Source organism: Citrobacter sp. Res13-Sevr-PEB04-36 (assembly GCF_015672735.1).
Lineage (GTDB): Bacteria > Pseudomonadota > Gammaproteobacteria > Enterobacterales > Enterobacteriaceae > Citrobacter.
Genome location: NZ_JADABY010000065.1, coordinates 1 through 57,065 on the forward strand (window position 1 = coordinate 1; position 57,065 = coordinate 57,065).

General features: G+C 52.1%; 56 protein-coding genes and 4 tRNA genes (1 of these 60 running past the window's edge). 37 read left to right on the plus strand and 23 right to left on the minus strand.

All coding sequences use genetic code 11. The features are described 5' to 3' along the window. Positions 1-256: 256 nt before the first annotated feature. Positions 257-332, minus strand: a tRNA-Phe gene (locus tag IMQ48_RS18310). Positions 333-500: 168 nt separating this feature from the next. Here IMQ48_RS18310 and IMQ48_RS18315 point away from each other — a divergent pair. Together IMQ48_RS18315 and IMQ48_RS18320 are read left to right on the plus strand one after the other, a co-directional pair. Continuing rightward, on the plus strand, positions 501-1,346 hold the full coding sequence (locus tag IMQ48_RS18315; RefSeq protein WP_196210143.1) for an AraC family transcriptional regulator: 846 nt from the start codon (positions 501-503) through the stop codon (positions 1,344-1,346). 36 nt (positions 1,347-1,382) lie between these two features. Beyond that, complete coding sequence (locus IMQ48_RS18320; protein WP_196210144.1) at positions 1,383-1,973, plus strand: LysE family translocator; 591 nt, start codon at positions 1,383-1,385, stop codon at positions 1,971-1,973. On the opposite strand, the gene IMQ48_RS18325 is transcribed toward IMQ48_RS18320, so the two are convergent. The 5 genes from IMQ48_RS18325 to aspA all read right to left on the minus strand — a co-directional run bounded on the left by IMQ48_RS18325 (position 1,970) and on the right by aspA (position 7,594). Beyond that, positions 1,970-2,545, minus strand: coding sequence for a transcriptional regulator (locus IMQ48_RS18325; protein ID WP_196210145.1), 576 nt, complete (start codon positions 2,543-2,545; stop codon positions 1,970-1,972). The two genes, IMQ48_RS18320 and IMQ48_RS18325, sit on opposite strands and share 4 nt — an antisense overlap. Before the next feature lie 36 nt (positions 2,546-2,581). Further along, complete coding sequence (locus tag IMQ48_RS18330; RefSeq protein ID WP_196210146.1) at positions 2,582-4,291, minus strand: protein-disulfide reductase DsbD; 1,710 nt, start codon at positions 4,289-4,291, stop codon at positions 2,582-2,584. Then, positions 4,267-4,614, minus strand: coding sequence for a divalent cation tolerance protein CutA (gene cutA / locus IMQ48_RS18335; protein ID WP_196210147.1), 348 nt, complete (start codon positions 4,612-4,614; stop codon positions 4,267-4,269). Before cutA ends, IMQ48_RS18330 begins: the two co-directional genes overlap by 25 nt. Positions 4,615-4,741: 127 nt before the next feature. Beyond that, complete coding sequence (gene dcuA, locus IMQ48_RS18340) at positions 4,742-6,043, minus strand: anaerobic C4-dicarboxylate transporter DcuA (RefSeq protein ID WP_196210148.1); 1,302 nt, start codon at positions 6,041-6,043, stop codon at positions 4,742-4,744. 114 nt (positions 6,044-6,157) lie between these two features. Beyond that, on the minus strand, positions 6,158-7,594 hold the full coding sequence (gene aspA, locus IMQ48_RS18345) for an aspartate ammonia-lyase (RefSeq protein WP_196210149.1): 1,437 nt from the start codon (positions 7,592-7,594) through the stop codon (positions 6,158-6,160). Between the two features lie 338 nt (positions 7,595-7,932). On the opposite strand from aspA, the gene IMQ48_RS18350 reads away from it, so the two are divergent. Continuing rightward, on the plus strand, positions 7,933-8,412 hold the full coding sequence (locus IMQ48_RS18350) for an FxsA family protein (RefSeq protein WP_196210150.1): 480 nt from the start codon (positions 7,933-7,935) through the stop codon (positions 8,410-8,412). Positions 8,413-8,465: 53 nt separating this feature from the next. Here IMQ48_RS18350 and yjeH read toward each other — a convergent pair whose 3' ends face one another. Next, positions 8,466-9,728, minus strand: a complete 1,263-nt coding sequence (gene yjeH, locus IMQ48_RS18355; protein ID WP_196210151.1) for an L-methionine/branched-chain amino acid transporter — start codon at positions 9,726-9,728, stop codon at positions 8,466-8,468. A 275-nt stretch (positions 9,729-10,003) separates the two neighbouring features. Here yjeH and IMQ48_RS18360 point away from each other — a divergent pair, with 275 nt between their 5' ends. The 3 genes from IMQ48_RS18360 (at position 10,004) to IMQ48_RS18370 (ending at position 12,593) form a co-directional block, all read left to right on the plus strand. After that, complete coding sequence (locus tag IMQ48_RS18360; RefSeq protein ID WP_000027827.1) at positions 10,004-10,297, plus strand: co-chaperone GroES; 294 nt, start codon at positions 10,004-10,006, stop codon at positions 10,295-10,297. A gap of 43 nt (positions 10,298-10,340) precedes the next feature. Then, positions 10,341-11,987 (plus strand): chaperonin GroEL, encoded by a 1,647-nt coding sequence (groL, locus tag IMQ48_RS18365; protein WP_196210152.1) that lies wholly within the window; start codon positions 10,341-10,343, stop codon positions 11,985-11,987. Between the two features lie 252 nt (positions 11,988-12,239). After that, positions 12,240-12,593, plus strand: a complete 354-nt coding sequence (locus tag IMQ48_RS18370; RefSeq protein ID WP_196210153.1) for a DUF4156 domain-containing protein — start codon at positions 12,240-12,242, stop codon at positions 12,591-12,593. A gap of 178 nt (positions 12,594-12,771) precedes the next feature. Here the strand turns inward: IMQ48_RS18370 and yjeJ are convergent, their stop codons facing one another. Together yjeJ and epmB are read right to left on the minus strand one after the other, a co-directional pair. Then, entirely contained in the window at positions 12,772-13,635 is an 864-nt protein-coding gene (yjeJ, locus tag IMQ48_RS18375; protein WP_196210154.1) for a YjeJ family protein, read from the minus strand. Positions 13,636-13,815: 180 nt separating this feature from the next. Then, positions 13,816-14,844 carry an EF-P beta-lysylation protein EpmB gene (gene epmB, locus IMQ48_RS18380; RefSeq protein WP_196210155.1) on the minus strand — a complete coding sequence of 343 codons (1,029 nt, stop codon included), beginning with the start codon at positions 14,842-14,844 and terminating at the stop codon, positions 13,816-13,818. Between the two features lie 40 nt (positions 14,845-14,884). Here epmB and efp point away from each other — a divergent pair, with 40 nt between their 5' ends. The 3 genes from efp (at position 14,885) to ecnB (ending at position 15,896) form a co-directional block, all read left to right on the plus strand. Further along, complete coding sequence (gene efp / locus IMQ48_RS18385) at positions 14,885-15,451, plus strand: elongation factor P (RefSeq protein WP_196210156.1); 567 nt, start codon at positions 14,885-14,887, stop codon at positions 15,449-15,451. Positions 15,452-15,507: 56 nt separating this feature from the next. Next, on the plus strand, positions 15,508-15,642 hold the full coding sequence (ecnA, locus tag IMQ48_RS18390) for a lipoprotein antitoxin entericidin A (protein ID WP_196210157.1): 135 nt from the start codon (positions 15,508-15,510) through the stop codon (positions 15,640-15,642). A 107-nt stretch (positions 15,643-15,749) separates the two neighbouring features. Beyond that, positions 15,750-15,896, plus strand: a complete 147-nt coding sequence (gene ecnB, locus IMQ48_RS18395; protein WP_016151395.1) for a lipoprotein toxin entericidin B — start codon at positions 15,750-15,752, stop codon at positions 15,894-15,896. A 30-nt stretch (positions 15,897-15,926) separates the two neighbouring features. On the opposite strand, the gene IMQ48_RS18400 is transcribed toward ecnB, so the two are convergent. Further along, the gene (locus tag IMQ48_RS18400) at positions 15,927-16,526 is read right to left on the minus strand and encodes a LuxR C-terminal-related transcriptional regulator (protein ID WP_196210158.1); all 600 of its coding nucleotides are present in this window, start codon (positions 16,524-16,526) and stop codon (positions 15,927-15,929) included. Positions 16,527-16,785: 259 nt separating this feature from the next. Here IMQ48_RS18400 and sugE point away from each other — a divergent pair, with 259 nt between their 5' ends. Next, positions 16,786-17,103: a quaternary ammonium compound efflux SMR transporter SugE gene (sugE, locus tag IMQ48_RS18405; protein WP_196210253.1), complete on the plus strand. Its 318-nt coding sequence runs from the start codon at positions 16,786-16,788 to the stop codon at positions 17,101-17,103. On the opposite strand, the gene IMQ48_RS18410 is transcribed toward sugE, so the two are convergent. The 5 genes from IMQ48_RS18410 to frdA all read right to left on the minus strand — a co-directional run bounded on the left by IMQ48_RS18410 (position 17,100) and on the right by frdA (position 21,033). Then, the gene (locus IMQ48_RS18410; protein WP_196210159.1) at positions 17,100-17,633 is read right to left on the minus strand and encodes a lipocalin family protein; all 534 of its coding nucleotides are present in this window, start codon (positions 17,631-17,633) and stop codon (positions 17,100-17,102) included. The two genes, sugE and IMQ48_RS18410, sit on opposite strands and share 4 nt — an antisense overlap. A 106-nt stretch (positions 17,634-17,739) precedes the next feature. Further along, a complete protein-coding gene (gene frdD, locus IMQ48_RS18415; RefSeq protein ID WP_048212909.1) occupies positions 17,740-18,099 on the minus strand; it encodes a fumarate reductase subunit FrdD in 360 nt (119 codons plus the stop codon). A gap of 10 nt (positions 18,100-18,109) precedes the next feature. Next, positions 18,110-18,505: a fumarate reductase subunit FrdC gene (gene frdC, locus IMQ48_RS18420; protein ID WP_137376149.1), complete on the minus strand. Its 396-nt coding sequence runs from the start codon at positions 18,503-18,505 to the stop codon at positions 18,110-18,112. A gap of 10 nt (positions 18,506-18,515) precedes the next feature. Continuing rightward, positions 18,516-19,250, minus strand: coding sequence for a fumarate reductase iron-sulfur protein (gene frdB / locus IMQ48_RS18425; RefSeq protein WP_135323432.1), 735 nt, complete (start codon positions 19,248-19,250; stop codon positions 18,516-18,518). Then, complete coding sequence (gene frdA, locus IMQ48_RS18430) at positions 19,243-21,033, minus strand: fumarate reductase (quinol) flavoprotein subunit (RefSeq protein ID WP_196210160.1); 1,791 nt, start codon at positions 21,031-21,033, stop codon at positions 19,243-19,245. Before frdA ends, frdB begins: the two co-directional genes overlap by 8 nt. A gap of 324 nt (positions 21,034-21,357) precedes the next feature. On the opposite strand from frdA, the gene epmA reads away from it, so the two are divergent. Continuing rightward, positions 21,358-22,335 carry an elongation factor P--(R)-beta-lysine ligase gene (epmA, locus tag IMQ48_RS18435; RefSeq protein WP_096758600.1) on the plus strand — a complete coding sequence of 326 codons (978 nt, stop codon included), beginning with the start codon at positions 21,358-21,360 and terminating at the stop codon, positions 22,333-22,335. A 212-nt stretch (positions 22,336-22,547) separates the two neighbouring features. Beyond that, positions 22,548-24,050: a glutamate/gamma-aminobutyrate family transporter YjeM gene (yjeM, locus tag IMQ48_RS18440; protein WP_196210161.1), complete on the plus strand. Its 1,503-nt coding sequence runs from the start codon at positions 22,548-22,550 to the stop codon at positions 24,048-24,050. 49 nt (positions 24,051-24,099) lie between these two features. On the opposite strand, the gene mscM is transcribed toward yjeM, so the two are convergent. From mscM to rsgA, 3 genes are all read right to left on the minus strand, one after another. Then, positions 24,100-27,414 (minus strand): miniconductance mechanosensitive channel MscM, encoded by a 3,315-nt coding sequence (gene mscM / locus IMQ48_RS18445; protein WP_196210162.1) that lies wholly within the window; start codon positions 27,412-27,414, stop codon positions 24,100-24,102. A 17-nt stretch (positions 27,415-27,431) separates the two neighbouring features. Next, complete coding sequence (asd, locus tag IMQ48_RS18450) at positions 27,432-28,400, minus strand: archaetidylserine decarboxylase (RefSeq protein ID WP_196210163.1); 969 nt, start codon at positions 28,398-28,400, stop codon at positions 27,432-27,434. A 92-nt stretch (positions 28,401-28,492) separates the two neighbouring features. After that, the gene (gene rsgA, locus IMQ48_RS18455) at positions 28,493-29,545 is read right to left on the minus strand and encodes a small ribosomal subunit biogenesis GTPase RsgA (RefSeq protein ID WP_196210164.1); all 1,053 of its coding nucleotides are present in this window, start codon (positions 29,543-29,545) and stop codon (positions 28,493-28,495) included. A gap of 106 nt (positions 29,546-29,651) precedes the next feature. Here rsgA and orn point away from each other — a divergent pair, with 106 nt between their 5' ends. From orn to IMQ48_RS18475, 4 genes are all read left to right on the plus strand, one after another. Beyond that, entirely contained in the window at positions 29,652-30,197 is a 546-nt protein-coding gene (orn, locus tag IMQ48_RS18460) for an oligoribonuclease (protein WP_096758595.1), read from the plus strand. Between the two features lie 196 nt (positions 30,198-30,393). Continuing rightward, positions 30,394-30,469 (plus strand) — tRNA-Gly (locus tag IMQ48_RS18465). A gap of 157 nt (positions 30,470-30,626) precedes the next feature. Continuing rightward, positions 30,627-30,702: transfer RNA gene (locus IMQ48_RS18470), tRNA-Gly, on the plus strand. Between the two features lie 156 nt (positions 30,703-30,858). Further along, positions 30,859-30,934, plus strand: a tRNA-Gly gene (locus IMQ48_RS18475). A gap of 269 nt (positions 30,935-31,203) precedes the next feature. Here IMQ48_RS18475 and queG read toward each other — a convergent pair. Continuing rightward, positions 31,204-32,343, minus strand: coding sequence for a tRNA epoxyqueuosine(34) reductase QueG (gene queG, locus IMQ48_RS18480; protein ID WP_196210165.1), 1,140 nt, complete (start codon positions 32,341-32,343; stop codon positions 31,204-31,206). On the opposite strand from queG, the gene nnr reads away from it, so the two are divergent. From nnr to IMQ48_RS18555, 15 genes are all read left to right on the plus strand, one after another. Continuing rightward, entirely contained in the window at positions 32,342-33,892 is a 1,551-nt protein-coding gene (gene nnr, locus IMQ48_RS18485) for a bifunctional ADP-dependent NAD(P)H-hydrate dehydratase/NAD(P)H-hydrate epimerase (RefSeq protein WP_196210166.1), read from the plus strand. The two genes, queG and nnr, sit on opposite strands and share 2 nt — an antisense overlap. Beyond that, on the plus strand, positions 33,861-34,322 hold the full coding sequence (gene tsaE / locus IMQ48_RS18490; protein WP_196210167.1) for a tRNA (adenosine(37)-N6)-threonylcarbamoyltransferase complex ATPase subunit type 1 TsaE: 462 nt from the start codon (positions 33,861-33,863) through the stop codon (positions 34,320-34,322). Before nnr ends, tsaE begins: the two co-directional genes overlap by 32 nt. Before the next feature lie 17 nt (positions 34,323-34,339). Further along, complete coding sequence (amiB, locus tag IMQ48_RS18495; protein ID WP_117342430.1) at positions 34,340-35,674, plus strand: N-acetylmuramoyl-L-alanine amidase AmiB; 1,335 nt, start codon at positions 34,340-34,342, stop codon at positions 35,672-35,674. 9 nt (positions 35,675-35,683) lie between these two features. Then, positions 35,684-37,540, plus strand: coding sequence for a DNA mismatch repair endonuclease MutL (mutL, locus tag IMQ48_RS18500; RefSeq protein WP_196210168.1), 1,857 nt, complete (start codon positions 35,684-35,686; stop codon positions 37,538-37,540). Beyond that, positions 37,533-38,483, plus strand: a complete 951-nt coding sequence (miaA, locus tag IMQ48_RS18505) for a tRNA (adenosine(37)-N6)-dimethylallyltransferase MiaA (protein ID WP_196210169.1) — start codon at positions 37,533-37,535, stop codon at positions 38,481-38,483. Before mutL ends, miaA begins: the two co-directional genes overlap by 8 nt. A gap of 84 nt (positions 38,484-38,567) precedes the next feature. Next, a complete protein-coding gene (gene hfq / locus IMQ48_RS18510; RefSeq protein WP_096758588.1) occupies positions 38,568-38,879 on the plus strand; it encodes an RNA chaperone Hfq in 312 nt (103 codons plus the stop codon). 74 nt (positions 38,880-38,953) lie between these two features. Then, the gene (hflX, locus tag IMQ48_RS18515) at positions 38,954-40,234 is read left to right on the plus strand and encodes a ribosome rescue GTPase HflX (RefSeq protein WP_196210170.1); all 1,281 of its coding nucleotides are present in this window, start codon (positions 38,954-38,956) and stop codon (positions 40,232-40,234) included. Between the two features lie 188 nt (positions 40,235-40,422). After that, on the plus strand, positions 40,423-41,676 hold the full coding sequence (hflK, locus tag IMQ48_RS18520; protein ID WP_196210171.1) for an FtsH protease activity modulator HflK: 1,254 nt from the start codon (positions 40,423-40,425) through the stop codon (positions 41,674-41,676). A 2-nt stretch (positions 41,677-41,678) separates the two neighbouring features. Further along, complete coding sequence (gene hflC / locus IMQ48_RS18525) at positions 41,679-42,683, plus strand: protease modulator HflC (RefSeq protein WP_115259618.1); 1,005 nt, start codon at positions 41,679-41,681, stop codon at positions 42,681-42,683. Between the two features lie 82 nt (positions 42,684-42,765). Further along, entirely contained in the window at positions 42,766-42,963 is a 198-nt protein-coding gene (locus tag IMQ48_RS18530; protein ID WP_181498871.1) for a DUF2065 domain-containing protein, read from the plus strand. A 102-nt stretch (positions 42,964-43,065) separates the two neighbouring features. Beyond that, on the plus strand, positions 43,066-44,364 hold the full coding sequence (purA, locus tag IMQ48_RS18535) for an adenylosuccinate synthase (RefSeq protein WP_096758583.1): 1,299 nt from the start codon (positions 43,066-43,068) through the stop codon (positions 44,362-44,364). Between the two features lie 217 nt (positions 44,365-44,581). Continuing rightward, positions 44,582-45,007, plus strand: a complete 426-nt coding sequence (gene nsrR, locus IMQ48_RS18540; protein ID WP_096758582.1) for a nitric oxide-sensing transcriptional repressor NsrR — start codon at positions 44,582-44,584, stop codon at positions 45,005-45,007. A 38-nt stretch (positions 45,008-45,045) separates the two neighbouring features. Beyond that, positions 45,046-47,508 carry a ribonuclease R gene (rnr, locus tag IMQ48_RS18545; protein ID WP_196210172.1) on the plus strand — a complete coding sequence of 821 codons (2,463 nt, stop codon included), beginning with the start codon at positions 45,046-45,048 and terminating at the stop codon, positions 47,506-47,508. A gap of 76 nt (positions 47,509-47,584) precedes the next feature. Then, a complete protein-coding gene (rlmB, locus tag IMQ48_RS18550) occupies positions 47,585-48,316 on the plus strand; it encodes a 23S rRNA (guanosine(2251)-2'-O)-methyltransferase RlmB (protein ID WP_196210173.1) in 732 nt (243 codons plus the stop codon). Positions 48,317-48,435: 119 nt separating this feature from the next. Next, positions 48,436-50,058, plus strand: coding sequence for an isovaleryl-CoA dehydrogenase (locus IMQ48_RS18555; RefSeq protein ID WP_196210174.1), 1,623 nt, complete (start codon positions 48,436-48,438; stop codon positions 50,056-50,058). 93 nt (positions 50,059-50,151) lie between these two features. Here the strand turns inward: IMQ48_RS18555 and yjfN are convergent, their stop codons facing one another. Together yjfN and bsmA are read right to left on the minus strand one after the other, a co-directional pair. After that, entirely contained in the window at positions 50,152-50,427 is a 276-nt protein-coding gene (yjfN, locus tag IMQ48_RS18560) for a DUF1471 family protease activator YjfN (RefSeq protein WP_135912687.1), read from the minus strand. Positions 50,428-50,574: 147 nt separating this feature from the next. Beyond that, positions 50,575-50,904, minus strand: a complete 330-nt coding sequence (gene bsmA / locus IMQ48_RS18565; RefSeq protein ID WP_196210175.1) for a biofilm peroxide resistance protein BsmA — start codon at positions 50,902-50,904, stop codon at positions 50,575-50,577. A gap of 181 nt (positions 50,905-51,085) precedes the next feature. Here bsmA and yjfP point away from each other — a divergent pair, with 181 nt between their 5' ends. Further along, the gene (yjfP, locus tag IMQ48_RS18570) at positions 51,086-51,835 is read left to right on the plus strand and encodes an esterase (RefSeq protein ID WP_196210176.1); all 750 of its coding nucleotides are present in this window, start codon (positions 51,086-51,088) and stop codon (positions 51,833-51,835) included. Here yjfP and ulaR read toward each other — a convergent pair. After that, positions 51,832-52,587, minus strand: a complete 756-nt coding sequence (gene ulaR, locus IMQ48_RS18575; protein ID WP_096758569.1) for an HTH-type transcriptional regulator UlaR — start codon at positions 52,585-52,587, stop codon at positions 51,832-51,834. The genes yjfP and ulaR overlap by 4 nt on opposite strands. Before the next feature lie 107 nt (positions 52,588-52,694). Next, positions 52,695-53,759 (minus strand): L-ascorbate 6-phosphate lactonase, encoded by a 1,065-nt coding sequence (gene ulaG / locus IMQ48_RS18580; RefSeq protein ID WP_196210177.1) that lies wholly within the window; start codon positions 53,757-53,759, stop codon positions 52,695-52,697. 366 nt (positions 53,760-54,125) lie between these two features. Between ulaG and ulaA the strand changes: the two genes are divergently transcribed. The 5 genes in view from ulaA to ulaE are tightly spaced (at most 15 nt apart) and all read left to right on the plus strand, a layout consistent with a single transcriptional unit that may run on beyond the window. After that, positions 54,126-55,523, plus strand: coding sequence for a PTS ascorbate transporter subunit IIC (gene ulaA, locus IMQ48_RS18585; RefSeq protein ID WP_196210254.1), 1,398 nt, complete (start codon positions 54,126-54,128; stop codon positions 55,521-55,523). A 15-nt stretch (positions 55,524-55,538) separates the two neighbouring features. Then, positions 55,539-55,844, plus strand: a complete 306-nt coding sequence (gene ulaB / locus IMQ48_RS18590) for a PTS ascorbate transporter subunit IIB (protein WP_135323398.1) — start codon at positions 55,539-55,541, stop codon at positions 55,842-55,844. Positions 55,845-55,853: 9 nt separating this feature from the next. Beyond that, the gene (gene ulaC, locus IMQ48_RS18595) at positions 55,854-56,321 is read left to right on the plus strand and encodes a PTS ascorbate transporter subunit IIA (protein WP_196210178.1); all 468 of its coding nucleotides are present in this window, start codon (positions 55,854-55,856) and stop codon (positions 56,319-56,321) included. A 13-nt stretch (positions 56,322-56,334) separates the two neighbouring features. After that, entirely contained in the window at positions 56,335-56,985 is a 651-nt protein-coding gene (gene ulaD / locus IMQ48_RS18600) for a 3-keto-L-gulonate-6-phosphate decarboxylase UlaD (RefSeq protein ID WP_196210179.1), read from the plus strand. 9 nt (positions 56,986-56,994) lie between these two features. Further along, positions 56,995-57,065: the start of an L-ribulose-5-phosphate 3-epimerase UlaE gene (gene ulaE / locus IMQ48_RS18605; RefSeq protein ID WP_196210180.1), read on the plus strand. The gene runs 784 nt beyond the window's last position; only the first 71 of its 855 coding nucleotides appear in the window; the start codon lies at positions 56,995-56,997; the stop codon falls past the right edge of the window.

Sequence of the window (57,065 nt, forward strand, 5' to 3'; positions counted from 1 at the left end):
TAAGCAGAACCTTGTATCGAAAGGTGCGGGGTTTTTTGCATTCCTTTTTTTACCTTGAAAACATCAAAGAAACGGAAATTTGAACTGAAAAACCGCTGGTTGCGTGGTTTATTTCAATGGAATTAGCGTGTTTTTTAAGTGAAAAGATGCAAAGCGGAGCAGGGGTGAGGCGGTGACGTCTGAAGCATATGAGCAGCGATCTGTCAGGAACGCTCAAAAGCAAAAAACCAGCCATAAGGCTGGTTTCTTTAAATAGTGGTGCCCGGACTCGGAATCGAACCAAGGACACGGGGATTTTCAATCCCCTGCTCTACCGACTGAGCTATCCGGGCAACGGAGCGCATTAAACCGTAATCGCGCGTAACCGTCAACCTTATTTCTGGAAAAGCTGTTCAACTGCTTAACTTTGCGGCAATCTGTCGGTTTGCCCATCGATTTTGCACAAATCTTCCAGACTGAGGTGCTTGAGTAGGTAATGCTGACAGCGAAAAGGAGATGGTATGGCGAATGACTGGCTTGAGCTGCGTCAGCATGCAGATACGGGTATTGAAACTATTAAGGCGCATTTTGAAGGCCATGCTTTTGATCCACACTGGCACGATAGCTATCTGGTGGGAATCACGCTTTCAGGCGCTCAGCAATTTCATTGCCGTCGCGAGCGTCATTGCAGTCGTCCGGGTGACGCCTTTCTACTGGAGCCCGGTGAAATTCACGATGGTGACGCGCCTGTTGAAGGCGGTTTTACCTATCTAACATTTTATCTCGACGAGCAATGGCTTACCAATACCTTGCAGGGGTTGTATGAATCTACCCCCGGTAGCTATTCTCTGCACTTTGCGCGGACTCTTACGCGCGAAGCGCAACTGGTCCGTGCTATCGGGGATACGTTTTCTATGCTGCATAATGATGAGATGAAGATCGTGCAGCAAAGTATGATGGATAATCTGCTCGCACAAATCACCTCACACTGCCATTGGCGTAAGAGATTGCCGTCTCAGGTGCAGAGTGCCGCGGTGGCGCACCGCGCACGTGATTATCTTTATGCTCATATCGGCGATAACGTTGGCTTGACCGATTTGGCGCGGGAAACAGGCACCGATCGTTTTACTCTGACCCGGTGTTTTAAGCGTGAGTTCCACCTTGCCCCGCATGCGTGGTTAATTCAGCTGCGGCTGGCCAAAGCGCGTCAGCTACTGGCGCGTGGAGAGCAGCCTGTCAATGTGGCGACAACGCTAGGTTTTGCCGATCAAAGCCATCTCGGACGCTGGTTCCAGCGTGCGTATCGGATAACACCGGCCCATTACCGTCGGTTGTGCACAAACCTTCCAGACGGTTCCAGAAAATAACGGCACAGTCATGGCTCTTATACAAGGAGTCCTTCTGTGAATATCATGCCGTACCTGCTGTTTGCTTTTGTTGCCTCTATTACACCGGGGCCGACCAATATTCTTGTCCTGACCAACAGCCAACACTATGGCGTGAAGAATACTATCCCTGCCATTCTTGGGGGATGCCTCGCCGCCAGTGCGATTGTGTTGATCTCGGGGGCGGGCGCTGGTGAAGTGCTGCGCCAGTATCCGCTTATACGTCAGATAATGAGCTGGGCGGGCATGTTATGGCTTAGCTGGATGAGCTGGCAGTTATTCATAGCCCCAGCGGCAAACCTCTCCACGAGCGCTCACAATCGCTTTACGGCACATGCGGCGGCACTGCTGCAGATTATAAACCCCAAAACGTGGATGATGGCGCTGGCGGTGGTGAGCCTGTTTGCCCCGACGGGTGAGCATACGCTGCGGGATGTTGCACTAATGTCACTTTGGTTCTTGCTGATATCTGTGACGTGTTTGTTGTGCTGGGCATGGTTGGGCAAGGCGGTGAACAGGGTGTTTCGCACCACCATAGCGATGGTGCGTTTTCAACGGCTGATGGCGCTATGTCTACTCATCTCCGCATGGGCGGGTATGTTCGCTTAGGTCAGCGCCCCGCCCATACGGCACTGAGCAAAGCGCAGGATATCTTCAGCCAGGCGGTGTGCCGTTTCGACATCAGCATGGCTACGATTCACCAGCATGCGGCTCAGGCAGCCTTCCAGCACCAGTTCCATCTGCCTGGCGACCATTGCCGGGTCGTCAACTTCCAGCGTGGTCAGCAGCTCATGAGTAAAATTATGTGCCGCCTTTTTTTGCTGATCGGCTAACTGATGGATCGGGTGCCCGGGATCGGGGTAAAACGTACAGGCGGCGATGAACAGGCAGCCTGGATAGCGATTATTGCTCACGCATTCGGACAGCGCGGTGTAGCGCGCCAGTAATTTCTGCTCGACGCTCAAGGTGTCATCCAGTAAAAGCTGACGCCGCCAGATATCCACCCGCTGGCTGAGGTAACGCAGGGCATCGTACAGAATGGCCTCTTTATCGGGCCAAAAGCGCTGCAGTTCATCCAGAGGATAATCGATACGCTCGGCCACCATTTCCAGCGTGGTATTGGCTATCCCTTGAACCTCAAGTAATTTCAGGGCTTCTCCCAGGACATCTTCACGTTGCACGGTATTCTCCTCCGTATTTCCTGTTGCAAGTGTCGCTCACGGTTGGCGATCGCGCAAATGTGCGCTGAAGGTCGCGGCATCCATAAAGCCCGTTACCCGGGCATCCGGGTGCTCTTTCCCCTCAGCGTCAAAGAACAAAATAGTCGGCAAACCTAAAACCTGAAGATGTTTCAGCAGAGCAACATCCTGGGCATTGTTTGCGGTCACATCCGCCTGCAAAAGCACCGTGTCGCCTAGCGCTTGCTGAACCTGTGGATTGCTGAATGTATACTTGTCAAATTCCTTACATGCCACGCACCAGTCGGCATACAGATCCAACATCACGGGCTTGCCTTTAGCTTGTGCCAGCGCCTGATTTAGCTCATCCACCGAAGCCACCGACGTGAAGTTAAGGTGTGTCTGGGGTTGAGCATGCGGCGCACCGAATGCCCAGTCCTGTAATGGCCGTACGCTCACCAGTGCGGCGGCGAGCAGGGCTATTTGCACAATGCGCATCCATGTGCGCTTGGCTTGCAGACTGGTAATGAAGGCCCAGCTAAAGAACGCAACGCCGAGCAGCGACCACAGGCGCACTCCCCATTCGTCGCCGATGATGCGCTCCAGTAAAAATACGGGAAGCGCAAGGATGACAAAACCAAACGCGGTTTTGACATGTTCCATCCATGGGCCGCTTTTAGGCAGCAGGCGGTTGCCGAATACGGTAATCAGCATCAGGGGTAGTCCCATTCCCAGCGCGTACAGATACAGCGTGCCGCCACCCAGCCACATGTTTCCGCTCTGGGCGATATACAGCAGAATTGCACTCAGTGGGGCAGTGGTACAAGGAGAACAGATCAGACCGGCAATCGCGCCCATTGCAAACACGCTGCCGGGAGAGCCGCCTTGCTGACGGTTACTCATTAACGTGAGGCGTGTTTGCAGTGATGAAGGCAGCTGTAGCGTGAACAGGCCAAACATCGATAAGGCCAGCAGCGTAAAGACGAGAGCAAGACCCACCAGGACATAAGGATGCTGCAGCGCCGCCTGGAATTGTAATCCGGCCGCGGCAACAACCAAACCTAGTGCGGTATAGGTGAGCGCCATTCCCTGGACGTAGATAAACGTCAGCAGCAGTGCTCGCCCGGTTGATAAGCGTTGTTTGCCACCCAGCACGATGCCGGAAATCAGCGGATACATCGGCAATACGCAAGGCGTAAATGCGATGCCTATTCCGATCAGCAATGCCCACAGCGCCGAGAAAGGAAGTTGGGCTGTGGGCTGCGGTATCTCTTGCTGAGCATTTCTGGCAGGCACTGGCGCAGGCGTCGCTCGGGTATCGGCAGACACTTCACTTAATGGCACCGTTTTCGTTTCTGGTGGATAGCAAAATCCGGCGTCGGCGCACCCCTGGTAGGTGACCGTTAGCGTCGCACCCGCGGCAGCCTGCTTGACGGTAACAGGGATAGTCAACTGCTGACGATAAATTTCACTTTTGCCGTAAAACTCATCTTCATGCCAGACCCCTGGCGGCAATTTCACCTCAGCAGTCTCGGCCTGAGATGGGGTTATGCTTATCTGTTTACGATAAAGATAGTAGCCGTCTTTAACCTGCCAGGAGAGGTTCAAATCGTGTTGGTTTTGCTGGAAATCAAATACAAATGCCTGGTCGGCAGGGACAAACTGCGAGCGTCCAGGCGCGTCAAATAAGCCAGCAAAAGTCGATGTGCTGCAGAGCAGCAGGATCAGCGTAAGGATGCGTTGAGCCATGAGCGGTAATTAAAATCTCCGTGGGTGACGGGTAAAACCAGAAGTTCAGGTGTTTGATACGGGTGATGTGACTTCAGGCAATCGAGAAGTGCTTGCTGGTGTGAAACTGCGGTCTTTAAGATCATCTGGACTTCATATTCCTGCTCCAGCTTGCCTTCCCAGTAATAGAGGGAGGTTGCGCCAGGCAGCAGTGTGACGCAGGCAGCCAGTTTTTCCGCCAGCACTTTAGCGGCCAGATCCTGAGCGGTTGCTTCATCCGGAGCGGTACAGAGCACCACTACGGTATCGGGGATGGAGATATTCTGATCCTTTACATCAAGCATAAACACCTCGAAAGAACAGAGTAACCAGCAAGAGAGGGGTCACTATACAACGGACAGAAGAAGGATGTTAGTCAAAGCGAGGCGGGGGGAGGAGCTGCAGGGCGCGTAAGCACCCTGCAGGTAAAACTTACAGCATGAAACTGCCCAGCATGAAGCCGAAGCAAACAGCCAGTACCACACCCAGCGTACCCGGGATGAAGAACGGATGGTTAAAGACGAATTTACCGATGCGGGTTGTTCCGGTGTCATCCATCTGAACCGCCGCAACCAGTGTTGGGTAGGTTGGCAGAATGAACAGACCAGAAACGGCAGCGAAAGAGGCTACAGCGGTCAGCGGAGAAACGTTCAATGCCAGAGCCATCGGCATCAGAGCTTTTGCGGTTGCGGCCTGAGAGTACAGCAGTGCAGAAGCAAAGAAGAAGATGACGGCCAGCAGCCATGGATGGCCCTGAATGACGCTACCAGCAGTGTCTTTGATCCAGTCAATGTTGTGAGAGACGAAAGTATCACCCAGCCATGCAACGCCCAGGATACAAATACAGGCGCTCATACCGGCTTTGAAAGTGCTGGAGTTCAGGATGGCGTCTGTTTCAACGCGGCAGATGATCGTGGTCAGCGTCGCGATGCTCAGCATGATGATCAGGATGGCGTTGGTGGTGTTCATCAGCGGTTTAGCAACCAGGCCGAGACTTGGGCTGTTGATGATAGCGTAAGCTACCACGCACACCACACCCAGCAGGAACAACCATACGGAAGTTTTTGCGCCCGCTTTGATTTCAACTTGTCTTTCACCGCGCAGTTCGACCAATCCCTCTTCCAGACGTTTACGGTAAATCGGATCGTCAGACAGTTTGGAGTTGAACAGCATAGTGACCAGGAAGGACATCACCAGTACCGCCAGCAGAGTGGACGGAATGACCACGGACAGCAGGTGGATGTAGCTGATGCCATGACCTTCCATGACAGAAGACATATACACCACAGCTGCGGAGATTGGCGATGCAGTAATCGCAATCTGTGCAGAAACCACCGCAGTAGACAGCGGACGGCAAGGTTTGATCCCTTGTTCCTTCGCTACTTCAGCGATAACCGGCAACGTTGCCAGAGAGATGTTGCCTGTACCTGCAAAGATAGTCAGGAAATAGGTAACGATCGGTGCAAGGATCGTGATGTATTTTGGGTTTTTGCGCAGCAGTTTTTCGGTTTGGTGAACCAGATAGTCCAGACCACCTGCAATCTGCATGGCAGAAATAGCAGCGATAACTGCCATGATAATGGAAATAACATCGAACGGAATATTACCCGGTTTTACGCCAATAGCGGCGAGAACCAGAACACCCAGCCCACCTGCAAATCCAATACCGATACCCCCAAGTCTGGCACCTAAAAAGATTGCCAGCAAAACGATGATAAGTTCTAAAACTATCATATTAGCCTTCCTTGTTGTTTAACAAGTTGATATTAAATTGTTGTTTTTAAGTAACTTCGTGCAAGAAAAAAGGCACGTCATCTGACGTGCCTTCTCTGGTACTACCCTACACGATTACTGTTCGCTTTCATCAGTATAACGTTTTGCTTTATAAGCAGGGTGCATCAGGTTCTGAGCAGAGAAGATATCGTCCAGCTCAGCTTCGGTCAACAGACCGCGTTCGAGGACAACTTCACGCACGCTCTTACCAGTTTCGGCACAGATTTTACCGACGATATCGCCGTTGTGGTGGCCGATGAACGGGTTCAGGTAAGTTACGATACCGATGGAGTTATAAACGAATGCTTCACACACTTCTTTGTTAGCGGTGATGCCGTTAACGCATTTTTCCAGCAGGTTGTAGCAAGCATTGCTCAGAATATGGATGGATTCAAACATTGCCTGACCAATAACCGGTTCCATTACGTTCAGCTGCAGCTGACCTGCTTCTGACGCCATGGTGACGGTGATGTCGTTACCGATGACTTTAAAGCACACCTGGTTGACGACTTCCGGGATAACCGGGTTTACTTTTGCTGGCATGATAGAAGAACCAGCCTGCAGTTCCGGCAGGTTGATCTCGTTCAGGCCGGCACGTGGACCAGAGGAGAGCAAACGCAGGTCGTTACAGATTTTGGACATCTTAACAGCCAGACGTTTCAGTGCGCTGTGCACCATAACGTATGCACCGCAGTCGGAGGTCGCTTCAATCAGGTCTTCAGCCGGAACACAGGCAAAACCAGTTACTTCAGCCAGTTTCTGTACAGCCAGCGGAGAGTACTCTTTCGGGGTGTTCAGACCAGTACCGATTGCAGTTGCGCCGAGGTTAACTTCCAGCAGCAGCTCAGCAGTACGGCTAATGTTTTTCACTTCTTCTTTCAACAGGACGCTGAAAGCACGGAATTCCTGACCGAGAGTCATCGGTACAGCATCCTGCAACTGGGTACGACCCATTTTCAGGATGTCCTGGAATTCAACGGCTTTTTGTTCGAAGCCTTCACGCAGCTGGTTCAGAGCATCAATCAGTTTGATGATGGATGCGTAAACTGCGATACGGAAGCCGGTCGGGTAAGCGTCGTTGGTGGACTGACATTTGTTCACGTGGTCGTTCGGGTTCAGGTACTGATATTCACCTTTTTGGTGACCCATCAGTTCCAGTCCGATATTGGCCAGCACTTCGTTGGTGTTCATGTTGACGGAGGTACCCGCACCACCCTGGTAAACATCTACCGGGAACTGATCCATGCATTTTCCGTTATTCAGGACTTCATCACACGCTGCGATAATGGCATTTGCCACGCTCTTAGGAATGGTTTGCAGCTCTTTGTTGGCCAGGGCCGCTGCCTTTTTCACCATTACCATACCGCGAACAAATTCAGGGATATCACTGATTTTGTTGTTGCTAATGTAGAAGTTTTCAATCGCTCTCAGAGTATGAACACCATAGTAAGCGTCCGCAGGAACTTCCCTGGTACCCAACAAGTCTTCTTCGATACGAATGTTGTTTAACATGTGAACCTTCTTTTTCAAGCTGCCAATGATTTTTGACTAAACACACAGGATATATGTGATTTCGATTGTTTCTCGACCGACGATTATCCCCTGCATCGGTCTGATACCCGAGATCATATGCTGGTTCAGGATTTCTACCGTAATCTGGATCACTTAAAACGTCGAATTTACCCCTTATTTATTATTCTGTGAAATAGATCACCCCTTTAGGATTAATACTAAAAATAAGTGTAGAAGCAGCTTGAAATTTTGCTAACCACCCCCACCTCTTTCCGATGCGAGTCGCACAATTATTCGGACAGACGTGGCGAAACGGCTGTTATTAACAGGAGAATCCTTTGCGCTGGATACCATTGCTTGCCATTTTTCTCTATGTTTACATAGAGATATCTATTTTTATCCAGGTTGCCCATGTAATGGGTGTCCTGATGACCCTAATTTTGGTTATTTTTACCTCGGTTATCGGTATGTCTCTGGTTCGTAACCAAGGGTTTAAGAACTTTTTACTGATGCAACAAAAAATGGCGGCGGGTGAAAGTCCGGCTGCAGAAATGATCAAGAGCGTGTCGTTGATTATTGCTGGGTTGCTACTTGTGCTGCCGGGTTTCTTCACCGATTTCCTCGGCCTTCTTCTTTTATTACCACCGGTGCAGAAGCATCTAACCATGAAACTGCTGCCGCACCTGCGTTTTTCCCGTATGCCGGGTGGCGGCTTTAGTGCCGGAACTGGTGGGGGCGATACCTTTGACGGTGAATTTCAGCGTAAAGACGATGAACGTAACCGCCTTGATCATAAAGACGACGACAGCCGGAATTAATGACCTCTTATGCCGGATAAGCCGCGTGAGCGGTGTCATCCGGCGACGGTACACTAATTGGCGGGTGGCGGCATAATTGCCTTATCTGGCCTCCGGGGCAAAAACAGCCACAGTCCTGCCAGCATCATCAGTGCGTACAGACTCTTCCAGCCGACCATTGCCAGCAACAACAGGCACAATAGGCAGCCAATCACTGCCAGCGTGCGATAATGCCCTTTCAGAAGTCGATACCCTGCCAGCATGCACAGCAGGTAAATCATAATAAAGATGCCGTTGGCATAGATGATTAATGCATCGAGGTTGATTTGCAGTATATAGATACACAATGTGCTGACCACGCAGCAACCTAACACCGTATTCAAGGCATTGCGCGGAAGATGGCGAGGTGACAGGCGAGCCAGATAACTCTCTGGCTTATATTGCGCCTGCGACCACACCAGACGGGAGAAACTTTGAATATAAATGTTCAGGCTGGCAAAGCAGGCCAGATAACCAATGATGCAGGCGATCCACAATGCTTGTACGCCAAACAGCTGGACGACAATTTCGGGCAGAGACGCTGCCGCCGCTATCTGTTCGCCATAGGCACCAAAATGGAGTACCACGACCGTACACGCCCAGTAGACGGAACCGGCTAACAGCAGGCCAATCATCAGCGCGCGCGGGAAGTCTCGTTCCGGATTTTTGAACTCAGAAGCCAGGTGTGCGAATGCTTCAAGGCCGACGAAACACCAGAACATCACCGACAGTGCTGCGAATAATCCTGGCAGTTCAATATCAGTAACGGCAGGGAAGGGGATCTCACCTGGTTTTAGCTCACCCGCCCACCAGATGGCAACAATAAGGGCAACGATCAGCCCGGCGATGACTGTTTGCAGATTTGCACTAGAGCTGGCACCGCGGGAACCCACATACCAAACCAATGCCAGTGTACCGAGTTCCGCCAGCAAAAGCTGCCAGCCATGCCAGCCAAACATGGCCTGACCGAACCCGGCGGCAATGTGTAATGCCGCAGGCAGTCCGACGGGAATCACCGATAAGAACAACCAGCCGGTAACGCGCTCCAGTCGGGGCCCAAAAGCCATGCCGACAAAATGCGCTACGCCGCCTGCGCTGGGGAAATGGCGACCAAGAACGGCAAAAACAATCGCCACGGGAAAGACTAAAACGATGAGGACCGGCCATGCCCACAGGCTATTGTTACCCGCCACTAGCGCGGCCAGTGCGGGGATGGCAAAAACGCCCGTTCCTAATAATGATGTCGATAACAGGCCAATGCCCTGAGCCAGCCCCAGCTCTTGCTTCAGTCCACTCATAAATTGTTATCCGGTTATGCCCGTTAAATAGGCTACAGCGCAGATTTTCGATGGTATCACAATCGGATTTGCTTATGACGACGCGGCTGAAATCGTTATGAAATGTGAGGTGTGTCGGTGTTTTGACGGGATTTTCTCCTGATAAAAAATTTTTTTCGCTTACCCCCTTGAAGGGAGAAAACCCCATCCCCATCTCTCTGGTCACTAGCCGGAAAACCGTTCTCGGACCGGCGCCACCCATAACTGATAAAGACTTTCTCAAAGGAGAGCTATCAATGAGTATTCGTCCGTTACATGATCGTGTGATCGTCAAACGTAAAGAAGTTGAATCTAAATCTGCTGGCGGCATCGTACTGACCGGTTCTGCAGCGGGTAAATCAACTCGTGGCGAAATCATCGCTGTCGGTAAGGGTCGCATCCTGGACAACGGTACCGTACAGCCGCTGGACGTAAAAGTTGGTGACATCGTCATTTTCAACGATGGCTACGGTGTTAAATCTGAGAAGATCGACAATGAAGAAGTGTTGATCATGTCAGAAAGCGACATCCTGGCGATTGTTGAAGCTTAATCCGCGAACGACACTGAACATACGAATTTAAGGGAAAGAGAAAATGGCAGCTAAAGACGTAAAATTCGGTAACGACGCTCGTGTGAAAATGCTGCGCGGCGTGAACGTACTGGCAGACGCAGTGAAAGTTACCCTCGGTCCGAAAGGCCGTAACGTGGTTCTGGATAAATCATTCGGTGCCCCAGCCATCACTAAAGATGGTGTTTCTGTAGCACGTGAAATCGAACTGGAAGACAAGTTCGAAAACATGGGCGCGCAGATGGTGAAAGAAGTTGCCTCTAAAGCGAACGACGCAGCAGGCGACGGCACCACCACTGCAACCGTACTGGCTCAGTCCATCATCACTGAAGGCCTGAAAGCTGTTGCTGCGGGCATGAACCCGATGGATCTGAAACGTGGTATCGACAAAGCTGTCGCTGCTGCGGTTGAAGAACTGAAAACACTGTCCGTGCCGTGCTCCGACTCTAAAGCGATTGCTCAGGTTGGTACCATCTCCGCTAACTCCGACGAAACCGTAGGTAAACTGATCGCTGAAGCGATGGACAAAGTCGGTAAAGAAGGCGTGATCACCGTTGAAGACGGTACCGGTCTGCAGGACGAACTGGACGTGGTTGAAGGTATGCAGTTTGACCGTGGTTACCTGTCTCCTTACTTCATCAACAAGCCGGAAACAGGCGCAGTAGAACTGGAAACGCCGTTCATCCTGCTGGCTGATAAGAAAATCTCCAACATCCGTGAAATGCTGCCGGTTCTGGAAGCCGTTGCGAAAGCAGGCAAACCGCTGCTGATCATCGCTGAAGATGTTGAAGGTGAAGCGCTGGCTACCCTGGTTGTTAACACCATGCGTGGCATCGTGAAAGTAGCTGCGGTTAAAGCTCCTGGCTTCGGCGACCGCCGTAAAGCTATGCTGCAGGATATCGCGACGTTGACCGGTGGTACCGTTATCTCTGAAGAGATCGGTATGGAGCTGGAAAAAGCGACTCTGGAAGATCTGGGCCAGGCAAAACGCGTTGTGATCAATAAAGACACCACCACCATCATCGATGGCGTGGGTGAAGAAGCGGCAATTCAGGGGCGTGTAACCCAGATTCGTCAGCAGATCGAAGAAGCAACTTCCGACTACGACCGTGAAAAACTGCAGGAGCGCGTAGCGAAACTGGCAGGCGGCGTTGCAGTCATCAAAGTGGGTGCTGCTACCGAAGTTGAAATGAAAGAGAAGAAAGCACGCGTTGAAGATGCCCTGCACGCGACCCGTGCTGCGGTAGAAGAAGGCGTGGTTGCTGGTGGTGGTGTTGCGCTGATCCGCGTAGCTTCCAAACTGAGCGAACTGCGTGGTCAGAACGAAGACCAGAACGTGGGTATCAAAGTTGCGCTGCGCGCAATGGAATCCCCGCTGCGTCAGATCGTTCTGAACTGCGGCGAAGAACCGTCTGTTGTGGCTAACACCGTGAAAGCAGGTGACGGTAACTACGGTTACAACGCTGCAACTGAAGAATACGGCAACATGATCGACATGGGTATCCTGGATCCGACTAAAGTAACTCGTTCTGCTCTGCAGTACGCAGCTTCTGTAGCGGGTCTGATGATCACCACCGAGTGCATGGTAACCGACCTGCCGAAAGGTGATTCCGCTGACTTAGGTGCTGCTGGCGGTATGGGCGGCATGGGTGGAATGGGCGGCATGATGTAATTTAATCTTCATACTTCAAGCCGCAGGTTCGTTGGCTGCGTTCGTTCACCCCAGTCACTTACTCATGTAAGCTCCTGGGGATTCATGAACTTGCCGCCTGCCTGCAACTTGAATTATTTGATTAAATACGTATCTCGCGAAAAATGAGAAACCCCCGGGCAGAAATGTCCGGGGGTTTTTCTTTTGGTCATCTTTTTAGTATATGATTCAGCTACGGACAAAACGTCCAGCGCATTGATTATGGGGAATAACATGCACGTGAAATATTTAGCAGGGATCGTTGGTGCCGCGCTACTGATGGCGGGTTGTAGCTCCAGCAACGAACTGAGTTCAGCCGGACAAAGCGTACGCTTTGTTGAAGAGAAACCTGGAACTGAGTGCCAGCTAATTGGTACTGCAACCGGTAAGCAGAGCAACTGGCTTTCTGGTCAGCACGGCGAAGAAGGTGGTTCTATGCGCGGTGCGGCTAACGACCTGCGTAACCAGGCTGCTGCAATGGGCGGTAACGTGATTTATGGTGTTAGCAGTCCTTCACAAGGCATGCTGTCGAGCTTTGTCCCGACCGCCAGCGAGATGAATGGTCAGGTTTATAAGTGCCCTAATTGATTACACTTCATCCTTCAACCTGCCTCTTTGTTGGCTGTGCTGTAAAACCCCAGTCACATAGTTATCTATGCTCCTGGGGATTTCTTCGCTTGCCGCCGCGATGCAGATTGAATGATTTTGTGTCATAAAGTGGCCTGAACAGGCGCATGCAACCGTAGGCCTGATAAGCGCAGCGCCATCAGGCATTCTGCGCTTTACTGACGGACTGAACGCGTAAATGATGCACTGCTCGCAGACACTGATCCTGAGTGAGCTTTTGTGTTTTATCACCCGTTAGTGTTCTGACAAATACCTGACACGGTACATTCGCTAATTTTTTCAGTCTTGGGCTGAAGCCGAGAAGGCGACGAGAAATTGCCTCCACCTCTTTACCGCCCGAAGGTGCGCGAGTTTTCACCACTGAACCACAGAACCTAACTTTCCCTGCTTCATCCTTATAGCGATAGATTACAGCCAGATAATGATTAAACAGATTATGTTTCCATTCAGGTTGCGCATAGGAATCATATTCAAGATTGTCGTTATCCTGGCAATCAATATCATACAGAGGCAGGAAATCTAATAATGATGTGATACGCAGTGCTAATTCACGCATGTCTGCATTATTTATTGCATGAATGATTGCATGTGCCAAAACTGTAATTTGCAGCTCATTAATTAATAGCTCGCAGATTTTGCCATTATGTAGTGTCAGGGATAGCGTTAAGTTTTCACCTTCATCACTGACTAACGTTAGTGAATTTACCCGACGATTAATATCCGCGTTTTTAAGCTCATCCTCCAGGATTAATGGAATGTTTTCATGCATTTTCTGACTGGCTTTGTCGCGTGCTTTTTCATACTGTAGGCGCGCGTCCTCGCTTAGCTGGTGCTTCGCATGAAACCTGCTCTCCAGCGCGATAAGCAGGTCTCGTAGCCCCAACGGTGACAGAAAAAAAAGCGACTCTTTGTTTCTAAGCTCTTTGATCTTCAATGCCAGCGCAATAAACTCATTATTTTGACGAATAACACCTGTATTAATACCCTTGATACTTATAGCCACGGCGGTTCTCCCTAACCTAATATTCAACGAAAAACTAAATCTGCATTGATTTATTATATATGTAAATACATTAGACGATAATTGTTGTTAAAATAACATAAATTAAAAGCCAGGGTAGGATTGAATAAATTGAAAATTGTCATTTGGCAGTGAGTGTCCGAAAACGGACACTCATTTGGATTATTGCTGACGTAATTGCAGGTCCAGCGGTGTCTTACTGGGTTCTCCGCCAATTTCACGCGCCAGTTTGGGAACCATATAGCCTGACACCAGCGTCAGCAGTTCACGCATGATTTGACGCGCTTCGTTGTCACTGACCATAAAGTGGGCTGCACCCTGAACTTTATCCAGAACGTGCAGGTAATAGGGCATCACCCCGGCATCAAATAGCGCGTTGCTGAGATTCGCCAACGTCTGAGCGTTATCGTTCACACCACGTAGCAACACGCTTTGGTTGAGCAGTGTGACGCCAGCCTGACGCAGTTTTGCCATCGCCTGACGAAATGTTTCATCGATTTCGTTGGCATGGTTAATGTGATTCACCAGCAAAATTTGCAGGGAAGAGCGCGCAAAACGCTCGGTCAGCCCATTGGTAATACGCGCCGGGATGACAATCGGCAAACGGCTATGAATGCGCAGGCGTTTAATATGCGGGATGGCTTCCAGCTGTGTGAGCAGCCAGTCCAGTTCGTGGTCTTTGGCCATTAACGGATCACCGCCGGAGAAGATAATCTCATCCAGTTCCGGGTGCGCCGTAATGTAATCTAACGCAGCCTGCCAGTTGCGCTTATTCCCCTGGTTTTCGGCATAAGGGAAGTGGCGACGGAAGCAGTAGCGGCAGTTGACTGCGCATCCGCCTTTTACCAGTAGTAACGCCCGGTTGCGATACTTATGTAGCAATCCCGGAACGACGCTGTGCTGCTCTTCCAGCGGGTCGGTCGAGAATCCAGGGGCAGCGACAAATTCATCCTGTGAGGTGAGAACCTGAAGCAGCAGTGGATCGTTGGGGTTACCTTTTTCCATACGCGCGATAAACGATCGCGGAACGCGCAGGGCAAAAAGACGTTTTGCCTCACGACCTGCGAGCAAATTTTCATCAGCGTCTATATTCAAAAGACGTAATAGTTCATCCGGATCGGTGAGAACATCGGCAAGTTGCACTAACCAATCTTCTCTGGATGGGGTGTTTAGGGTTACAATATGCGCCATTTTGTGGCTAAGCTACCAGTTAACAATTTCAGAGGGCCTTATGGCGACTTACTATAGCAACGATTTTCGTGCCGGTCTTAAAATCATGATGGACGGCGAACCTTATGCGGTTGAAGCCAGTGAATTCGTTAAGCCGGGTAAAGGCCAGGCTTTCGCGCGCGTTAAGCTGCGCCGTTTGCTGACCGGTACCCGTGTAGAGAAAACCTTCAAATCCACCGACTCCGCTGAAGGCGCAGACGTTGTAGATATGAACCTGACTTACCTGTACAACGACGGTGAGTTCTATCATTTCATGAATAACTCCACTTTCGAACAGCTTGCTGCTGACGAGAAAGCGGTAGGCGATAGCGCTAAATGGCTGCTGGATCAGGCTGAGTGCATCGTGACCCTGTGGAACGGTCAGCCTATCTCCGTAACCCCACCGAACTTTGTTGAGCTGGAAATCGTTGAAACCGACCCAGGTCTGAAAGGTGACACCGCGGGTACGGGTGGCAAACCGGCGACTCTGTCCACTGGTGCTGTTGTTAAAGTTCCGCTGTTCGTACAGATCGGCGAAGTGATCAAAGTGGATACGCGTTCAGGCGAATACGTTTCCCGCGTTAAGTAATACATCCTATTTGATCGATGGCGCAGGCTGCTGCGCCATACTTTTCCAGGGCAGGAATGATGAAACGTCTTCTCGGTCTTGTAATGATTATCCTGTTCACCAGCACACTCCTGACGGGCTGTAATACCGCGCGTGGCTTCGGTGAAGACATCAAACATCTTGGTAATTCAATCTCTCACGCTGCCAGTTGATCTTCTCACATTGTCTTAAAAATGTGCGTTTTTCCGTCATCCTTCTGGATCTTGTCTATCATTAAGTAGCTATACACAAACAATATTGGCTAGAAAAGGAAGACGTTATGGTTAAAAAGACAATTGCAGCGATCTTTTCTGTGTTGGTTCTTTCTTCAGTGTTGACTGCGTGCAATACAACGAAAGGTGTTGGGCAGGATATTTCTGAAGGCGGTAGCGCAATCTCTGGTGCAGCGACAAAAGCTCAGCAATAATCATCAACGGTACGACGTTGTGTCGTACCGTTAATTCATTTTCTCGGGCAGTGACAGAAACGGTGAAAATCGGTTTCCTAAATGCAACTTGATACGAATATTGCGTTTGTAGGTATAGACCGTCTTGCCATGAATGCCGAGTGTAGCCGCTATTGCATTGTTACTCGCGCCGTCCATCCACATCGACAGTACTTTCTCTTCCTGCGGCGTAAGTAGCGGTGTCGCGTTTTTGGTGGTCTCTAGCTCAAGACGAACACCCAGGGCCTCCTGAATACTGCCTGACAATTCGGTTAGCGTGGCGCGTTTAGATAATACCGAATGGATGGCATATTGTGGGCTGTGGTTGGGGACAGGCTCTCTGTCTCCTGATTGCAGTAAAATCAGGGGGATTTGACCACAGCTCATAAAAAAAGGCGCAATCGGTGGACTAGAATGCACATCGCTGAGGAAACCATTTAAATCGGCGATCACCAGATGCGGTTTCCACTGCGAAATATGCTCTTTTGCCAACAAGAGGTTATTGATTCCTGATACCAGAAACGATGAATTGAACTTACCAGAATGATTAAGCAAGGCCTCGATCCCTGTACGGGTAAAGTGGCACCGGTCAATCACTAAAATTTTATGCATAAACTTTTCGCATTCAGAAGTGGGGCAAATGGCTTCCTGACTTCAGAAAGCCATTTATCATAGATAAGTCCAATGGCTGCCAAATGCGGAAACTACGCTGCTATTTATGCCCAATTCTCGCTTTAAGCAGACAATTGATAAAAAGGTTGAAATTCCTTTTCTGTCGGGCAAAAATGCCTTTTCACACCTCAGCGTTGTGGGACGACCTGCAAACGCTTCTCTCACCGGGGACGGCCCCATTATTATTCTGGAGCCTGATCTGTCCTGGATCGTTTTATTCGTTGCCGGCCTGCTCGAAGTTGTATGGGCAATTGGCCTGAAATATACCCACGGTTTTACCCGTCTGACGCCGAGCATTATTACCATCGTGGCTATGATCGTCAGTATCGCCATGCTGTCCTGGGCGATGAGAACGCTGCCGGTTGGGACGGCCTACGCGGTCTGGACCGGCATTGGCGCGGTAGGTGCTGCCATTACCGGCATTCTGTTGCTCGGTGAATCGGCCAGTCCGGCACGTTTGCTGAGCCTGTGTCTGATTGTCGCCGGAATTATTGGTCTGAAACTCAGCACTCACTAAGCGCCGGGTTGCTTCACCCAAATAAGTTTATTCACATCAAACCCTTCCCGGGTCGCGACAGCCAGCATCTGTTGTTTCATTTCATCTGAAATAGTGGGTGTCCGTGAGAGGATCCACAGGTAGTCGCGATCCGGGCCGCAGACCAGCGCATGGCGATACTCCCGGTCGAGAGCAATCACGTTATACCCACCGTAGAATGGGCCGAAGAACGACACTTTCAACGCCGCACGGGTGGGCTCGCCGGTGAAATAAGCTTTTCCCTCCGTTTTTTGCCACATGCTTCTGTCTGGGTTGTAGCCTTTGTTGATAACGTTGATGCCGCCGTCATCGCGCAAACTGTAGGTGGCGGTGACTTTATCCAGCCCTCGCTCAAAGCGATGATCGAAGCGCGCTATTTCGTACCAGGTCCCGAGATAGCGGTTAGCGTCAAAGTTATTTACAACGGTAACGCCTTTGGGCGGCGTGGGGGAACTACAAGCGACAACCAGAAACGCAGTCGTAACCGCGGCAACAACAGGCAGCAATCGCATAGGATTATCCTTAAAGGGCTTTTCCTAAGTGTAGAACCTGACGGGAAATTAAGGAGAGAGAGGGTGAAAAAATGCCCTCTTACCGGATGATAAGAGGGCGGAGCGATTAGATCGTGAGGATACCAATCGCCGTTACAACGGTCAGGATCGCAGCCAGACCGTAGAATACCCATTTGCCGGCCGGCACGTGGATTTTCAGGTCATGCATTGCGTGGTGCATACGGTGTAAACCACACCACAGCGGCAGAACGATCATCAGGAACAGGAATGCACGTCCGATGAAGCTCTGGGCAAATGCCATAATACGCTCATAGCTCAGCGCATCGCCAGGGAACAGACCCAGCGGCAGCATAATACCCACCAGCAGAACCACTACCGGCGCAATGATCGCGCCCCACATACCACCTGCACCGAACAGTCCCCAAAATACGGGTTCGTCAGAGCGTTTTGGATTTGGATTAATCATCCCGGACTCCTTACCAGTACAGGGCAACATACAGAATGACTACGGTTACAACCGCAGTAACTACCCAGAGACCTTTGATAATCGGCTCTGGCCCCATTTTCTCGTCTTTTACGATGATGTTGGCGGCTTTCGGCGCCAGTTCAAACCAGGTTTTGGTATGCAGCAGCGCTGCCGCCAGCACGACCAGGTTGAGGATCACCACCACTGGGTTTTGCAAAAAGCCGACAAAGCCCATCCAGGATTCAGCGCCATGCTTGAGGGCAAACAGGCCGAAAATCAGTTCAATACTGAACCAGACTGCCGGAACTGCTGTACCTTCGCGCAGCATGTAAAAGCGATAAAACGGCAGTTTTTTCCACCAGGTGGACGTCATTGGCCGCACATAGGCTTTACGTTTAGTCGTCATCGTGCACTCCTTAGCGTGGTTTCAGGGTAGCGATAAGAAAGTCTTTTGAACTTTCAACTTTACCCTGCTGAATGGCCGCAGCCGGATCGACGTGTTTCGGGCAGACTTCGGAGCAGTAGCCCACGAAAGTACAGGTCCAGACGCCGTTCGGGCTGTTCAACTGAGCCATACGCTCCTTCTTACCGTGGTCGCGGCTATCTTCGTTATAACGATGCGCCAGGGTGATTGCAGCCGGTCCAATGAACTCTGGGTTCAGGCCGAACTGCGGGCACGCGGCATAGCACAGACCACAGTTGATGCAACCGGAGAACTGATGATACTTCGCCATCTGTGCCGGAGTCTGGGTGTTTGGACCCTGATCCGGAGTACGTGGATTGCCAATGATGTACGGCTTGATTGCTTCCAGGCTTTCGATAAAGTGCGTCATATCGACGACCAGATCGCGTTCGATCGGGAAATTGCCCAGAGCTTCAACCTTCATTCCGTTGGTGTATTCACGCAGGAAGGTTTTGCACGCCAGCTTAGGCACGTTATTGACCATCATGCCGCAGGAGCCGCAGATTGCCATACGGCAGGACCAGCGGTAGCTCAGGTCCGGTGCCAGGTTATCTTTGATGTAGCCCAACGCATCCAGCAAAGACGTTGTTTCATCATAAGGAACTTCATAGAAAGCACTGTGCGGCGCGGTATCGGTTTCCGGGTTATAGCGCACCACCTCAACTTTCAGGTTTTTCATCTCAGCCATTCGCCTTCTCCTTCTTATCGGCTGCTTCTGCTTCGCCACCGTACATACGTTTAGCTGGCGGCAGAGTAGTGATTTTCACGTCGCTGTATTCCAGGCGAGTTGTGCCGTCAGCATCGCGGAAGGCGAGGGTGTGTTTGAGGAAGTTGACGTCATCACGCTCGGTGCAGCCTTCGTCCAGACGCTGATGCGCGCCGCGGGATTCTTTACGTGCCAGCGCAGAGTGCGCCATACATTCCGCAACGTTCAGACCGTGACCCAGTTCGATGGTGTACAGCAGGTCGGTGTTGAAGACGCTGGAGGTATCGGTGATACGTACGCGCTTGAAACGTTCCTGCAGTTCGGCCAGCTTATCCACGGTTTTCTGCATGAGTTCCGGTGTACGATAGATACCGCAACCTTCCTCCATAGACAGACCCATTTCGTCGCGGATTTTGGACCAGTTTTCGTTGCCTTCCTGGTTCACCAGATCTTTCAGACGTTTTTCTACGCCAGCAACCTGTGCATCGAGTGCGGCACCGTTTACAGCGCCTGCAGTTGAAGCGCGTTCCATCGCTTTCTCACCGGCCATGCGGCCGAAGACCACCAGTTCTGCCAGAGAGTTAGAACCCAGACGGTTAGCACCATGCAGACCAACAGAGGAGCATTCACCAACGGCGAACAGACCTTTAATGCGGGTTTCACAGTGTTGATCGGTTTCGATACCGCCCATGGTGTAGTGTGCGGTCGGACGTACCGGGATCGGTTCTTTAACCGGATCGACACCCACGTAGGCTTTCGCCAGTTCGCAGATGAACGGTAAGCGCTCAAGCAGTTTTTTCTCGCCAAGGTGACGCAGGTCGAGGTAAACCACATCGCCACGCGGGGTGGAAATGGTGTTGCCCTTACGCCATTCGTGCCAGAATGCCTGAGAAACTTTGTCACGCGGACCCAGTTCCATGTATTTGTTCTTCGGCTCGCCCAGCGGAGTTTCCGGACCCATGCCGTAGTCCTGCAGATAGCGATAGCCATCTTTGTTGACCAGAATACCGCCTTCACCACGGCAACCTTCGGTCATCAGGATACCGGAGCCTGGCAGGCCAGTCGGGTGATACTGAACGAATTCCATATCACGCAGCGGAACGCCGTGGCTCAGCGCCATGCCCATACCGTCGCCGGTAACGATGCCGCCATTGGTGTTGTAACGGTACACACGGCCTGCGCCGCCTGTTGCCATAACAACCGCGTTCGCACGGATTTGCATCAGCGTGCCTTCCATCATGTTCATAGCAACCAGGCCGCGAGCCTGACCGTCATCAACCAGGATGTCCAGGACGAAGTGTTCGTCGAAACGCTGAATTTGCGGGAACTGCAAAGATGTTTGGAACAGCGTATGCAGCATGTGGAAGCCGGTCTTATCCGCGGCAAACCAGGTACGCTCGATTTTCATACCGCCGAAGCGACGTACGTTGACGCTACCGTCTTCACGACGGCTCCATGGGCAACCCCATTGTTCCAGTTGCGTCATTTCAGTTGGGCAGTGGTGGACAAAGTAATCCACGACATCCTGCTCACACAGCCAGTCTCCGCCAGCTACCGTATCGTGAAAATGGTAGTCAAAGCTGTCATGATCCTGCGCGACAGCAGCAGAGCCGCCTTCAGCAGCAACGGTATGGCTGCGCATTGGGTACACTTTTGAGATCAGTGCGATTTTAGCGTTGGGATTTGCTTGTGCGGCAGCAATTGCAGCACGTAATCCCGCGCCACCGGCGCCAATAATGGCAAGATCGGCTTGAAAGGTTTGCACGACATTCCTCCAGATTGTTGTTATTTCATCCCCGCCCGTAATCAGATGCTTCATCTGAGTCAAACGGGTTATGAACGCGTTTCCACTGCTCCTTTATAGGTACAATAGTATAGTCTCAGGGAGTGGCGGGAAATTTGACGTGTTCGATTTTTTTAGCGTATCGCAGGGGTGAATTATCATTGATTTTGATTAATTTAATTACTAAACCACCCAATGTTGCTTTTTTTAGCTACAAGTCCGTGTTTGTTATTCCCTCCTGAAATTTGTCTCGCTAACGCGTTACGAGTAGACTTCGTGCCCTTGTCTTAAATCGGAGAAACAACCATGAGCGAAACGGCAACCTGGCAGCCGAGCGCGTCCATCCCCAATCTGTTAAAACGTGCAGCAATTATAGCGGAAATCCGCCGCTTTTTTGCCGACCGTGGCGTGCTTGAGGTTGAGACACCTTGTATGAGTCAGGCGACGGTTACCGATATTCATCTGTTCCCGTTCGAAACACGTTTCGTTGGCCCTGGCCATTCTCAGGGTATGAACCTCTATTTAATGACCAGCCCGGAATACCATATGAAGCGCCTGCTGGTGGCAGGGTGTGGCCCGGTATACCAGTTGTGCCGTAGCTTTCGTAACGAAGAGATGGGGCGTCATCATAACCCTGAGTTCACTATGCTCGAGTGGTACCGTCCTCATTACGATATGTATCGTCTGATGAATGAAGTGGACGATTTGCTCCAGCAAGTGCTGGACTGCTCACCGGCAGAAAGCCTCTCTTATCAGCAAGCCTTCCAGCGTCATCTGGAAATCGACCCGCTGTCAGCGGATAAAACACAGTTGCGCGAAGCGGCAGCTAAGCTGGATCTTAGCAATATCGCGGATACCGAAGAAGACCGGGATACCTTGCTGCAACTGCTGTTTGCGATGGGCGTTGAGCCGCACATTGGGAAAGATAAACCGACGTTTGTGTATCATTTCCCGGCCAGCCAGGCATCGCTGGCGCAAATCAGTACTGAAGATCACCGCGTGGCTGAACGTTTTGAGGTTTACTACAAAGGTATTGAACTGGCGAATGGATTCCATGAGCTGACCGACGCACGGGAGCAACAGCAGCGCTTCGAACAGGATAACCGTAAACGTGCCGCCCGCGGCCTACCGCAGCAGCCTATTGATAACAACCTGCTTGAAGCGCTAAAAGTCGGGATGCCGGATTGCTCAGGTGTTGCATTGGGTGTTGATCGCCTGGTTATGCTGGCGCTGGGTGCCGATAGCCTGGCCGATGTCATCGCCTTTACCGTCGATCGTGCGTAACATACGTTTCCACAATGCAAAGTGGTGTATAGCCACCACTTTGTAGCATCTTTTTTCATTTCCCCTCTAATAGCCACAATTTAACTCTGGAATTTTGTTAGCATTCAGGTATCAATCCTGTGTTGATTTTCATATTGCTGATCTCTGCAAGGGGGCAGTATTCACCGGTGAGTGGTGTTTGATAAACACTCTCCAGAGTAAGGGATAGTTTAATGACCCAAACAATAAAGAAGATGAGCCTGACCGGTCTCATCCTGATGATATTTACGTCAGTTTTTGGATTTGCTAATAGCCCCTCGGCTTTCTATTTAATGGGATACAGTGCCATTCCATGGTATGTATTTTCTGCATTATTATTCTTTATTCCATTCGCCTTAATGATGGCTGAAATGGGTTCCGCCTATCGCAAAGAGGAGGGTGGGATCTATTCGTGGATGAATAATAGCGTTGGGCCGCGCTATGCGTTTATTGGCACCTTTATGTGGTTCTCTTCCTACGTTATCTGGATGGTGAGCACAGCGGCGAAAGTCTGGGTGCCTTTTTCCACCTTCATGTTTGGCGCGGATATGACGCAGACCTGGCGTATCGCGGGGCTTGAGCCCACGCAGGTCGTCGGACTGCTCGCCGTAGGCTGGATGGTGCTGGTGACCGGTGTGGCATCACGAGGTATTAATAAGATTGCTCGTATTACGGCAGTTGGTGGAATTGCCGTTATGTGTCTTAATTTAGTTTTGTTGTTAGTGAGTGTCGCTATTTTGTTATTAACTGGTGGCCACTTTGCTCAGGATATTAATTTTATCTCTTCACCGAATCCGGGATATCAGTCCGGTCTGGCCATGCTGTCATTTGTGGTGTTTGCTATTTTTGCTTATGGTGGAATTGAAGCCGTGGGTGGACTGGTTGATAAAACAGATAAACCCGAAAAGAACTTCGCTAAAGGCATTGTCTTTGCCGCGATTGTGATTTCAGTGGGGTATTCGCTGGCCATCTTTTTATGGGGCGTGAGTACCAACTGGCAGGATGTATTAAGTAATAGTTCGGTGAACCTGGGGAATATTACTTATATTCTGATGAAAAGCTTGGGGATGACGCTGGGCCATGCGCTGCATCTTTCTCCTGAGGCGGCTATAACCACGGGCGTCTGGTTTGCGCGTATTACCGGACTGTCTATGTTCCTCGCTTACACCGGGGCATTCTTTACGCTCAGCTACTCGCCGCTGAAAGCGATTATTCAGGGAACGCCAAAAGCACTGTGGCCTGCGCCGATGACCAGGCTGAACGCTATGGGGATGCCGACGACGGCAATGTGGATGCAGTGTCTGCTAGTGAGCCTGTTTATTCTGCTGGTGTCGTTTGGCGGCGATACGGCCTCGGCGTTCTATAACAAGCTGACGCTGATGGCGAACGTCTCGATGACGCTGCCGTATCTGTTCCTCGCGCTGGCGTTCCCCTTCTTTAAATCTCGTGTCGGCCTGGAAAGACCGTTTGTGATATTTAAAACTCGAGCCGCAACGCTGCTGGCAACGAGTGTTGTGGTGCTGGTGGTGACGTTTGCTAACGTGTTTACCATCATCCAGCCGGTGATTGAAGCAGGCGACTGGAACAGTGCACTGTGGATGACCGGCGGCCCGATCTTCTTCTCGCTACTGGCGATGGCGATTTATCAGAACTACAGCCGTCGTATGGGTAATAAGCCTGAATGGGCGGTTGAGTAACTTGTTGGCAGGATAAGGTGCTAATGCGCCTTATCCTGCACGATTAAGCTTATAAACTTCCTGCCGGGCGCTTACCTCTGCCCGCAGAACTTAACGTTCTCCCCGTTTGCTTACCGCCGAGGCTCTCCAGACGCATCTGGAACGGTGGGAACGGCATATCGATACCGTGTTCGCGGAAGCCAGCCAGAATCAGTTGGTGGATCTCGTGGCGCAGCGGCATACGGTGTCCCATCTCGGCGGCATAGATACGCAGCTCAAAAATTTGAATCCCCTGCTGAAGATCAACCAGGAAGACTTCCGGTGCCGGCGTGTCGATAACCAGTGAACAACGCTGAGCGGCAGTGAGCAGGATTTGCGTGACCTCTTCGCTGTTGGCCTCTGATGGTGCTGGAATGGTCAATACCACACGAGTCACTGAGTCGGATAACGACCAGTTGATAAACTGCTCGGTGATAAACGCCTTGTTGGGCACGATGATCTCTTTACGGTCCCAGTCGCTGATGGTGGTGGCGCGGGTGTTAATCTTGGTCACGCTACCGGTAAGATCGCGAATGGTTACCGTGTCGCCAATACGGATTGGTTTTTCAAACAGGATGATCAGGCCGGATATAAAGTTGGCGAAGATTTCCTGTAAACCAAAGCCCAAGCCAACACCGAGAGCAGCAACCAGCCACTGCAGTTTCGACCACTCAATACCAATCATTGAGAAGCCCACCAGGCCACCAATTAGCATCAGCAGATACTTGGTTATGGTGGTGATGGCGTAACCGGTACCGGGTGTTAAATCCAGGTGCTGCAATAATGCCAGTTCCAGTAACGCAGGCAGGTTGCGCACCAGTTGGGTGGTGATGATAAACACCAGAATGGCAATCAGCACTGCGCCCAGCGTAATTGGTTCTAAGCTTTCTACACCCTGCACCGTGGAGGTTACATCCCATAGTGAGATATTTTCCAGAAAGCCAAAAGCGGAATGAATTTCTGACCACAGCACGATGACCGACAGCAGGGCGATGAGCATCAGGATAGAACGTACCAGACGCAGCGACTGTGTGCTGATCGCATCAAGATCGACTTCACTTTCATCGACATCAATCGCCCCTTCAAGGCTTGTTGAGTGCGCCGGTTCTTCTTCACCACGCGCACGTTGCGCCAGCATTTCTGCGCGCCGGTGTTTGGCGCGGTCAAAGGCCAGACGACGACGCTGGATCAGCATCCAGCGACGGATGACGTGGTAAACCACCAGCAACAAGAACCAGATCGCAACGGACGTCTCCAGGCGGGCCAGCAATGCCTGCGCCGTGGCCAGGTATCCGACAGCAGCTGCAAGAATGGCAACCAACGGGGCGCCCATCAGCATGTTCCACAGCATGCTGTTGACCATGTTGTCGCCGTTGCCCTCTTTGTCGAGGTACAGCGGGATCCCGGCGCGTTTCAGGCTCAGGGTGACGATGGCCAGTGCGCCACAGATCAACATAAAGCACAGACGCCCCAGTGAGGCGGAGAATTCCCGGTCATTGAGATTATCAAACATGATAACCGCCATGATCAGCGGAACAATCAGCCCGATGCTCATCAGATAATAGTGCATGGCCTTCGCGACGCGGTTGCGCGGCCAGCCAAAGTGCGCGATGAACAGACCGTTAGGCCGCGCAAAGGTGGCGCAAATCATCACCGCCCACAGCATAGGCACCGTGGCGGTCACACCATCGCCGATAGCGACGGCCAGCGGATAGGGCCAGGCTTCCTGCAGGCCGTAACCCAGCGTCGCCCACAGCACCGGCAGCGGCGAGGCGACGAGGATTGACCAGAACACCGTGCGTATCGTCAGCCAGAAGTGGTCTTGTGTGACTTTGCCGACCCGCGCAGACGATCGCTCAAGAAAGCGGGTGAAGTGCTTACGCGAATAGAGGCTAAAACCTACCAGCACCAGCGCGCCAAACAACGGCAGCAGCGTGGCTTTGCTGGTGAGCATCATGAGGCTGGCTTTACCGAGCTGGTTGAACGTATCTAATGAGATCAGACGACGCAGGTCCTGAACCAAATCGACCGGCCAGGAGAGTGAGATCGGGCTGACGTCAGAGGTCCAGAACAGATAGCGGTGCGTGGCTTCGTTAACCTCTTTTAATGCATCTTCCAGCTGACTATTGGAAACTTTCAGCTTGGTTAACTCGAGTATCAGCGTATCGCCGCCCTGTAGCAGGGAATTTAACAGCTCACGCTGGGTACGCAGTTGGGCATTGAGAATGCGGGTCTGTTCAGCGGTCAGCGGCTGTCCATCTGCCTGATGGATCTGGCGTAGCTGTGGCTGTTTGTTGAGGAGATCCTCATAGCGCATACGGTGTACGCGAAGCTGCGCCATTTCGGTATCGAGCTGTTGGGGCTTAGGCATTTCAGGCAGACGGGAAACTTGCGCCCGCAGGGCTTCGCCTAACATATTCGACGCCCCCAGCCACTGTGACTGCTCTCTCAGGGTGTTCAATGCCTGACGTACCTGCAACGTTTGACCGGTGGCCTGACGCTGTTGAGACGCCACCAGGTCCATACGTTGTGCCTGCTGGTTTAAAGCTTGTGACAGTTCGCGGTTGACCTTGAACTGGTCGACAATACCTTCCGGCAGTCCCGCACTGTTTTCTGCCAGCAGCTCGGTGCTTTCCAGCGCCCGCTCCGCTTCACGTTGCCGCTGGCTGTTGAGCTGATTACGCAATGCTTGCAGGTAAGTATCGAGCTGCTGGCTCTGTTTTTCAGCCAGTTCGGAGCGCATCCGTGCCAGTTCCTGACGGTTGTTGGCGGAAAGTTGTGCCAGCTCCAGCTCATCAACCAGCGCTTTGAGCCTGGCGGATTCAGCCTGCAACGACTGATTGAGCGGCGTATTGCTGCTGGCTGCGCCAAGGCGTCGTTCAATCTCATTTAACTGACGGCGGGCATCGGTTTGTTGTTGGGGAAGCTGGTTTAATGAATCGGCGATTTCGCGGGCGCGATCTTGCTCCTGCTGGGCCTGACGGCTTTTTTCCAGCAACTGGCTGCTGACCTGGAGGATCTCCTGGTTTAAGGCGTCAGTTGAGAGATCGGTTGGGATGTTACGCGGTTCATCACGCAGGTTGGTAAGCTGTGCGCGTAGCGTCGCAGACAGCTTGGGGAAGTTATCAATAACCTGCTGATACTGCTCGGCACGCTCAAGGGAGCCTTTACGTTCCTCAAGGGCATTCAGCGCGGACTGGAGCGCCTCGACGGCTTCTGGCTGAGCGGGTTTTGCCGCTTTGGCCTGCTCCAGTTCCTGAGTGATTTGTTTGGTATCGGGGGCCGTCGCAGCGTACGCCCCCTGGCTGAGGCACCAGGCCATCAGAAAAGTGATAATCAGGCGCACAGCAGCGATTCCTATGTTTAACTTTCGTCTTTTTTGTCGTCAACCAGCGGGCTGGCAGCGTGTTCTGAGTCGATCTCGTCTTGAGCAAGCGGGGCAGGTTCGGCCTCTGGCGTCACGAACGTTTCGGTAGAGATAGCCATCGGTTGACCGATTTTGGTAACTGAAAGGTCCTGCAACTGTTCGACCAGATTAACTTTGCCTGGCGCAAACAAGTTGATGACGGTTGAACCAAGCTTAAAGCGGCCCATTTCCTGACCTTTCAGCAGTGCGACTGAACCTTCGCTTTCACCTGCAGGCCATGTCCAACGCTTAATCACACCTTCACGCGGTGGCGTAATGGTGCCAGCCCAGACGGTTTCAATGCTACCGACGATGGTTGCACCGACCAGAATCTGCACCATCGGGCCAAATTCAGTGTCAAACAGGCAAATAACGCGTTCGTTACGAGCAAACAGGTTGGGCACGTTTTGCGCGGTCAGGATGTTGACCGAGAAGAGGTCGCCGGGCACGTACATCATCTCTCGCAGGATACCGTTACACGGCATATGTACGCGGTGGTAATCACGCGGTGAGAGGTATGTCGTGACAAACGTACCATTACGGAACTTGTCCGCCATCTGGTAGTTACCTGCCAGCAGTGCTTCAAGGCTGTAGCTGTGCCCTTTGGCCTGTAACAGTTTGTCTTCTTCGATGTTGCCCAACTGGTTAATCACGCCGTCAGCCGGCATGACCAGAACATTCGGGTCGGTATTAATTGGGCGGGCATCGTCACGCAGCGGGCGCACGAAGAAGTCGTTGAAGGTGCGATAGCTGGCGGTATCCGGCTTCTGCGCCTCTGTCATATCGACCTTGTAATATTTCACGAACAGATCGATAACCAGTTTAGTTAGCCATCCTGCTCGTTTGCTTGCACCCCAACCCGCCAGGCGAGTGAGCCATAGTTTCGGCAGAATGTATTGTAGCGAAAGCTTAAATGAATTTAACAAGGTAGCCTCCAGGCCATAATTTGTTCCCGATCCGGCATGCGGGCCGGATCCTGAAAAAAGGGGGAAGATTCTAGCGATGCTTAGCTTAGTTGTCAGTTGTCCGTATCAGAAAAGTTTTTACGCGTTTTTACCTGCGCCATGCTTTCAAGGATGCGGTGATAATTCTCAAACCGAGTTTCGGCGATAGCCCCTTTCTCTACTGCTTCACGGATAGCGCAGCCTGGATCCGTATCATGTTTGCAGTCGCGATATTTACAATGACCTAAGTAGTCATGGAATTCGACAAACCCGTGGGTGATTTGTTCCGGCTCAAGATGCCATAGCCCAAACTCACGTACGCCGGGGGAGTCGATGACGTCACCGCCATGCGGGAAGTGGTACAGGCGAGAGGCCGTGGTGGTGTGTTGCCCAAGACCGGAGTTATCGGAGACATCGTTGGTCAGGATCTCTTTCTGCAGGCCGAGCAGGTTATTGAGCAGACTGGATTTACCCACGCCAGATTGACCAGCAAAAATGCTGATACGATCGGTCAAGGCTTCTTCAAGTGGCTGCAAACCGTCTTTTTTATGGCTCGATACCATCAATACGCGATAGCCAATATTGCGGTAGATATCCATCTGCTCGTTCACGAAAGCCATGCCTTCATCGTCGAGCAGATCGATTTTGTTGAGCACGACAATGGGCTCAACCTGCAATGTTTCGCAGGCAACCAGATATCGGTCGATAATATTGAGTGACAGCTCGGGTAAGATGGCTGAGACAATGACGATTTGGTCGATGTTGGCCGCAATGGGTTTTACACCGTCATAAAAGTCCGGGCGCGTAAGCACCGAAGTACGTTCATGTACCGCTTCAACGATCCCTTTAACGTTCACGCCTTCGGCTGCGGCTTTACCCGGTCGCCAGACCACGCGATCGCCGGTCACCAGCGAACGAATTGTGCGACGGATGTTGCAACGGTGGACATCTCCGTCGGCAGACTCCACGTCGGCATGCATGCCAAAACGGCTGATAACAATGCCTTCAGCGGTCTCGCCAAACAGGTTGTCGTCGTAGTCGGGCTTCTCCGTGGACGTTTTAAGACGACGCTGGTGATTGGCGTTCACGCGGCGCTGTTGGCCTTTGGAGAGTTTATTTTTACTCAATCGTACTGACTCCTGGTCGCCCATGATGGGCAAAACATTTATGATACACGCAATTTTAGATGAATATAGTCACACTGAATGTGACGTCTGAAGGGTGGAAAATAGCATGAGTGGCAATGAAAACAACCTGATTTGGATCGATCTGGAGATGACTGGTCTGGATCCCGAGCGCGATCGCATTATTGAGATCGCGACGCTGGTGACTGACGCCAATCTGAATATTCTGGCTGAAGGACCGACGATTGCCGTCCACCAGTCCGACGCGCAGCTGGCGCTAATGGATGACTGGAACGTGCGCACGCATACCGGCAGTGGGCTGGTGGAGCGCGTGAAAGCGAGCACCATGGGCGATCGCGAAGCAGAGCTGGCGACGCTGGCATTTTTAAAAGAGTGGGTTCCGGCAGGTAAATCCCCGATTTGTGGCAACAGCATCGGCCAGGACCGTCGTTTCCTGTTTAAATACATGCCGGAACTGGAAGCATATTTCCATTATCGCTATCTGGACGTCAGCACGTTGAAAGAGCTGGCTCGTCGCTGGAAGCCGGAGATCCTCGATGGCTTCACCAAGCAGGGGACACATCAGGCGATGGACGACATTCGTGAGTCCGTCGCTGAGCTGGCTTACTACCGTGAGCATTTTATTAAGCTTTGATTTTGTTCTCCGGTGGCTTGCGTCACCGGCTTTTTGACGCTAAATTGTTCAGCTTGCTTGTAAAGTAATCACTTGAACGAGTTTTCAAAAAAATCGTATTCAAGGGGGTTGCAGCTAAACGAATTTCTCGTATAATGCGCCTCCCGTAACGACAGAGATTTACGCGTTACGACAGCAACAAAAGCAGTACAGATTTGCGGGAATAGCTCAGTTGGTAGAGCACGACCTTGCCAAGGTCGGGGTCGCGAGTTCGAGTCTCGTTTCCCGCTCCAAAATTTGAAAAGTGCTTTCTAAGCACAGACCACCAATCGCAGGATTTCGAATTGCGACTAGTCGGCAACTGAATGAGTCCTCGGGAACTTACTTGAGTAAGTGACTAAGGTGAATGAAGACAGCCAACGCAGTAGCGCTTCGAAAGACGAAGATTAAGCGGGAATAGCTCAGTTGGTAGAGCACGACCTTGCCAAGGTCGGGGTCGCGAGTTCGAGTCTCGTTTCCCGCTCCAAAATTTGAAAAGTATCGCAAGATACGCACCACCAATCGCAGGATTTCGAATTGCGACAAGGCGGCAACTGAATGAGTCCTCGGAAACTTACTTGAGTAAGTGACTAAGGTGAATGAAGGCAGCCAACGCAGTAGCGCTTCGAAATACGAAGATTAAGCGGGAATAGCTCAGTTGGTAGAGCACGACCTTGCCAAGGTCGGGGTCGCGAGTTCGAGTCTCGTTTCCCGCTCCAAATTCTTATCTCAATAAACATATCCACAACGAATAACCGCGTTGGGGCTGTTTTGTTTTGTCTTTGACATACTCTTGTAAACAGACTTATCCACAGATCCAGGTAATATTCCTGGAATGCAAAAAACTTCGCCTGGTGAATAGTATCTTTGTAACCATTTGAATTTAATAAATTAATTATCATTTCAAATTGTTAAAGCGATCACTTGACGATTTTTTCCTTCTTGAATATCAATGTGTTTTTATTTTTATACACAAGCTGTGGATGACTTAAGCATCACGCGGCAGACCTTTTTCAATCACCCTGACCAGTCGCTGTTTCTTCGGTAACTGCACTTCAACCACGCACGCATTTCTTTTCTCAATTTGCTGCGCAATCGCCCATTCTATGTGCTCGTCGAGAAGTGGGTGCTCACCTCTGCGATTTTCCAGCGCATTTATCACTGTTTCATCCCACGGGGCATTGCCCAGCGCAACGGCGATATTTCGCAACCATCGCAAGTGTCCGATGCGACGAATCGCCGAACCTTCCGTTACTTTTAAAAACCATGCTTCGCTCCAGCCAAATAACTCAATCAGTTCCGGGGCATGTAGCTGTTTACGTGGGCTAAAGTCATCTTCTGCGGTGAGCTGCGAATAGCGATTCCAGGGACAAATAAGCTGGCAGTCATCGCAGCCATAGATTCGGTTGCCTAGCAGCGGGCGAAACTCTTCCGGGATGGCGCCTTCCAGTTCGATCGTGAGATAGGAAATACAGCGGCGGGCATCAACGGTGTACGGTTCAACGATGGCGCCCGTGGGGCAAATCGTCATACAGGCCACGCATTTGCCGCAGGCTTCTTCAACAGGCTGATCCACGGGCAGCGGTAAATCGATCAGCAGTTCACCAAGGAAGAAAAATGATCCGGCTTCACGGCTGAGAATTAGTGAGTGCTTACCAACCCAGCCAAGTCCGGCTTTTTCCGCCAGTGGACGCTCCAGAATGGGCGCAGAATCGACAAAAGGTCTAAAATTCAGCGAAACGCAATGCTGCTGGATCAACTCGCCCAGCTTTTTTAAACGGTTACGCAGCAGCTTATGGTAGTCACGGCCCAACGCATAACGGCTGATGTAGCCCAGTGACGGGTTTTTTAGCGTGCTGGCAAACGCGGCGTTGGCGGGAAGATAATTCATCCGTACGCTGATGACGCGTAAAGTTCCGGGTAATAATTCGTGGGGGCGGGCGCGCATCATGCCGTGACGGGCCATCCAATCCATTTCACCATGGTATTGTTTATCCAGCCAGGCCTGCAGTTTGGGTTCGGCTTCGCTAAGGTCGGTATCGGCAATGCCGACCTGCTGAAAGCCAAGTTCCAGCCCCCACTGCTTAATTTTTTGTGCTAACTGATTGAGATCGAGGGGCTCTGACATGACGGACCATACAATGAAGAAAAACCCCGCAAGTATACCACACTCCGTCTGGCACGCCGATGACATCAAACGGATGGAACATGAGGCGGCAGACAGCCTTGGGCTGACGCTGTATGAGCTGATGCAACGTGCGGGAGAGGCGGCGTTCCAGGTTGCCCGCAATACGTATCCGAACGCGCAGCACTGGCTGGTGCTCTGTGGCCACGGTAATAACGGCGGCGACGGCTATGTCGTGGCGAGACTTGCCAAAGCGGCGGGGATTCACGTCACGCTATTAGCGCAAGAAAGCGACAAACCGCTCCCTCAGGAGGCAGAACATGCTCGTAATGCCTGGTTGAATGCGGGTGGCGTTATCCATGCCCCGGATATTATCTGGCCGCAAGAGGTGGATGTGATTATCGATGCGCTGCTCGGCACCGGCTTAAAACATGCACCTCGTGACCCACTGGCGATATTAATCGAACAGGCGAATGCGCATTCTGCTCCCACAGTGGCTATTGATATTCCTTCCGGTCTGCTGGCGCAGACGGGGGGAACGCCCGGAGCGGTGATTCATGCCGCCCATACCGTTACCTTTATTGCATTGAAGCCCGGTCTGCTCACGGGCAAAGCGCGTGATGTCACAGGGCGTATCCATTTTAACGCGCTCGGGCTGGATGCCTGGCTGGCGGGGCAGGACGCGCCCATTCAGCGCGTTGACGCCTCGCAGCTTGCGTGTTGGTTAGCACCTCGCCGGGCGACCTCGCACAAAGGCGATCATGGCCGACTGGTGATTATCGGGGGGGACTATGGCACGGCAGGCGCCATACGCATGGCGGGTGAAGCGGCGCTCCGTACTGGTGCCGGACTGGTTAAGGTGCTCACGCGCAGTGAACATATTGCGCCGATTCTGACCGCCCGTCCGGAACTGATGGTCGATGAGTTGACTCCCCGCGCGGTGGATGAAAGTCTGGCGTGGGCGGATGTGGTGGTCATTGGTCCCGGGCTTGGGCAGCAGGAGTGGGGCAAAAAAGCACTGCAAAAAGTTGAGAACTTTCGCAAACTGATGCTCTGGGATGCTGATGCGCTTAACCTGCTGGCAATCAATCCCGATAAACGTCACAATCGCGTGATCACGCCGCATCCGGGAGAGGCTGCGCGGCTTCTGGGCTGTTCCGTTACAGAAATTGAGGGGGATCGCTTACTTTCTGCACAACGTCTGGTAAAACGGTACGGAGGTGTAGTGGTGCTGAAAGGCGCGGGTACAGTTGTGGCCTCTGAACATAATGCGTTAGGTATTATCGATGCTGGTAACGCAGGAATGGCCAGCGGCGGTATGGGCGATGTGCTCTCGGGTATCATTGGCGCATTGCTCGGGCAGAAGCTTACCCCTTATGATGCTGCGTGTGCGGGATGTGTGGCTCACGGCGCGGCAGCAGATGTGCTGGCGGCGCGTTTTGGTTCGCGTGGCATGCTGGCGACAGATCTCTTTACCACGCTACAGCGTATTGTTAACCCTGATGTGATTGACGTTTATCATGATGAATCAAGTAATTCCGCTACCGGATGAACAGGCGACGTTAGACCTGGGACTGCGGGTAGCCAAGGCCTGTGACGGCGCAACAGTTATTTATTTGTACGGCGATTTGGGCGCGGGTAAAACCACCTTCAGCCGGGGATTCCTGCAGGCGTTAGGTCATAAAGGCAATGTAAAAAGCCCCACCTATACGCTGGTCGAACCCTATTCGCTTGAAAATATAATGGTATATCACTTCGATCTGTACCGACTTGCGGACCCCGAGGAGCTCGAATTTATGGGGATCCGTGATTATTTTGCCAATGATGCAATTTGCCTGGTGGAATGGCCACAACAAGGTAAAGGTGTGCTCCCGGACCCGGACGTCGAAATACACATCGAATACCAGGCGCAAGGTCGAGAGGCGCGCGTAAGTGCCGTCTCCTCATCGGGTAATTTATTGCTGGCGCGTTTAGCCGATTAACCTTAAAGGGTGGCGGGATGATTTATCGCATCAGAAATTGGCTGATGGCAACCTTGGTCCTGCTGTGCGCGCAGGCAGGGGCCGCCAGCCTTTCCGATCTTCAGGTTTCTAACGGCGAACAGCAGGCGCGGATTACGCTCAGCTTTATTGGCGAACCTGAATATGCTGTATCGCAGGACGGGAAGCGCACCGTTGCGCTGGATATTAAACAAACCGGCGTGATTCAGGGACTGCCGCTGCTGTTTAGCGGTAATAACCTGGTTAAGGCCATCCGTGCGGGTACACCGAACGATCCACAGTCTTTGCGACTGGTTGTCGATTTAACCGAGAACGGAAAAGCCGCCGCCGTAAAACGGCAAAACGGCGGTAACTATACCGTGGTGTTTACCATCAATGCTGATGCACCTCCGCCGCCACCGCCACCTCCTGTGGTGGTGAAGCGCGTTGAAGCACCCGTTGTCGCTCCGCGTCCGTCAGAACCTGCGCGTAACCCGTTTAAAACGGAAAATAACCGCACGACAGCCGTCATCAACAGTAATACGGCCACGCGGCCTGCCGCTCGGGCGGTGAGCAACAATAATGGCGATAAAGTGGTCATTGCGATTGATGCCGGGCATGGTGGACAAGATCCTGGCGCGATTGGCCCTGGCGGTACGCGTGAGAAAAATGTCACCATCGCCGTCGCGCGTAAACTGCGCAGTCTGCTCAATGACGACCCGATGTTTAAGGGCGTACTCACCCGTGACGGCGATTACTTCATCTCAGTGATGGGACGTTCTGATGTTGCGCGTAAACAAAATGCCAACTTCCTGGTCTCCATTCATGCGGATGCGGCACCTAACCGGGATGCCACGGGCGCTTCCGTGTGGGTGCTGTCAAACCGTCGGGCCAACACAGAAATGGCTGGCTGGCTGGAACAGCATGAGAAGCAATCGGAACTGTTGGGCGGTGCGGGTGATGTGCTGGCCAACAGTCAGTCCGACCCGTATTTGAGTCAGGCGGTGCTGGACCTGCAGTTCGGTCATTCACAGCGCGTAGGGTATGATGTGGCAACCAGCATGATCGGTCAGCTGGAGCGCATTGGTTCGATGCATAAGCGTCGTCCGGAGCACGCCAGCCTTGGTGTATTGCGTTCGCCGGATATCCCGTCAGTGCTGGTTGAAACCGGTTTTATCAGTAACAACAGCGAAGAGCGTTTGTTAGCGAGCGATGATTATCAGCAGCAGCTGGCCGAGGCGATTTACAAAGGACTGCGTAATTACTTCCAGTCGCATCCGATGCAAACCGGACCGCAGGGCGCACCTGCGCAAACCGCCAGCGCCATTTCGCCGGGCGACACGTTAACCAATTAAGGATTAGCCATGCCGATTCAGGTTCTACCGCCACAGCTGGCGAACCAAATTGCCGCAGGTGAAGTGGTAGAACGGCCTGCGTCAGTGGTTAAAGAACTGGTAGAAAACAGTATCGATGCGGGTGCAACGCGCATTGATATTGATATCGAACGTGGCGGTGCCAAGCTGATCCGCATTCGTGACAACGGCTGCGGCATTAAAAAAGACGAGCTGGCACTGGCTCTGGCGCGTCATGCGACCAGTAAAATTGCCTCGCTTGACGATCTCGAAGCTATTGTTAGCCTCGGATTTCGCGGGGAAGCGCTGGCCAGCATCAGCTCGGTCTCTCGTTTAACCCTGACGTCACGTACGCAAGAACAATCCGAAGCCTGGCAGGCCTATGCCGAAGGGCGCGATATGGACGTGACGATTAAACCTGCCGCGCACCCGGTGGGCACCACGCTGGAAGTGTTGGATCTGTTCTACAACACGCCAGCACGGCGTAAGTTCATGCGCACCGAGAAAACCGAATTTAACCATATCGACGAGATTATCCGCCGCATTGCGCTGGCGCGTTTTGATGTGACCATAAATTTGTCGCACAACGGTAAAATGGTGCGTCAGTACCGCGCAGTCGCCGCCGATGGCCAGAAAGAGCGTCGTCTGGGCGCGATTTGCGGCACGCCGTTTCTGGAGCATGCGCTGGCGATTGAGTGGCAGCATGGTGATTTAACGCTGCGTGGCTGGGTCGCTGACCCGAATCACACCACGACGGCGCTGGCCGAAATCCAGTACTGCTATGTCAATGGCCGTATGATGCGCGATCGGCTGATCAACCACGCTATCCGCCAGGCCTGCGAAGACAAACTTGGGGCCGATCAGCAGCCTGCGTTTGTCCTGTACCTTGAAATCGACCCGCATCAGGTGGACGTTAACGTACATCCTGCCAAGCATGAAGTCCGTTTCCATCAGTCCCGGCTGGTACATGATTTTATCTATCAGGGCGTGCTGAGCGTATTGCAACAGCAGCTTGAAACGTCGCAGCTGTTGGCCGATGACGACAGTCCTGCGCCAAGGCATATCCCGGAGAACCGGGTTGCGGCTGGACGAAACCACTTTGCTGAACCCGCACCGGCGCGTGAACCGGCTACACCGCGTTATTCCGTATCGGTAGGCGGTGGCGGTGGCCGTCAGGCGAGTGCCAGTTGGCCACACGCTCAGCCTGGGTATCAAAAGCAGCAGGGGGAAGTTTATCAGCAACTGCTGCAGACACCTGCGCCAACGCATAAAACCACGATGCCTGAAACACCCGCGGCACCGCTTACCGGAAATAGCCAAAGTTTTGGTCGTGTATTGACGATCGTGGGGGCTGACTGTGCATTACTGGAATGTGACGGTCATATTCGCCTGCTGGCGTTGCCGGTGGCCGAGCGCTGGCTGCGTCAGGCGCAGTTAACGCCAGCGCAAGGACCCGTTTGCGCCCAGCCGTTACTGATCCCCTTGCGTTTGAAAGTGACCGATGATGAGAAGACGGCGCTGGAAAAAGCACAGAGTCAGTTGGCTGAGTTGGGCATTGAATTTCAACTGGATGCGCAGCATGTGACCATCCGAGCGGTGCCTTTACCCTTACGCCAACAAAATTTACAAATCTTGATTCCTGAACTGATAGGCTACCTGGCGCTGCAGTCCGTATCCGAACCTGGCGATCTTGCACAGTGGATTGCGCGAAACGTCATGAGTGAACATCCGCAGTGGAGCATGGCTCAGGCCATTACGCTGTTAACGGATGTTGAGCGGCTATGCCCACAATTAGTGAAGGCGCCGCCGGGTGGTCTGTTACAACCTGTTGACTTACATTCGGTAATGAACGCCCTGAAACATGAGTGATATCAGTAAGGCGAGCCTGCCAAAGGCACTGTTTTTGATGGGGCCGACGGCTTCCGGCAAAACGGCATTAGCAATTGAATTGCGTAAAGTTTTGCCAGTAGAGTTGATAAGCGTTGATTCCGCCCTTATCTACAAGGGGATGGATATCGGTACGGCTAAGCCGGATGCTGAAGAGTTAAAGGCCGCGCCGCATCGACTGCTGGATATTCGCGATCCAGCACAGGCGTACTCTGCGGCGGATTTTCGCCGCGATGCGCTAGCCGAGATGGCCGATATCACCGCAGCGGGACGAATTCCGCTGTTAGTGGGCGGCACAATGTTATATTTCAAAGCCTTGCTGGAAGGGTTGTCGCCGTTACCGTCGGCGGACCAGGAAGTCAGGGCCAGAATTGAACAGCAGGCGGCAGAGCGTGGATGGGATGCGTTACACCGACAGCTTCAGGAGATCGATCCGGTTGCTGCGGCGCGGATTCATCCAAATGATCCGCAAAGACTTTCCCGGGCACTGGAAGTTTTTTTCATTTCGGGTAAAACTTTAACGGAGCTGACGCAAACGTCAGGAGATGCTTTGCCGTATCAGGTGCATCAGTTTGCAATCGCCCCGGCGAGCCGTGAACTGCTCCATCAGCGAATTGAGCAGCGTTTTCATCAGATGTTGGCTTCAGGTTTTGAAGCAGAAGTCCGGGCGCTTTTTGCCCGAGGAGATTTGCATACGGATTTGCCTTCCATTCGTTGTGTCGGGTATCGCCAGATGTGGTCATACATTGAAGGCGAAATTTCATACGATGAAATGGTTTATAGAGGTGTTTGCGCCACGAGGCAGTTGGCGAAGCGGCAGGTAACCTGGTTGCGTGGTTGGGAAGGGGTGCACTGGCTTGACAGTGAAAAGCCTGACCAGGCGCGAAACGAAGTATTACAGGTTGTTGGTGCTATCGCGAATTGAATGTGTACAATTGAAACGTATCGTGCGCAATTTTTCAGAATCGAAAGGTTCAAAGTACAAATAAGCATATAAGGAAAAGAGAGAATGGCTAAGGGGCAATCATTACAAGATCCGTTCCTGAACGCATTGCGTCGGGAACGTGTTCCAGTTTCTATTTATTTGGTGAATGGTATTAAGCTGCAAGGTCAAATCGAGTCTTTTGATCAGTTCGTGATCCTGTTGAAAAACACGGTCAGCCAGATGGTTTATAAGCACGCGATTTCTACTGTTGTCCCGTCTCGCCCGGTATCTCATCACAGCAATAATGCCACCGGCGGCACAGGTAGCAGTAACTACCATCATGGTAGCAGCGCGCAGGGTTCTTCTGCGCAACAGGACAGCGAAGAAACCGAATAAGGTTTTGGGCTGTTTTTCACACGGGGAGCCAGAGATCCTGCGTTCCCCGTTGATATATATTAAGGGGTTGACGCTTGTTTGACCGTTATGATGCCGGTGAGCAGGCGGTACTGGTACACATCTATTTTTCGCAAGACAAAGATATGGAAGACCTCCAGGAGTTTGAATCTCTGGTTTCTTCCGCCGGTGTCGAAGCAATGCAGGTGATTACCGGGAGCCGTAAAGCACCGCACCCGAAGTTTTTTGTTGGTGAAGGTAAGGCAATCGAAATTGCGGAAGCCGTAAAAGCGACTGGCGCTGCGGTGGTGATTTTTGATCATGCTTTGAGCCCTGCCCAGGAACGCAACCTGGAACAGTTATGTCAGTGTCTTGTTATCGACAGGACCGGCCTCATTTTAGATATTTTTGCCCAGCGTGCGCGTACCCATGAGGGTAAGTTGCAGGTTGAGCTGGCGCAGTTGCGCCATATGGCTACGCGTCTGGTCCGTGGCTGGACCCACCTTGAAAGACAAAAAGGCGGGATTGGTTTGCGCGGTCCGGGTGAAACCCAGCTCGAAACCGACCGTCGTTTGCTGCGTAATCGTATTTTGCAGATCCAGTCGCGCCTGCAAAAAGTTGAAAAGCAACGTGAGCAGGGGCGGCAGTCGCGCAAGAAAGCGGATGTTCCAACCGTATCACTGGTGGGATATACCAACGCCGGAAAATCCACCCTGTTCAACCAGATAACCGAAGCCCAGGTTTATGCAGCAGATCAACTGTTTGCGACCCTGGACCCGACGCTACGTCGTATCGACGTGGCGGACGTCGGCGAAACCGTGCTGGCGGATACCGTAGGGTTTATCCGTCATTTACCGCATGACCTGGTAGCGGCATTTAAAGCCACTTTGCAGGAAACTCGTCAGGCGACATTGCTGCTGCACGTTATTGATGCGGCAGATTTTCGTGTGCAGGAAAACATTGAGGCCGTCGATACGGTACTTGAAGAGATCGATGCGCATGAGATCCCGACTCTGCTGGTAATGAATAAAATCGATATGCTGGACGATTTTGAACCGCGTATCGACAGAGATGAAGAAAATAAACCAATCCGCGTTTGGGTTTCAGCGCAAACCGGTATTGGCATACCACAGCTTTTTCAGGCTTTAACAGAGCGTCTTTCTGGTGAGGTTGCGCAGCATACGCTGCGTTTGCCACCGCAGGAAGGGCGTCTGAGAAGCCGGTTTTATCAACTTCAGGCAATAGAAAAAGAGTGGATGGAGGAGGACGGCAGCGTAGGTTTGCAAGTTCGCATGCCGATCGTTGACTGGCGTCGCCTCTGTAAACAAGAACCGGCACTGGAAGACTATGTTGTCTGATCTGACGGATATGGCCTGAAGATTTTTTCGCCTCTATACCTTGTGGATTTAGTGCGGCAGGAAGGCGGCAAGTTCTGAAATCCCAGGAGCATAACCAACTATGTGACTGGGGTTGAGGGATGTAGCCAACGCATCTGCAGCGCAAAAGGCGCAGGTATAGCATCGCATAACAAATATGGAGCACAAACATGGCGTGGAATCAGCCCGGTAATAACGGACAAGACCGCGACCCCTGGGGAAGCAGCAAACCTGGCGGCAACTCTGAGGGAAATGGAAACAAAGGTGGTCGTGATCAGGGTCCTCCTGATCTTGATGATATCTTCCGCAAGCTGAGTAAAAAACTTGGCGGTCTGGGGGGCGGTAAAGGTACAGGCTCTGGTGGCGGTAGTTCATCGCAAGGTCCGCGCCCGCAACTGGGTGGCCGAGTCTTTACTATTGCTGCGGCAGCTATTGTCATTATCTGGGCAGCCAGCGGTTTCTATACCATTAAAGAAGCGGAACGCGGCGTGGTGACACGCTTCGGTAAATTCAGCCATCTGGTTGAACCGGGTCTGAACTGGAAACCGACATTTGTGGATACCGTCACGCCGGTGAACGTTGAAGCCGTGCGTGAACTGGCGGCTTCCGGTGTGATGCTGACTTCTGACGAAAACGTCGTGCGCGTTGAGATGAACGTGCAGTACCGCGTGACCGACCCGCAGAAATATCTGTTTAGCGTGACCAGTGCTGATGACAGCCTGCGTCAGGCAACCGACAGTGCACTGCGTGGGGTTATCGGTAAATACACCATGGACCGTATCCTGACCGAAGGGCGTACCGTTATTCGTAGCGATACCCAGCGTGAACTGGAAGAGACCATTCGTCCATACAACATGGGTATCACCCTGCTGGACGTCAACTTCCAGGCAGCACGTCCGCCGGAAGAGGTGAAAGCAGCATTTGACGATGCTATCGCGGCGCGTGAAAACGAGCAGCAGTATATTCGTGAAGCAGAAGCGTATACCAACGAAGTACAGCCGCGTGCTAATGGTCAGGCGCAGCGTATTCTTGAAGAAGCGCGTGCATACAAAACACGAACCATCCTGGAAGCACAGGGTGAGGTGGCGCGTTTTGCCAAAATCCTGCCGGAATATAAAGCCGCACCGCAAATTACTCGCGAGCGTCTATATATCGAGACCATGGAAAAAGTACTGAGCCATACTCGTAAAGTGCTGGTTAACGACAAGGGTGGCAATCTGATGGTTCTGCCGTTGGATCAAATGCTAAAAGGCGGCAACGCTCCGGCAGCCAAGAGTCAGAGCAGCTCAAACCTGCTGACTCTGCCGCCAGCATCGTCTTCCAGTACGGGAGCAAGCAACACCTCGTCCACCAGTCAGGGCGATATTATGGACCAACGCCGCGTTAACGCGCAGCGTAACGACTACCAGCGTCAGGGGGAATAACGATGCGTAAGTCAGTTATTGCGATTATCATCATCGTTCTGGTAGTGCTGTTCATGTCTCTCTTTGTGGTCAAAGAAGGCGAGCGTGGTATTACTCTGCGCTTTGGTAAAGTTCTACGTGACGATGACAACAAACCGCTGGTTGTTGCTCCGGGCCTGCACTTCAAGATTCCATTTATTGAATCCGTGAAGATGCTTGATGCGCGTATTCAGACCATGGACAACCAGGCCGATCGCTTTGTCACCAAAGAGAAGAAAGACCTGATCGTTGACTCCTACATCAAGTGGCGTATCAGCGACTTCAGCCGTTACTACCTGGCAACGGGCGGTGGCGATGTTTCTCAGGCAGAAGTGCTGTTAAAACGTAAGTTCTCTGACCGTCTGCGTTCTGAAATCGGTCGTCTGGACGTAAAAGACATCGTTACCGACTCTCGTGGTCGCTTAACGCTGGAAGTCCGTGACGCGCTGAACTCAGGTTCTGCAGGTACGGAAGACGAAGTCGCAACTCCAGCGGCGGACAGCGCGATCGCCGAAGCGGCTGAGCGTGTTCAGGCTGAAACCAACGGTAAAGTACCGGTCATCAACCCGAACAGTATGGCGGCGTTGGGGATCGAAGTGGTTGACGTGCGTATTAAGCAAATCAACCTGCCTGCTGAAGTGTCTGAGGCTATCTACAACCGTATGCGCGCTGAGCGTGAAGCGGTAGCGCGTCGCCATCGTTCACAAGGTCAGGAAGAAGCGGAAAAACTGCGTGCTACAGCGGACTATGAAGTCACCAAAACGCTGGCAGAATCTGAGCGTCAGGGCCGTATTATGCGTGGTGAAGGCGATGCAGAAGCCGCTAAGTTGTTTGCGGATGCATTCAGTCAGGATCCTGATTTCTACGCCTTCATCCGTAGCCTGCGCGCTTACGAGAAGAGCTTTGAAGGTAATCAGGACGTGATGATCATGAGCCCGGATAGCGATTTCTTCCGCTACATGAAGACGCCGAGCAACGCAACACGCTAAACTCGCACCCGCGGTTTTAAACCAGCAAAACCACCAGCATCCCCAGGGATGCGGTGGTTTTCTTTTTAGATAAGGACAACGGATGAACTCAACAATTTTGTTGGCACTCGCGCTGGTTTTGGTGCTGGAAGGTCTGGGTCCGATGCTTTATCCCAGTGCCTGGAAGAAAATGATCGGGGCAATGGCGCAACTTCCTGAAAATATTTTGCGGCGTTTTGGTGGAGGTCTTGTGGTTGCGGGTATCGTGGTCTACTACATGTTGAAGAAAACGATTGGCTGATCAATAAGTAGACTAATTTGCGGATTTCCGCATGCAAAAAGTGCTGTATATCTGAAAAAGCGGTGGTAGAATCCATTTTTAAGCAAACGGTGATTTTGAAAAATGGGTAACAACGTCGTCGTACTGGGCACCCAATGGGGTGACGAAGGTAAAGGGAAGATCGTCGATCTCCTGACTGAACGGGCTAAATATGTTGTGCGCTACCAGGGTGGTCACAACGCAGGCCATACTCTCGTAATCAACGGTGAAAAAACCGTCCTCCATCTTATTCCATCAGGTATTCTTCGCGAAAACGTGATCAGCATCATCGGTAACGGTGTTGTGCTGTCTCCGTCCGCGCTGATGAAAGAGATGAAAGGACTGGAAGACCGTGGGATTCCTGTCCGTGAGCGCCTGCTGCTGTCTGAAGCGTGTCCGCTGATCCTTGATTATCATGTTGCGTTAGATAATGCGCGTGAGAAAGCGCGTGGCGCGAAAGCGATTGGTACCACTGGTCGTGGTATCGGGCCAGCTTATGAAGACAAAGTAGCTCGTCGCGGTCTGCGCGTTGGCGATCTGTTTGATAAAGCAACCTTCGCTGAAAAACTGAAAGAAGTGATGGAATATCACAACTTCCAGCTGGTGAATTTCTATAAAGTTGAAGCTGTTGACTACCAGAAAGTGCTGGATGATGTGATGGCGATTGCCGACATCCTGACTTCTATGGTTGTTGATGTCTCCGACCTGCTGGACCAGGCGCGCAAGCGTGGCGATTTCGTCATGTTTGAAGGTGCGCAGGGTACGCTGCTGGATATCGACCACGGTACCTATCCGTATGTAACGTCCTCCAACACCACCGCAGGTGGCGTGGCGACTGGCTCCGGCCTGGGCCCGCGTTATGTGGACTACGTTCTGGGTATCATCAAAGCCTACTCTACTCGTGTAGGTGCGGGCCCGTTCCCGACCGAACTGTTTGATGATGTCGGCGAGTTCCTGTGCAAGCAGGGTAACGAATATGGCGCGACCACCGGCCGTCGTCGTCGTACCGGCTGGCTGGACTCCGTTGCTGTGCGTCGTGCAGTACAGATTAACTCCTTGTCTGGCTTCTGCCTCACCAAACTGGACGTACTGGACGGTTTGAAAGAGGTGAAGATCTGTGTGGCTTACCGTATGCCGGATGGTCGTGAAGTAACGACTACCCCGCTGGCCGCTGATGACTGGAAAGGCATTGAGCCGATTTACGAAACCATGCCAGGCTGGTCTGAATCCACCTTTGGTGTGAAAGAGCGTAGCGGTCTGCCACAGGCAGCGCTGAATTACGTCAAACGTATTGAAGAGCTGACCGGTGTGCCGATTGATATTATCTCAACTGGCCCAGACCGTACTGAAACCATGATTCTGCGCGACCCGTTCGACGCATAATAGTGGTTTGTAGCGTAGCGTCGAATGGCGCTGCGCTTGCTTTATCATAGGCCGGATGAGATGCATTGCATCGATATCTGGCTTAAAATCACGTAAGTTCCTCGCTTTTTTCCTTCCCGAACTGAAATAAATTAGCGACCTGGCTGGTGGCTGGTTTATCATCAATATAATTAATACTACCAGGCTTATCCGTTTTATCCTTTTTCCTGAGGTTGATGTGCAGTTAACAAGTTTCACCGATTACGGATTACGTGCGCTAATCTACATGGCGTCGCTACCCGAAGGACGTATGACCAGTATTTCTGAGGTGACAGAAGTCTACGGCGTGTCCCGTAATCATATGGTCAAAATAATCAATCAACTTAGCCGTGCTGGCTTCGTTACTGCTATTCGTGGAAAAAATGGCGGTATCCGCCTGGGCAAAGCGGCTAAGGATATTGGTATTGGTGATGTGGTCCGCGAGCTGGAGCCGTTGACGTTGGTCAACTGTAGTAGCGAGTTTTGCCACATTACCCCTGCCTGTCGACTCAAACAGGCGCTTTCTAAGGCAGTGCAAAGTTTTCTCACGGAACTGGACAACTACACACTTGCCGATTTGGTTGAAAAGAATCAACCGCTTTATAAATTATTGCTGGTGGAGTGACGAAAATCTTCATCAGAGCTGACAATGGAGGAACCTCGATGTCACATGATCCTTTCCAGGAACGCGAAGCAGAAAAATACGCGAATCCCATCCCGAGCCGGGAATTTATCCTCGAACATTTAACTAAACGTGAAAAACCGGCCAACCGCGATGAGCTGGCCGTTGAACTCAACATTGAAGGCGAAGAGCAGCTCGAAGCGCTTCGCCGCCGCCTGCGCGCGATGGAGCGTGACGGGCAACTGGTCTTCACCCGTCGCCAGTGCTACGCACTACCGGAGCGTCTTGACCTGCTGAAAGGTACCGTTATTGGCCACCGTGATGGCTACGGCTTTCTGCGCGTAGAAGGACGTAAAGACGATCTGTATCTTTCCAGTGAGCAGATGAAAACCTGCATCCATGGCGATCAGGTGCTGGCGCAACCGCTGGGCGCGGACCGTAAAGGCCGCCGCGAAGCGCGTATTGTGCGCGTACTGGTGCCGAAAACCAGCCAGATTGTCGGTCGTTACTTTACCGATGCGGGCGTAGGTTTTGTCGTCCCGGACGACAGCCGCCTCAGCTTTGATATCCTGATCCCACCAGAAGAGGTGATGGGCGCCCGCATGGGCTTCGTGGTGGTGGTTGAACTGACCCAGCGCCCGACTCGTCGCACTAAAGCGGTGGGTAAAATTGTTGAAGTGCTGGGTGACAACATGGGTACCAGCATGGCTGTTGATATGGCCCTGCGTACGCACGAAATCCCTTATATCTGGCCTGATGCGGTCGTTAAACAGGTCGCCGGGCTGAAAGAAGAAGTACCGGAAGAGGCCAAAATCGGTCGTGTTGACCTGCGTGATTTGCCGTTGGTGACAATTGATGGTGAAGATGCGCGTGACTTTGATGACGCAGTCTACTGTGAGAAGAAACGCGGCGGCGGCTGGCGTTTATGGGTGGCAATAGCTGACGTAAGCTATTACGTTCGCCCGCCAACTCCGCTGGACCAGGAAGCGCGCAGTCGCGGGACTTCCGTTTATTTCCCGTCACAGGTTGTCCCGATGTTGCCGGAGGTGCTGTCTAACGGATTGTGTTCGCTCAACCCGCAGGTAGACAGGCTGTGCATGGTTTGTGAAATGACCATCTCCACGAAAGGGCGTCTGACGGGCTATAAATTCTATGAGGCGGTGATGAGCTCCCACGCGCGTCTGACCTACACCAAGGTCTGGCATATGCTGCAGGGTGATGAAGAACTGCGTGAGCAATACGCACCGTTGGTGAAACACATTGAAGAGCTGCACAATCTCTACAAAGTGCTGGATAAAGCCCGTGAAGAACGCGGCGGTATCTCGTTTGAGAGCGAAGAGGCGAAGTTTATCTTCAATGCCGAACGTCGCATTGAACGTATCGAGCAAACGCAGCGTAACGATGCGCACAAGCTGATCGAAGAGTGCATGATCCTGGCGAACATCTCAGCGGCGCGATTTGTTGAGAAAGCCAAAGAGCCGGCACTGTTCCGTATTCACGACAAACCGACGACTGAAGCGATTACCTCCTTCCGTTCCGTGCTTGCGGAGCTGGGACTGGAGCTGCCGGGCGGCAACAAACCCGAGCCGCGCGATTACGCCGAGTTGCTGGAGTCGATTGCCGATCGACCTGACGCAGAGATGCTGCAAACCATGCTGCTGCGATCGATGAAGCAGGCGATTTACGATCCTGAAAACCGCGGTCACTTTGGTCTGGCACTGCAGTCTTATGCGCACTTTACCTCACCGATCCGTCGTTACCCGGACCTCTCCTTGCACCGTGCGATCAAGTATCTGCTGGCGCAGGAGCAGGGCCACAAAGGCAACACTACAGAAACCGGTGGCTACCATTACTCAATGGAAGAGATGCTGCAACTGGGTCAGCACTGTTCTATGGCTGAGCGGCGTGCAGATGAAGCCACGCGCGATGTTTCTGACTGGCTGAAGTGTGACTTCATGCTGGATCAGGTCGGTAATGTCTTTAAAGGCGTCATTGCCAGCGTGACCGGCTTTGGCTTCTTTGTTCGCCTGGATGAACTGTTTATTGACGGTCTGGTGCATGTCTCCTCGCTGGATAACGACTACTATCGCTTCGATCAGGTAGGGCAACGCCTGACCGGTGAATCAAGCGGTCAGATGTATCGTCTGGGCGATCGCGTCGAAGTGCGTGTAGAAGCGGTCAACATGGACGAGCGTAAAATCGACTTTAGCCTGATCTCCAGCGAACGTGCCCCGCGCAACGAGGGGAAAACTGCGCGTGAAAAAGCGAAAAAAGGCGATGCGGGTAAAAGTACTGGTAGACGTCGTCAGACGGGTAAAAAGGTGAATTTCGAGCCGGATAGCGCATTCCGCGGTGAGAAAAAAGGCAAAGCCAAACCTCAAGCGGATAAAAAAACGGCTGAGAAAAAAGGCGATAAAAAAGCGAAAAAGCCATCGACAAAAACGCTTAAAATCGCAGCCGCCACCAAAGCCAAACGTGCGGCGAAAAAGAACGTCGCGCAATAACAGTGATAAACAGTAAGCCGGGCACGATAAGTACGCTGCCCGGTGTTACACCTAAACTATCTTAACGAGTACATTCATGAGTGAAATGATTTACGGCATCCATGCGGTGCAGGCCCTGCTTGAGCGTGCGCCTGAGCGCTTTCAGGAGGTCTTTATTCTCAAAGGGCGTGAAGACAAACGCTTGCTGCCGCTGATCCATGCCCTGGAAGCACAGGGTGTTGTCATCCAGTTGGCGAATCGCCAGTTTCTGGATGAGAAAAGTGAGGGTGCGGTTCATCAGGGGATTATTGCCCGTGTGAAGCCAGGTCGTCAGTATCAGGAAAACGATCTGCCGGATCTTATCGCCTCACTCGAACAACCATTCTTTTTGATCCTCGATGGTGTCACCGATCCGCACAACTTGGGTGCTTGTCTGCGTAGCGCAGACGCTGCCGGGGTGCATGCGGTTATTGTACCGAAAGATCGTTCTGCACTGCTGAATGCGACGGCGAAAAAAGTGGCTTGTGGCGCTGCAGAAAATGTACCGCTGATCCGCGTGACCAACCTGGCACGCACCATGCGCATGCTGCAGGAAGAGAATATCTGGATCGTCGGGACAGCAGGCGAGGCGGACCATACTCTGTTCCAGAGCAAAATGACCGGCCGTATGGCGCTGGTGATGGGTGCTGAAGGCGAAGGTATGCGTCGTCTGACTCGTGAACATTGCGATGAACTGATCAGTATTCCGATGGCGGGGAGCGTTTCATCGCTTAACGTCTCTGTTGCGACAGGTATTTGCCTGTTTGAGGCCGTTCGCCAGCGCGGGTAATTGATTCCCCATTCTCTCAAGCCATCCTCCGGGATGGCTTTTTTGTGACCGCTATCCCAGGCACTCTCTTTGCTGAATGACCATACTTATGGTTACAGCCATTGACGGAGGGAGACACAATGCATTGGCAAACGCATACCGTTTTTAACCAACCTGTTCCGCTCAATAACAGCAATTTATACCTATCGGATGGGGCTCTGTGCGAAGCGGTCAATAGAGAAGGGGCGAGCTGGGACAGCGATCTCCTTGCCAGTATTGGTCAGCAGTTAGGCACTGCGGAATCGCTCGAGCTGGGCCGGTTGGCCAACGCTTATCCACCTGAACTGCTACGATATGATCCTCAGGGGCAGCGGCTGGATGATGTGCGATTTCATCCCGCCTGGCATTTACTGATGCAGGGATTGTGCGCCAACCGTGTGCATAATCTTGCCTGGGAAGAGGATGCGAGGCAGGGGACGTTTGTTGCCCGAGCAGCGCGCTTCATGCTGCATGCGCAGGTGGAAGCGGGAACCCTGTGCCCGGTGACCATGACCTTTGCTGCTACGCCGCTGTTACTCCAGATGTTACCTTCGCAATTCCATGACTGGCTGACGCCGCTGCGTAGCGATCGCTACGATTCGCATCTTCTACCCGGTGGGCAAAAACGCGGCCTGCTGATTGGTATGGGGATGACGGAAAAGCAGGGCGGCTCGGATGTGCTGAGCAATACCACCCAGGCAGAACGTCTGGCGGATGGCGCGTATCGGCTGGTGGGGCATAAATGGTTTTTCTCGGTACCGCAAAGTGACGCCCATCTGGTGCTGGCGCAGGCCAGGGGAGGATTATCCTGCTTTTTTGTGCCGCGATTCTTACCTGATGGCCAGCGTAATTCCATCCGTCTTGAGCGCCTGAAAGATAAGCTAGGCAATCGCTCTAATGCCAGCTGTGAGGTCGAGTTTCAGGACGCAATAGGCTGGCTGCTGGGAGAAGAAGGTGAAGGTATTCGCCATATTCTGAAAATGGGCGGCATGACGCGTTTTGACTGTGCGCTGGGGAGCCACAGTATGATGCGCCGCGCTTTTTCTGTCGCCATTTATCATGCGCATCAACGCCAGGTATTTGGCAAATCGTTGATTGAACAACCGATGATGCGACAGGTATTAAGCCGCATGGCGCTTCAACTGGAAGGTCAAACTGCGCTACTGTTTCGCCTGGCGCGGGCCTGGGATCGTCGAACCGATGCGAAAGAAGCGCTGTGGGCCCGGTTGTTCACTCCGGCGGCCAAGTTTTCCATCTGCAAAGGCGGCATGCCGTTTGTTGCAGAAGCCATGGAGGTGCTTGGCTGTGCAGGCTATTGCGAGGAAAGTGAACTGCCGCGTTTATACCGTGAGATGCCGGTAAACAGTATCTGGGAAGGGTCTGGCAATATTATGTGCCTTGATGTGCTGCGGGTATTGGCGAAACAACCCGGTATGGTCGACATGCTCAGTGAGGCCTTTGCTGAGGTCAAAGGGCAGGACAGACATTATGATCGGATGGTGCGTAAGCTGCAGCAGAATTTACGTAAACCCACAGAGGCGCTGGGGCGGGAAATTACGCAGCAGCTTTTTCTGCTAGGCTGTGGGACGCAGATGTTGCGCTATGCTTCTCCACTCGTGGCGCAGGCCTGGTGTCAGATGATGCTGGATACGCGCGGCGGGATGAAGTTGTCTGAACAGGTACAGAATGATTTGCTACTGCGGGCAACGGGGGGATTACGTTAGCAGCTTGCCTGATGGCAACACTGGCATATCTTATCTGGCCTACACCCTTCTTTGCGATGTAGGCCGGATAAGCGAGCGTCATCTGGCGGAATATTACGCATAGAGTATGGCCTGAACGCGCCAATTATCGGGCTGCTGTTCTTCGTACATTTGAATGATCCGATACCATGAGGCACCTTGCTCATCCGCTTTTAACGCTACAACGCGCTCTACATCCTGCGGATTTCCCGCAATGTTACTGACGGATATCTGACCAATTTCGTTGAGACCCGTTACGCAGTCAGCACTGGCGAACTCGGCAGACTGTGCCGTGGTATCCACCATTCCAGCAGAAAGCAGCAGTGAGGATAAGGCTAGTGATTGTTTCATCGTCAGCTCCATTATTCGTACCCCTACACGTGGCAGGGCATTCCATCGCGAGAATAAACCTCCAGCTCCCTGCTGTCGGTTTATTGTGCACAGGAAAACGCATAGGGGCGCAAAGCAATGTAAAACTGACTAAATTTCAACCCAATGTTATTTACGATACAAAATAGCTTGTGAATACCATTGGCCAGTTACGATGGTCTCATCGACTAATAAGACAACGTAATAATCAGCTTTAGCCGCGACGGCTTTGGCTCGGATCTCTGCCAGCGCATCATCCGGAGAACCTCTAACCAGCGCGCTCACTGTCCCTATTCGCTGCAAGCCATTACTCTGGTCGCGGCGAATTTCTTGCGGGTGATCGGCTACGGGCGGTGCCGGTTGTGGCGTACCTTGCAGCACGCTACAGGCGCTTAACAACATCACCAGCATCAAAGAGGCAAACCGACGCATAACTCTATCTCGTTTCCTGATAGCCATAGTGTAGTGCCTTATTAATTTCCCTTTAGGGGAATGTTCCCGAATTGTTATCTCTCACGCGATTTTCGAATGAAAATGTTGCGAAAGCGTAACCCAGTTCTCAACATTATGAATCATTGCCGCACACATTCACTTGCGTTAAGTATTTCGCCATGGCATACCAGAAAAAAAGAGGCGACAAATGATAGAAATTGAAACACGACAGCTGGTGGGGATCCCTGTCCTGCACGCATTTCCTGCGGATAAACGCGACCGTTCACTCCCCTGCGTTATCGTCTACCACGGGTTTACCTCTTCCAGTCTGGTCTACAGCTATTTTGCCGTCGCACTGGCACAGGCCGGGTTTCGGGTCATCATGCCCGATGCGCCCGAACATGGCACGCGCTTCCACGGTGATGTGCAGGAAAGAATGCACCGATTCTGGCAGATATTGCAGCAAAACATGCAGGAATTTACGGCTTTACGTGCGGCGCTGGTGGCAGAAAATTGGTTGCTGGATGAGCGCCTTGCGGTGGCTGGAGCATCCATGGGGGGGATGACGACGCTGGGTATTATGGCACGCCATTCCGACGTGAAATGTGCAGCCTGCCTGATGGGGTCGGGCTATTTTACTCAGCTCGCCCATACGCTTTTTCCGCCGGTATTGGCACAGACGCCGGAGCAGCAGGCGGAATTTGACGCGATTATCGCGCCACTTGCTGACTGGGAGGTGACGCATCAACTGGAACGCCTGGCCGACAGACCGCTGCTGTTGTGGCATGGTCAAGACGACGACGTGGTGCCGGCGATGGAAACCTTCCGCCTGCAGCAGGCATTGATCCAGGCAGGTCTGGACAACTTACTGACCTGCCAGTGGGAAGCGGGCGTACGGCATCGCATCACGCCAGAAGCGCTGGCCGCGACAGTCGCGTTTTTCCGCCAACACCTCTAAACGCGCAGAATAGTCACGCCCTGTGCTTCCAACTGTTGCAGGATCTCAGGGTTCGCATTTTTGCCGGTAATCAGCATGTCGATTTGATCGGCACGGCTGAACAGCATGCCCGCGCGCTCACCGACCTTGCTGCTATCGACCAGCACCACCAGTTTGCCGACCACATTAAGCATTTTTTGTTCTGCCATCGCGGTTAGCATATCGGTTTTATACAACCCATCAGCGGTCAATCCTTTACCGCTGGTAAACATCCAGTGTCCGGCATAAAGGCTATTTTCGCTGCCTTGCGGACTCAGCGTGATGGACTGGCTCTTGTTGTATTGCCCTCCCATGATGATCACACTTTCATGTTCCTGGTCGATCAGAAAATTCGCCAGTGGCAGGTAGTTGGTGATGATCTGCACCGGCTTGCCACACATTTCGCGGCCAAGCAGGAACGCCGTTGATCCACAGTTGATCACCACGCTTTCACCCGCGTTAACTAACTGGGAAGCTGCTTTGGCTATCCGCACTTTTTCGTCGTGGTTTTGCGCCTGATGCAGGTTCATTGGGGTCCAGCGCGGGCGCTGCTGGGTAATGGCTTCAGCGCCATTACGGACTTTCTTGAGCTTACCGCTTTCGTCGAGCTTGTTGATATCCCGGCGTGCCGTGGCCGGTGAAATCCCCAGACGCTCAATCACGTTCTCAACGGTAACAAAGCCCAATTGCGCCAGCATATCCAGCAATATTTGATGTCTTTGTGCTTCAGTCATGAGCTATTCCGATACAAATTGATTTGAAAAGATGATATTTGAAATAGCCTGAAAATACTAAGATAAATGGGTAAAAATGCCGGGAAGACCCGGCATTTTAAGTGCAATCACAGGAAGGATTTAAACGGTAAGTCCGGTTCAATCGTGAAGCAGTCTTCAAAGCCGCGTGGGTAGTGATATTCAAAATTATCTTTGTCCAGCGGCCAGGTAAACTTGCCGCCAACCTGCCAGATAAACGGTTTGAAGCCATATTTCAGTCGGTCTTTTTTCATCTCCCACAGGACGCGGATCTCCTGAGGATCGGCCTGGAAGTTAGACCAAATATCATGGTGGAACGGGATAACCACCTGGGTTTTCAGCGCTTCTGCCATGCGCAGCATATCGGAACTGGTCATTTTGTCGGTGATACCGCGTGGGTTCTCACCGTAGGAGCCCAGTGCGACGTCAATCTGATGCTCATTACCGTGCTTCGCATAGTAGTTGGAGTAGTGGGAATCACCACTGTGATACAGCGTGCCACCCGGCGTTTTGAACAGGTAGTTAACTGCACGAGCATCCATACCATCAGGAAGGACACCTGCCGCTTTTTGATCCGCAGGCAAGGTGATCAATGCGGTGCGATCAAATGCGTCGAGCGCATGAATTTCAATATCTTTTACTTTAACCACGTCACCTGGTTTCACCACGATGCAGCGTTCTTTTGGTATGCCCCAGCCTACCCACAAATCCACACAGGTTTGCGGCCCGATAAACGGGACATCATCGGCACAGTTCTGCATGACGGCGGCGGCAACGTTCACGTCTATGTGATCGTTATGATCGTGAGTAGCAAGGATGGCGTCGACCTGGCGGATGGCGAAAGGATCGAGAACAAACGGTGTAGTGCGCAGGTTTGGCTGGAGTTTCTTCACGCCAGCCATACGTTGCATCTGATGGCCTGTTTTCATCAGCGGATTACCGTGGCTCTGCTTGCCTGTTCCGCACCAGAAGTCGACGCAGACGTTAGTCCCACCTTCCGATTTCAGCCAAATTCCGGTACAGCCCAGCCACCACATCGCAAAGGTGCCCGGCGCAACCTGTTCTTGTTCGATCTCTTCATTCAGCCAGCTACCCCACTCCGGGAACGTGCTCAGGATCCATGATTCACGCGTGATACTTTTTACTTTACTCATCGCATTTACCTTCATGTTTGTTCAAGTTGAATCAAAGTGTGATTTGTTTTGATTAATCCTGACACCATTTCATCAAAATGGCAATGTATGATTTTTCAGCATAAAGAGAGCCGATAGGTAATAGTTACAATGATATAAAGTAATTCTTTATTAGAAATTATTTGTATTTTATTGTTTTTATTGATTTTATTTTTATTCGATTGAATGTAGTAAAAACCATTTCATTCGTAAGTGAATAATTTGCGTACTGCATCACATTTAATCAAATTCAATCTTGATGTGATTACTTTTGAAAATTAGAGTGGAGGCACAACATCCTGGGCATCTGTAATGAATGTTCAGCAACTTCGTCTACTGGAGATCGTTATGGAGATCCTCTACAACATCTTTACCGTGTTCTTTAATCAGGTCATGACCAACGCCCCGCTGCTGTTGGGTATTGTGACCTGTCTTGGCTACATCCTGTTGCGTAAAAGTGTCAGCGTTATTATCAAAGGCACAATCAAAACGATCATCGGCTTTATGCTGCTGCAGGCGGGGTCCGGTATCCTCACCAGTACATTCAAACCGGTGGTGGCGAAGATGTCCGAGGTTTACGGTATCAACGGGGCGATTTCCGATACCTACGCCTCGATGATGGCGACCATCGAACGCATGGGTGACGCCTATAGTTGGGTGGGCTATGCGGTGCTGCTAGCGCTGGCGTTGAACATCTGTTACGTCCTGCTGCGGCGGATTACCGGTATTCGCACCATCATGCTGACCGGGCACATCATGTTCCAGCAGGCGGGATTGATTGCGGTCTCCTTCTATATCTTCGGCTATTCCATGTGGACCACCATCATCTGCACGGCGGTGTTGGTGTCACTCTACTGGGGTATCACTTCCAACATGATGTACAAGCCGACGCAGGAAGTGACTGACGGTTGCGGTTTCTCTATTGGTCACCAGCAGCAGTTCGCGTCGTGGATTGCTTATAAAATCGCGCCGTATCTGGGCAAAAAAGAAGAGAGCGTTGAAGACCTTAAGTTGCCAGGCTGGCTGAATATTTTCCACGACAACATCGTCTCGACAGCGATTGTGATGACCATTTTCTTCGGCGCGATCCTGCTTTCCTTCGGTATTGATGTGGTGCAGACGATGGCGGGGAAAACCCACTGGACGGTATATATCCTGCAAACTGGTTTCTCGTTCGCGGTGGCTATTTTCATTATTACTCAGGGCGTGCGTATGTTCGTCGCTGAACTCTCTGAAGCCTTCAACGGCATCTCCCAACGCCTGATCCCTGGGGCGGTACTGGCAATCGACTGTGCGGCAATTTATAGCTTCGCGCCAAACGCTGTGGTTTGGGGCTTTATGTGGGGCACCATTGGCCAGTTGATTGCTGTCGGGATTCTGGTTGGCGTCGGCTCCTCCATTCTGATAATTCCTGGCTTTATCCCGATGTTCTTCTCTAACGCCACTATCGGCGTGTTTGCTAACCACTTTGGCGGCTGGCGTGCGGCGCTCAAGATTTGCCTGGTGATGGGGATGATTGAAATCTTCGGCTGCGTCTGGGCGGTGAAACTTACCGGTATGAGCGCCTGGATGGGCATGGCTGACTGGTCAATTCTGGCACCGCCGATGATGCAGGGCTTTGCCTCCATTGGGCTGATCTTTATGGCCGTCATTATTGTGATTGCACTGGCTTATATGTTTTTCGCAGGACGCTCGTTGCGCGCTGAGGAAGACGCAGAAAAACAACTGGCAGAACAGTCTGCTTAATAAGGAGTTCCGATTATGACCGTACGTATTCTGGCTGTATGTGGTAATGGGCAGGGCAGCTCCATGATCATGAAAATGAAAGTGGACCAGTTTTTAACCCAGTCAAATATCGACCACACGGTGAACAGTTGCGCGGTGGGAGAATACAAAAGCGAATTGAGCGGCGCGGATATCATCATCGCCTCCACCCATATCGCAGGTGAGATTACCGTTACCGGCAACAAATACGTGGTAGGCGTACGCAACATGCTGTCACCTGCTGACTTTGGTCCGAAGCTGTTGGAAGTGATCAAAGAACATTTCCCGAAGGACGTGAAGTAAGGACGCACCATGAAATTACGTGATTCGCTGGTGGAAAATAACTCCATCCTTTTACAGGCTGACGCCGGCACCTGGCAGGAAGCAGTAAAACTGAGCGTTGATCTGCTGGTTAAGGCTGATGTGGTTGAGCCGCGCTACTACCAGGCCATTCTGGATGGCGTTGCCCAGCATGGTCCCTATTTTGTGATAGCACCGGGTCTGGCGATGCCGCACGGGCGCCCGGAAGAAGGTGTGAAGAAAACCGGGTTTGCGCTGGTGACCCTGAAAACGCCGCTGGTCTTCAACCATGAAGATAACGACCCGGTCGATATCCTGATAACCATGGCGGCGGTTGATGCCAATACCCATCAAGAAGTGGGCATCATGCAGATCGTCAATCTGTTTGACGATGAAGCTAACTTCGACCGTTTACGCGCCTGCCGCACCGCGCAGGAAGTGCTGGATTTAATTGATAACGCCAACGCGGCGGCTGTTTAAAAGGAACACCAAAATGTCATTACCTATGTTGCAGGTTGCGCTGGATAACCAATCCATGTCTTCCGCGTATGAAACAACGCGTCTGATTGCTGATGAAGTGGATATTATTGAAGTCGGCACCATTCTTTGCGTGGCAGAAGGCGTGCGTGCGGTTCGTGACCTGAAGGCGCTGTACCCGCATAAAATTGTACTGGCGGATGCCAAAATTGCTGATGCGGGCAAAATTCTCTCCCGTATGTGCTTTGAAGCCAACGCCGACTGGGTGACGGTCATCTGTTGTGCGGATATCAACACTACCAAAGGTGCGCTGGACGTGGCGAAAGAGTTCAACGGCGATGTGCAGATTGAACTGACTGGCTACTGGACCTGGGAACAGGCGCAGGAATGGCGTGATGCTGGTATTAGACAGGTGGTATATCACCGCAGCCGTGATGCGCAGGCCGCTGGCGTGGCATGGGGTGAGGCGGACATCAGTGCCATTAAACGACTGGCGGATATGGGCTTTAAAGTTACCGTAACCGGCGGCCTGGCGCTGGAAGATCTGCCGTTGTTCAAAGGCATTCCGATTCACGTCTTTATCGCCGGTCGCAGCATTCGCGATGCGGCTTCGCCGGTTGAAGCCGCTCGTCAATTTAAACGCTCTATTGCTCAGCTTTGGGGCTAAGGAGCGGTTATGCTGTCGAAAAAAATTCCGCTCGGCATCTATGAAAAAGCCCTCCCTGCCGAGGAGGGCTGGCAAGAACG

What these genes read in the sequence shown, in the direction of transcription:
- rlmB (WP_196210173.1), top strand. Translation starts at nt 47,585, where the DNA reads ATGAGTGAAATGATTTACGGCATCCATGCGGTGCAGGCCCTGCTTGAG.
- dcuA (WP_196210148.1), bottom strand. Translation starts at nt 6,043, where the DNA reads ATGATAGTTTTAGAACTTATCATCGTTTTGCTGGCAATCTTTTTAGGT.
- hflK (WP_196210171.1), top strand. Translation starts at nt 40,423, where the DNA reads ATGGCGTGGAATCAGCCCGGTAATAACGGACAAGACCGCGACCCCTGG.
- IMQ48_RS18410 (WP_196210159.1), bottom strand. Translation starts at nt 17,633, where the DNA reads ATGCGATTGCTGCCTGTTGTTGCCGCGGTTACGACTGCGTTTCTGGTT.
- miaA (WP_196210169.1), top strand. Translation starts at nt 37,533, where the DNA reads ATGAGTGATATCAGTAAGGCGAGCCTGCCAAAGGCACTGTTTTTGATG.
- ecnA (WP_196210157.1), top strand. Translation starts at nt 15,508, where the DNA reads ATGATGAAACGTCTTCTCGGTCTTGTAATGATTATCCTGTTCACCAGC.
- queG (WP_196210165.1), bottom strand. Translation starts at nt 32,343, where the DNA reads ATGTCAGAGCCCCTCGATCTCAATCAGTTAGCACAAAAAATTAAGCAG.
- IMQ48_RS18370 (WP_196210153.1), top strand. Translation starts at nt 12,240, where the DNA reads ATGCACGTGAAATATTTAGCAGGGATCGTTGGTGCCGCGCTACTGATG.
- ulaR (WP_096758569.1), bottom strand. Translation starts at nt 52,587, where the DNA reads ATGACTGAAGCACAAAGACATCAAATATTGCTGGATATGCTGGCGCAA.
- yjeM (WP_196210161.1), top strand. Translation starts at nt 22,548, where the DNA reads ATGACCCAAACAATAAAGAAGATGAGCCTGACCGGTCTCATCCTGATG.
- frdC (WP_137376149.1), bottom strand. Translation starts at nt 18,505, where the DNA reads ATGACGACTAAACGTAAAGCCTATGTGCGGCCAATGACGTCCACCTGG.
- yjeH (WP_196210151.1), bottom strand. Translation starts at nt 9,728, where the DNA reads ATGAGTGGACTGAAGCAAGAGCTGGGGCTGGCTCAGGGCATTGGCCTG.
- ulaC (WP_196210178.1), top strand. Translation starts at nt 55,854, where the DNA reads ATGAAATTACGTGATTCGCTGGTGGAAAATAACTCCATCCTTTTACAG.
- IMQ48_RS18360 (WP_000027827.1), top strand. Translation starts at nt 10,004, where the DNA reads ATGAGTATTCGTCCGTTACATGATCGTGTGATCGTCAAACGTAAAGAA.
- ulaB (WP_135323398.1), top strand. Translation starts at nt 55,539, where the DNA reads ATGACCGTACGTATTCTGGCTGTATGTGGTAATGGGCAGGGCAGCTCC.
- ulaD (WP_196210179.1), top strand. Translation starts at nt 56,335, where the DNA reads ATGTCATTACCTATGTTGCAGGTTGCGCTGGATAACCAATCCATGTCT.
- ulaA (WP_196210254.1), top strand. Translation starts at nt 54,126, where the DNA reads ATGGAGATCCTCTACAACATCTTTACCGTGTTCTTTAATCAGGTCATG.
- IMQ48_RS18330 (WP_196210146.1), bottom strand. Translation starts at nt 4,291, where the DNA reads ATGGCTCAACGCATCCTTACGCTGATCCTGCTGCTCTGCAGCACATCG.
- hflC (WP_115259618.1), top strand. Translation starts at nt 41,679, where the DNA reads ATGCGTAAGTCAGTTATTGCGATTATCATCATCGTTCTGGTAGTGCTG.
- rnr (WP_196210172.1), top strand. Translation starts at nt 45,046, where the DNA reads ATGTCACATGATCCTTTCCAGGAACGCGAAGCAGAAAAATACGCGAAT.
- hfq (WP_096758588.1), top strand. Translation starts at nt 38,568, where the DNA reads ATGGCTAAGGGGCAATCATTACAAGATCCGTTCCTGAACGCATTGCGT.
- IMQ48_RS18555 (WP_196210174.1), top strand. Translation starts at nt 48,436, where the DNA reads ATGCATTGGCAAACGCATACCGTTTTTAACCAACCTGTTCCGCTCAAT.
- amiB (WP_117342430.1), top strand. Translation starts at nt 34,340, where the DNA reads ATGATTTATCGCATCAGAAATTGGCTGATGGCAACCTTGGTCCTGCTG.
- mutL (WP_196210168.1), top strand. Translation starts at nt 35,684, where the DNA reads ATGCCGATTCAGGTTCTACCGCCACAGCTGGCGAACCAAATTGCCGCA.
- cutA (WP_196210147.1), bottom strand. Translation starts at nt 4,614, where the DNA reads ATGCTTGATGTAAAGGATCAGAATATCTCCATCCCCGATACCGTAGTG.
- IMQ48_RS18315 (WP_196210143.1), top strand. Translation starts at nt 501, where the DNA reads ATGGCGAATGACTGGCTTGAGCTGCGTCAGCATGCAGATACGGGTATT.
- frdB (WP_135323432.1), bottom strand. Translation starts at nt 19,250, where the DNA reads ATGGCTGAGATGAAAAACCTGAAAGTTGAGGTGGTGCGCTATAACCCG.
- nnr (WP_196210166.1), top strand. Translation starts at nt 32,342, where the DNA reads ATGACGGACCATACAATGAAGAAAAACCCCGCAAGTATACCACACTCC.
- efp (WP_196210156.1), top strand. Translation starts at nt 14,885, where the DNA reads ATGGCGACTTACTATAGCAACGATTTTCGTGCCGGTCTTAAAATCATG.
- purA (WP_096758583.1), top strand. Translation starts at nt 43,066, where the DNA reads ATGGGTAACAACGTCGTCGTACTGGGCACCCAATGGGGTGACGAAGGT.
- frdD (WP_048212909.1), bottom strand. Translation starts at nt 18,099, where the DNA reads ATGATTAATCCAAATCCAAAACGCTCTGACGAACCCGTATTTTGGGGA.
- yjfN (WP_135912687.1), bottom strand. Translation starts at nt 50,427, where the DNA reads ATGAAACAATCACTAGCCTTATCCTCACTGCTGCTTTCTGCTGGAATG.
- tsaE (WP_196210167.1), top strand. Translation starts at nt 33,861, where the DNA reads ATGATGAATCAAGTAATTCCGCTACCGGATGAACAGGCGACGTTAGAC.
- epmA (WP_096758600.1), top strand. Translation starts at nt 21,358, where the DNA reads ATGAGCGAAACGGCAACCTGGCAGCCGAGCGCGTCCATCCCCAATCTG.
- ecnB (WP_016151395.1), top strand. Translation starts at nt 15,750, where the DNA reads ATGGTTAAAAAGACAATTGCAGCGATCTTTTCTGTGTTGGTTCTTTCT.
- yjfP (WP_196210176.1), top strand. Translation starts at nt 51,086, where the DNA reads ATGATAGAAATTGAAACACGACAGCTGGTGGGGATCCCTGTCCTGCAC.
- groL (WP_196210152.1), top strand. Translation starts at nt 10,341, where the DNA reads ATGGCAGCTAAAGACGTAAAATTCGGTAACGACGCTCGTGTGAAAATG.
- ulaG (WP_196210177.1), bottom strand. Translation starts at nt 53,759, where the DNA reads ATGAGTAAAGTAAAAAGTATCACGCGTGAATCATGGATCCTGAGCACG.
- IMQ48_RS18530 (WP_181498871.1), top strand. Translation starts at nt 42,766, where the DNA reads ATGAACTCAACAATTTTGTTGGCACTCGCGCTGGTTTTGGTGCTGGAA.
- bsmA (WP_196210175.1), bottom strand. Translation starts at nt 50,904, where the DNA reads ATGGCTATCAGGAAACGAGATAGAGTTATGCGTCGGTTTGCCTCTTTG.
- aspA (WP_196210149.1), bottom strand. Translation starts at nt 7,594, where the DNA reads ATGTTAAACAACATTCGTATCGAAGAAGACTTGTTGGGTACCAGGGAA.
- orn (WP_096758595.1), top strand. Translation starts at nt 29,652, where the DNA reads ATGAGTGGCAATGAAAACAACCTGATTTGGATCGATCTGGAGATGACT.
- IMQ48_RS18400 (WP_196210158.1), bottom strand. Translation starts at nt 16,526, where the DNA reads ATGCATAAAATTTTAGTGATTGACCGGTGCCACTTTACCCGTACAGGG.
- epmB (WP_196210155.1), bottom strand. Translation starts at nt 14,844, where the DNA reads ATGGCGCATATTGTAACCCTAAACACCCCATCCAGAGAAGATTGGTTA.